52 protein-coding genes and 3 tRNA genes (1 of these 55 cut by a window edge) are annotated in these 56,085 nt (G+C 63.7%); 18 read left to right on the forward strand and 37 right to left on the reverse strand.

Annotation, left to right across the window (positions count from 1 at the left end; all coding sequences use genetic code 11):
- Nucleotides 1-50 precede the first annotated feature (50 nt).
- The 3 genes from FNA67_RS11185 to FNA67_RS11195 all read left to right on the forward strand — a co-directional run bounded on the left by FNA67_RS11185 (nt 51) and on the right by FNA67_RS11195 (nt 1,523).
- A complete protein-coding gene (locus FNA67_RS11185) occupies nt 51-638 on the forward strand; it encodes an exopolysaccharide biosynthesis protein (RefSeq protein ID WP_170267291.1) in 588 nt (195 codons plus the stop codon).
- Between the two features lie 81 nt (nt 639-719).
- The gene (locus FNA67_RS11190) at nt 720-905 is read left to right on the forward strand and encodes a hypothetical protein (RefSeq protein ID WP_147656080.1); all 186 of its coding nucleotides are present in this window, start codon (nt 720-722) and stop codon (nt 903-905) included.
- Between the two features lie 147 nt (nt 906-1,052).
- Nucleotides 1,053-1,523: a nucleoside deaminase gene (locus tag FNA67_RS11195; protein ID WP_049705190.1), complete on the forward strand. Its 471-nt coding sequence runs from the start codon at nt 1,053-1,055 to the stop codon at nt 1,521-1,523.
- A 73-nt stretch (nt 1,524-1,596) separates the two neighbouring features.
- Here the strand turns inward: FNA67_RS11195 and FNA67_RS11200 are convergent.
- From FNA67_RS11200 to FNA67_RS11215, 4 genes are all read right to left on the reverse strand, one after another.
- Nucleotides 1,597-1,673 (reverse strand) — tRNA-Asp (locus tag FNA67_RS11200).
- A 293-nt stretch (nt 1,674-1,966) separates the two neighbouring features.
- Nucleotides 1,967-2,042, reverse strand: a tRNA-Val gene (locus tag FNA67_RS11205).
- 169 nt (nt 2,043-2,211) lie between these two features.
- Nucleotides 2,212-2,487, reverse strand: coding sequence for an HU family DNA-binding protein (locus FNA67_RS11210; RefSeq protein WP_049705191.1), 276 nt, complete (start codon nt 2,485-2,487; stop codon nt 2,212-2,214).
- Between the two features lie 158 nt (nt 2,488-2,645).
- On the reverse strand, nt 2,646-3,281 hold the full coding sequence (locus tag FNA67_RS11215; protein ID WP_147656081.1) for a TetR/AcrR family transcriptional regulator: 636 nt from the start codon (nt 3,279-3,281) through the stop codon (nt 2,646-2,648).
- Between the two features lie 55 nt (nt 3,282-3,336).
- Between FNA67_RS11215 and FNA67_RS11220 the strand changes: the two genes are divergently transcribed.
- Entirely contained in the window at nt 3,337-3,717 is a 381-nt protein-coding gene (locus FNA67_RS11220; protein ID WP_147656082.1) for a hypothetical protein, read from the forward strand.
- Nucleotides 3,717-4,490 (forward strand): SDR family NAD(P)-dependent oxidoreductase, encoded by a 774-nt coding sequence (locus FNA67_RS11225; protein WP_147656083.1) that lies wholly within the window; start codon nt 3,717-3,719, stop codon nt 4,488-4,490. The genes FNA67_RS11220 and FNA67_RS11225 overlap by 1 nt, the downstream gene beginning before the upstream one ends.
- On the opposite strand, the gene tet is transcribed toward FNA67_RS11225, so the two are convergent.
- The 3 genes from tet to FNA67_RS11240 all read right to left on the reverse strand — a co-directional run bounded on the left by tet (nt 4,487) and on the right by FNA67_RS11240 (nt 9,801).
- Entirely contained in the window at nt 4,487-5,677 is a 1,191-nt protein-coding gene (gene tet, locus FNA67_RS11230) for a Tet(A)/Tet(B)/Tet(C) family tetracycline efflux MFS transporter (RefSeq protein ID WP_147656084.1), read from the reverse strand. The two genes, FNA67_RS11225 and tet, sit on opposite strands and share 4 nt — an antisense overlap.
- 368 nt (nt 5,678-6,045) lie before the next feature.
- On the reverse strand, nt 6,046-8,478 hold the full coding sequence (lon, locus tag FNA67_RS11235) for an endopeptidase La (RefSeq protein WP_049705196.1): 2,433 nt from the start codon (nt 8,476-8,478) through the stop codon (nt 6,046-6,048).
- A gap of 201 nt (nt 8,479-8,679) precedes the next feature.
- A complete protein-coding gene (locus FNA67_RS11240; RefSeq protein WP_244616671.1) occupies nt 8,680-9,801 on the reverse strand; it encodes a citrate synthase in 1,122 nt (373 codons plus the stop codon).
- Nucleotides 9,802-9,889: 88 nt separating this feature from the next.
- Here FNA67_RS11240 and FNA67_RS11245 point away from each other — a divergent pair, with 88 nt between their 5' ends.
- A complete protein-coding gene (locus FNA67_RS11245; protein ID WP_147656086.1) occupies nt 9,890-10,960 on the forward strand; it encodes a citrate synthase/methylcitrate synthase in 1,071 nt (356 codons plus the stop codon).
- On the opposite strand, the gene FNA67_RS11250 is transcribed toward FNA67_RS11245, so the two are convergent.
- From FNA67_RS11250 to FNA67_RS11265, 4 genes are all read right to left on the reverse strand, one after another.
- On the reverse strand, nt 10,957-11,919 hold the full coding sequence (locus tag FNA67_RS11250) for a small ribosomal subunit Rsm22 family protein (protein WP_147656087.1): 963 nt from the start codon (nt 11,917-11,919) through the stop codon (nt 10,957-10,959). The genes FNA67_RS11245 and FNA67_RS11250 overlap by 4 nt on opposite strands.
- A gap of 75 nt (nt 11,920-11,994) precedes the next feature.
- Complete coding sequence (gene clpX, locus FNA67_RS11255) at nt 11,995-13,272, reverse strand: ATP-dependent Clp protease ATP-binding subunit ClpX (protein WP_049705200.1); 1,278 nt, start codon at nt 13,270-13,272, stop codon at nt 11,995-11,997.
- 171 nt (nt 13,273-13,443) lie between these two features.
- Nucleotides 13,444-14,070, reverse strand: a complete 627-nt coding sequence (locus FNA67_RS11260; RefSeq protein WP_049705201.1) for an ATP-dependent Clp protease proteolytic subunit — start codon at nt 14,068-14,070, stop codon at nt 13,444-13,446.
- A 189-nt stretch (nt 14,071-14,259) separates the two neighbouring features.
- Nucleotides 14,260-14,490, reverse strand: coding sequence for a hypothetical protein (locus tag FNA67_RS11265; protein WP_049705202.1), 231 nt, complete (start codon nt 14,488-14,490; stop codon nt 14,260-14,262).
- Nucleotides 14,491-14,609: 119 nt separating this feature from the next.
- Between FNA67_RS11265 and FNA67_RS11270 the strand changes: the two genes are divergently transcribed.
- Complete coding sequence (locus FNA67_RS11270; protein ID WP_147656088.1) at nt 14,610-15,851, forward strand: cytochrome P450; 1,242 nt, start codon at nt 14,610-14,612, stop codon at nt 15,849-15,851.
- A 3-nt stretch (nt 15,852-15,854) separates the two neighbouring features.
- On the opposite strand, the gene FNA67_RS11275 is transcribed toward FNA67_RS11270, so the two are convergent.
- Nucleotides 15,855-16,349 carry a P-loop NTPase family protein gene (locus FNA67_RS11275; protein WP_049705204.1) on the reverse strand — a complete coding sequence of 165 codons (495 nt, stop codon included), beginning with the start codon at nt 16,347-16,349 and terminating at the stop codon, nt 15,855-15,857.
- An 87-nt stretch (nt 16,350-16,436) separates the two neighbouring features.
- Between FNA67_RS11275 and FNA67_RS11280 the strand changes: the two genes are divergently transcribed.
- Nucleotides 16,437-16,769 carry an SMR family transporter gene (locus tag FNA67_RS11280; protein ID WP_049705205.1) on the forward strand — a complete coding sequence of 111 codons (333 nt, stop codon included), beginning with the start codon at nt 16,437-16,439 and terminating at the stop codon, nt 16,767-16,769.
- Here the strand turns inward: FNA67_RS11280 and FNA67_RS11285 are convergent.
- The 3 genes from FNA67_RS11285 to FNA67_RS11295 form a co-directional block, all read right to left on the reverse strand.
- A complete protein-coding gene (locus tag FNA67_RS11285; protein WP_147656089.1) occupies nt 16,766-18,250 on the reverse strand; it encodes an NAD(P)H-hydrate epimerase in 1,485 nt (494 codons plus the stop codon). The genes FNA67_RS11280 and FNA67_RS11285 overlap by 4 nt on opposite strands.
- A gap of 113 nt (nt 18,251-18,363) precedes the next feature.
- The gene (tig, locus tag FNA67_RS11290; protein ID WP_049705207.1) at nt 18,364-19,746 is read right to left on the reverse strand and encodes a trigger factor; all 1,383 of its coding nucleotides are present in this window, start codon (nt 19,744-19,746) and stop codon (nt 18,364-18,366) included.
- Between the two features lie 58 nt (nt 19,747-19,804).
- A tRNA-Leu gene (locus FNA67_RS11295) sits at nt 19,805-19,889 on the reverse strand.
- 412 nt (nt 19,890-20,301) lie between these two features.
- Here FNA67_RS11295 and FNA67_RS11300 point away from each other — a divergent pair.
- Together FNA67_RS11300 and glnA are read left to right on the forward strand one after the other, a co-directional pair.
- Nucleotides 20,302-20,640, forward strand: coding sequence for a P-II family nitrogen regulator (locus tag FNA67_RS11300; RefSeq protein ID WP_035037599.1), 339 nt, complete (start codon nt 20,302-20,304; stop codon nt 20,638-20,640).
- Nucleotides 20,641-20,702: 62 nt separating this feature from the next.
- Nucleotides 20,703-22,112 (forward strand): type I glutamate--ammonia ligase, encoded by a 1,410-nt coding sequence (gene glnA, locus FNA67_RS11305; protein ID WP_049705208.1) that lies wholly within the window; start codon nt 20,703-20,705, stop codon nt 22,110-22,112.
- Between the two features lie 52 nt (nt 22,113-22,164).
- Here glnA and FNA67_RS11310 read toward each other — a convergent pair whose 3' ends face one another.
- The 3 genes from FNA67_RS11310 to FNA67_RS11320 all read right to left on the reverse strand — a co-directional run bounded on the left by FNA67_RS11310 (nt 22,165) and on the right by FNA67_RS11320 (nt 27,265).
- Nucleotides 22,165-23,682: an ABC-F family ATP-binding cassette domain-containing protein gene (locus tag FNA67_RS11310; RefSeq protein WP_147656090.1), complete on the reverse strand. Its 1,518-nt coding sequence runs from the start codon at nt 23,680-23,682 to the stop codon at nt 22,165-22,167.
- 327 nt (nt 23,683-24,009) lie between these two features.
- A complete protein-coding gene (gene gyrA, locus FNA67_RS11315) occupies nt 24,010-26,763 on the reverse strand; it encodes a DNA gyrase subunit A (RefSeq protein WP_147656091.1) in 2,754 nt (917 codons plus the stop codon).
- Nucleotides 26,764-26,851: 88 nt separating this feature from the next.
- Nucleotides 26,852-27,265, reverse strand: a complete 414-nt coding sequence (locus FNA67_RS11320; RefSeq protein WP_049705211.1) for a winged helix-turn-helix transcriptional regulator — start codon at nt 27,263-27,265, stop codon at nt 26,852-26,854.
- A gap of 162 nt (nt 27,266-27,427) precedes the next feature.
- On the opposite strand from FNA67_RS11320, the gene FNA67_RS11325 reads away from it, so the two are divergent.
- From FNA67_RS11325 to FNA67_RS11335, 3 genes are all read left to right on the forward strand, one after another.
- A complete protein-coding gene (locus FNA67_RS11325; RefSeq protein ID WP_147656092.1) occupies nt 27,428-28,324 on the forward strand; it encodes an NAD(P)H-binding protein in 897 nt (298 codons plus the stop codon).
- Between the two features lie 155 nt (nt 28,325-28,479).
- Nucleotides 28,480-30,750: an efflux RND transporter permease subunit gene (locus tag FNA67_RS11330; RefSeq protein WP_147656093.1), complete on the forward strand. Its 2,271-nt coding sequence runs from the start codon at nt 28,480-28,482 to the stop codon at nt 30,748-30,750.
- Nucleotides 30,747-31,274, forward strand: coding sequence for a hypothetical protein (locus FNA67_RS11335; RefSeq protein ID WP_049705215.1), 528 nt, complete (start codon nt 30,747-30,749; stop codon nt 31,272-31,274). The genes FNA67_RS11330 and FNA67_RS11335 overlap by 4 nt, the downstream gene beginning before the upstream one ends.
- Nucleotides 31,275-31,349: 75 nt before the next feature.
- Here FNA67_RS11335 and FNA67_RS11340 read toward each other — a convergent pair whose 3' ends face one another.
- The gene (locus tag FNA67_RS11340) at nt 31,350-31,850 is read right to left on the reverse strand and encodes a single-stranded DNA-binding protein (protein ID WP_049705216.1); all 501 of its coding nucleotides are present in this window, start codon (nt 31,848-31,850) and stop codon (nt 31,350-31,352) included.
- Nucleotides 31,851-32,294: 444 nt separating this feature from the next.
- Here FNA67_RS11340 and uvrA point away from each other — a divergent pair, with 444 nt between their 5' ends.
- The 3 genes from uvrA (at nt 32,295) to FNA67_RS11350 (ending at nt 35,884) form a co-directional block, all read left to right on the forward strand.
- Nucleotides 32,295-35,180 carry an excinuclease ABC subunit UvrA gene (uvrA, locus tag FNA67_RS11345; RefSeq protein WP_147656094.1) on the forward strand — a complete coding sequence of 962 codons (2,886 nt, stop codon included), beginning with the start codon at nt 32,295-32,297 and terminating at the stop codon, nt 35,178-35,180.
- 204 nt (nt 35,181-35,384) lie between these two features.
- The gene (locus FNA67_RS21930) at nt 35,385-35,537 is read left to right on the forward strand and encodes a hypothetical protein (RefSeq protein WP_170267292.1); all 153 of its coding nucleotides are present in this window, start codon (nt 35,385-35,387) and stop codon (nt 35,535-35,537) included.
- 197 nt (nt 35,538-35,734) lie between these two features.
- A complete protein-coding gene (locus FNA67_RS11350) occupies nt 35,735-35,884 on the forward strand; it encodes a DUF1127 domain-containing protein (RefSeq protein WP_082202092.1) in 150 nt (49 codons plus the stop codon).
- 78 nt (nt 35,885-35,962) lie between these two features.
- Here the strand turns inward: FNA67_RS11350 and FNA67_RS11355 are convergent, their stop codons facing one another.
- A complete protein-coding gene (locus FNA67_RS11355; protein WP_244616332.1) occupies nt 35,963-36,610 on the reverse strand; it encodes a glutathione S-transferase family protein in 648 nt (215 codons plus the stop codon).
- Nucleotides 36,611-36,685: 75 nt separating this feature from the next.
- On the opposite strand from FNA67_RS11355, the gene trmFO reads away from it, so the two are divergent.
- Nucleotides 36,686-38,074, forward strand: coding sequence for a methylenetetrahydrofolate--tRNA-(uracil(54)-C(5))-methyltransferase (FADH(2)-oxidizing) TrmFO (gene trmFO, locus FNA67_RS11360; RefSeq protein WP_049705218.1), 1,389 nt, complete (start codon nt 36,686-36,688; stop codon nt 38,072-38,074).
- Here trmFO and FNA67_RS11365 read toward each other — a convergent pair.
- The 7 genes from FNA67_RS11365 to yajC all read right to left on the reverse strand — a co-directional run bounded on the left by FNA67_RS11365 (nt 38,058) and on the right by yajC (nt 45,958).
- A complete protein-coding gene (locus FNA67_RS11365; protein ID WP_188569603.1) occupies nt 38,058-38,672 on the reverse strand; it encodes a TetR/AcrR family transcriptional regulator in 615 nt (204 codons plus the stop codon). The two genes, trmFO and FNA67_RS11365, sit on opposite strands and share 17 nt — an antisense overlap.
- Nucleotides 38,673-38,683: 11 nt before the next feature.
- Entirely contained in the window at nt 38,684-39,874 is a 1,191-nt protein-coding gene (locus FNA67_RS11370) for an FAD-dependent monooxygenase (RefSeq protein WP_147656097.1), read from the reverse strand.
- 65 nt (nt 39,875-39,939) lie between these two features.
- A complete protein-coding gene (locus tag FNA67_RS11375) occupies nt 39,940-41,592 on the reverse strand; it encodes a DUF4153 domain-containing protein (RefSeq protein ID WP_170267293.1) in 1,653 nt (550 codons plus the stop codon).
- Nucleotides 41,593-41,680: 88 nt separating this feature from the next.
- Nucleotides 41,681-42,526, reverse strand: a complete 846-nt coding sequence (locus FNA67_RS11380) for a phytoene/squalene synthase family protein (protein ID WP_147656099.1) — start codon at nt 42,524-42,526, stop codon at nt 41,681-41,683.
- A 1-nt stretch (nt 42,527) separates the two neighbouring features.
- Nucleotides 42,528-42,920, reverse strand: a complete 393-nt coding sequence (locus FNA67_RS11385) for an Mth938-like domain-containing protein (RefSeq protein ID WP_147656100.1) — start codon at nt 42,918-42,920, stop codon at nt 42,528-42,530.
- A 12-nt stretch (nt 42,921-42,932) separates the two neighbouring features.
- On the reverse strand, nt 42,933-45,485 hold the full coding sequence (gene secD / locus FNA67_RS11390) for a protein translocase subunit SecD (RefSeq protein WP_147656101.1): 2,553 nt from the start codon (nt 45,483-45,485) through the stop codon (nt 42,933-42,935).
- A gap of 119 nt (nt 45,486-45,604) precedes the next feature.
- On the reverse strand, nt 45,605-45,958 hold the full coding sequence (gene yajC / locus FNA67_RS11395) for a preprotein translocase subunit YajC (protein ID WP_049705225.1): 354 nt from the start codon (nt 45,956-45,958) through the stop codon (nt 45,605-45,607).
- Between the two features lie 190 nt (nt 45,959-46,148).
- On the opposite strand from yajC, the gene FNA67_RS11400 reads away from it, so the two are divergent.
- Nucleotides 46,149-47,027, forward strand: a complete 879-nt coding sequence (locus FNA67_RS11400) for an ATP-binding protein (protein WP_147656102.1) — start codon at nt 46,149-46,151, stop codon at nt 47,025-47,027.
- Between the two features lie 56 nt (nt 47,028-47,083).
- On the opposite strand, the gene FNA67_RS11405 is transcribed toward FNA67_RS11400, so the two are convergent.
- The 10 genes from FNA67_RS11405 to FNA67_RS11450 form a co-directional block, all read right to left on the reverse strand.
- Complete coding sequence (locus tag FNA67_RS11405; RefSeq protein WP_170267294.1) at nt 47,084-47,980, reverse strand: M23 family metallopeptidase; 897 nt, start codon at nt 47,978-47,980, stop codon at nt 47,084-47,086.
- Nucleotides 47,981-48,475: 495 nt separating this feature from the next.
- Nucleotides 48,476-49,255: a 5'/3'-nucleotidase SurE gene (gene surE, locus FNA67_RS11410; RefSeq protein ID WP_053167858.1), complete on the reverse strand. Its 780-nt coding sequence runs from the start codon at nt 49,253-49,255 to the stop codon at nt 48,476-48,478.
- Nucleotides 49,252-50,580 carry a serine--tRNA ligase gene (serS, locus tag FNA67_RS11415; protein ID WP_147656104.1) on the reverse strand — a complete coding sequence of 443 codons (1,329 nt, stop codon included), beginning with the start codon at nt 50,578-50,580 and terminating at the stop codon, nt 49,252-49,254. The genes surE and serS overlap by 4 nt, the downstream gene beginning before the upstream one ends.
- A 71-nt stretch (nt 50,581-50,651) precedes the next feature.
- Entirely contained in the window at nt 50,652-51,479 is an 828-nt protein-coding gene (gene tatC / locus FNA67_RS11420; RefSeq protein ID WP_049705229.1) for a twin-arginine translocase subunit TatC, read from the reverse strand.
- A gap of 3 nt (nt 51,480-51,482) precedes the next feature.
- Nucleotides 51,483-52,214, reverse strand: coding sequence for a Sec-independent protein translocase protein TatB (gene tatB / locus FNA67_RS11425; RefSeq protein WP_147656105.1), 732 nt, complete (start codon nt 52,212-52,214; stop codon nt 51,483-51,485).
- 41 nt (nt 52,215-52,255) lie between these two features.
- A complete protein-coding gene (gene tatA / locus FNA67_RS11430) occupies nt 52,256-52,471 on the reverse strand; it encodes a twin-arginine translocase TatA/TatE family subunit (protein WP_049705231.1) in 216 nt (71 codons plus the stop codon).
- A gap of 50 nt (nt 52,472-52,521) precedes the next feature.
- Nucleotides 52,522-53,631 carry an ABC transporter ATP-binding protein gene (locus tag FNA67_RS11435; protein WP_049705232.1) on the reverse strand — a complete coding sequence of 370 codons (1,110 nt, stop codon included), beginning with the start codon at nt 53,629-53,631 and terminating at the stop codon, nt 52,522-52,524.
- Entirely contained in the window at nt 53,628-54,296 is a 669-nt protein-coding gene (gene scpB / locus FNA67_RS11440; protein WP_147656106.1) for an SMC-Scp complex subunit ScpB, read from the reverse strand. The genes FNA67_RS11435 and scpB overlap by 4 nt, the downstream gene beginning before the upstream one ends.
- Nucleotides 54,293-55,087: a segregation and condensation protein A gene (locus tag FNA67_RS11445; RefSeq protein ID WP_049705234.1), complete on the reverse strand. Its 795-nt coding sequence runs from the start codon at nt 55,085-55,087 to the stop codon at nt 54,293-54,295. The genes scpB and FNA67_RS11445 overlap by 4 nt, the downstream gene beginning before the upstream one ends.
- An 85-nt stretch (nt 55,088-55,172) precedes the next feature.
- Nucleotides 55,173-56,085 carry the 3' portion of an SPOR domain-containing protein gene (locus FNA67_RS11450; protein WP_147656107.1) on the reverse strand. Its footprint extends 1,487 nt past the window's final position, so the window shows 913 of its 2,400 coding nt (coding positions 1,488-2,400); its start codon lies off the right edge, out of view — the gene reads right to left on this strand; its stop codon occupies nt 55,173-55,175.

The raw sequence follows: 56,085 nt of genomic DNA on the forward strand, positions 1-56,085 counted from the left end.
TCGCCGCTTCCGTGGTTTCCTTCGTACCGAATCGAACGCCCGGAGCGCCGTTGACGGACACCACCGACCGCCCCCTCGCGGGCCTGCTTGAAGCCATCGCCGAGCGCGCTGCCAAGGGCGAGAGCATTTCCGTCGGCACCATCCAGGACATTGCCGGAGAACGCATAGCCGGGCCGTTGCTGTTCTTTCCGGCGATGATCGTGGTCTCCCCGTTGAGCCTCATCCCGACACTGCCCACCATCGTGGGAACGACAGTAGTGCTGATCGCCAGCCAGCTCATCGCCGGACGCAAGACCATCTGGCTGCCCGAGCGCCTGCGGCGCGCCTCCCTCTCCCCGGAACGGACGCAGAAGGCCCTCGAATTTCTGCGCCCCGCGGTGGCGTGGATCGAAAAGCTGAGCAAGGCGAGGCTGACCTTTCTCACCGACGGCCTGGGCATGCGCCTGGCGGCTTTCGTCTGCATCCTCGTGGCCCTCACCATGCCGCCCCTCGAACTGGTCCCCGGCGCCTCCACGTCGGCGGGATCCATCATCGCGACCTTCGGCCTGGCGCTGACAACCCGGGACGGGTTGCTGCTGCTTTTCGCGCTGACACTGGTGTTCGGCGGGGCGTACCTGCTCATCCGCTGGCTCTTCTGACTTTCGTCAAATTGTCTCGAGCTGTTTCACTGCCCGTTTTTCCCAATTCCGCACTCTTGCAGTGCACCCAGGGAGACGATCATGACAGACAGGATCGTTCGCGTGCGGCGGGTCCAGTGGGGTGACCCGGAAGCCAGGTACGAGGAAGTGCCGGGCATCAATCTCGCCCCGCCGCAAAAGTCGCGTGTTGCTGTGCTCAGCTTCGCGCTCTGTGTGATGATCGTCCTGTCACTGGCGATCATCGCCTACCGGCTCTGGTTCGAATAACCAGCGCACAGCCCAGAAGGGCTAAGCCGGCTGCGCCCATTTGCGAATGCACTACCCGCGTCTGCTATTGCCAAGTCCACACACCGGGAAGCATCATCCGTGCGGAGAGCGGCCGACCGACCGTATCGGCCCGCTGAGGACGGTGCCATGACGCGAGACCAGATGATCGCCCACCTCCGGACCGCGGACGCTGTCGCCCGAGAGGCGGCAGCCCATGGCCATCACCCGTTTGGGTGCATCCTTGTCGGCCCGGATGATCGGGTGCTGATGAGGCAGGGCAATCTCGGCACCGTTCGTCACGCCGAAACCGAACTCGCCCGGCGCGCCGCCGAAGCGTACGAACCCGAGTTCCTCTGGCAATGCACGCTGGTATCTACGTTCGAGCCCTGCGCCATGTGCTCAGGGACGATGTACTGGGCCAATATCGGGCGGCTGGTGTTCGGGCTGGAGGAAACCTCGCTGCTGTCCCTCACCGGCAATCACGCGGCAAACCCGACGATGAGTCTCTCGTCGCGCACCGTCTTCGCGTCCGGCCAGAAACAGATCGACGTGGTTGGTCCTTTCCCCGAGATCGAGAACGAACTCACAGAACCGCACCGGAACTTCTGGAAAAGCTGATGGACGCAAACGCGCCGAGCGCCTCAGTGGCATCCGCCACTCTTCAAAGAAATTACGATTTCCGGGAGAAGAGTGGCGGGAGTGACGGGGCTCGAACCCGCGACCTTCGGCGTGACAGGCCGACGCTCTAACCAACTGAGCTACACCCCCGCAAGGCAGGTCGTCCCTGCAAGGTGGCGTGGATGTAACCGGCACATCGGACCAAGTCAAGCGCTGAGAACGCGCTTTTTGAACTTCTTTTCACAGCCCACTTTTTCCCCAAGGAAAACCTTTGGAACACCTCGCTTTCTTAACGAAGCCTGGGTCGCGCCCCGCCAGAATCGGGCGAAGCGGCGAGCACCTGGCATGGGTTGGGGAAATGCGATGGCGCAACGGGAAAAGCCAACCTGCCCGGGCTCTATCCAGGCGGATTGTCTTCCGATGCGTCTTGGAGAATGGGGGGCTGGTGGGCGATGACGGACTCGAACCGCCGACATCCTCGGTGTAAGCGAGGCGCTCTACCAACTGAGCTAATCGCCCGGAAACTGGCCATGGGGCCCGTTCCAGCGGGCTCTAACTAGGGGGTCGCTCGATGCCCGTCAATATGGGCGCTGCGTTTTGCCCGGCGGAAGGAGATTTCCTCCCCGAAAAGCAAATGGCCCCGGCACTCAATGCTCGGGGCCATGGCAAATCCGAAAGACGGACTTGATTAGTTGATCGCGTCCTTCAGGCCCTTGCCGGGCTTGAACTTGGCCTGGTTGGAAGCCGGGATATTGATCTCGGCACCGGTAGCAGGATTGCGGCCCGTGGTGGCCTTGCGCTTGGAGACCGAGAAAGTACCAAACCCGACCAACCGAACTTCATCGTTCGCCTTGAGCGAAGCGGTGATCGCGTCGAAGACCGCGTCGACTGCGGCAGCAGCCTGCGCTTTGGTGATTTCGGCCTTCTCGGCAACTGCGCCGATCAGATCGTTTTTGTTCGACATAGCATTTCCTCACAGTGAAATTGCTCGCCCTCGCTGGCGAACCAAGACGCGGCCACATTTTTGCGATTCTGAGCGAAACGCAAGGTTTTCCGGGCTTTTCAGCCGGTTGGACCACGCAATCCTGTTAATGGAGCGGAAAAATGAACGCCGCAAGGTGTTCATTGCGTTTGCCCACTGGCAATTGCGGCCCGCGCAAGCCCGGAAATCAGGGCCTTAACCCCATCCATCGGGCGTTCCCGGACCGATAGCGACACGAAAAACGGCATGCCCGTTAGCGCGAACAAGACGTCGGTCACATCGTCCCTGCGATCAGCGTCGAGGCGCCCTTCCCCGACCAGGCGCGCGGTCAGCACGTCGAATATCTGCCTGCGCCGCTCGTTGCGCTCGTGCATCGCCTGACGGAACTCGGGCTCCCCCGCTCCCGAGGCGAAGAGCCCGCTCAGTCCATGATGGTCCGAGCTCCAGAAATCGCAAAAGATGCCGACGATCGCCAGGATCGCGCCTTCGGCATCGGCCATCGCCATGGCCTGCGCCACCCGGTGCAGCCCCGCCTCGCGGGCGCGCGCATCGAAGACAGCCTCGAGCAAGCCACGGCGCGAACCGAACCGGTTGTGTACGGTCAGCCTGGTGACACCCGCTTGCTTGGCCACGGTCTCGAGCGAGAACACCTCTCCCCCCTTCGCCACGCGCCCAAGAACCGTGAACGCCGCCGCGACGATACGCGCGTCGGTCTCCTCGGAGGCCGCCGAGCGCTTCGGGCTGACATAGCGGCGCTTCGTATCGTCACTTGACATTCAAATTACCTATACTACGTGTATATTCAATTCAACAGCACCCAAGGATCTCGCCATGGACTTCCTCGTTGCACTGGCGCTTGTCGCCCATATTGCCGCTGCCGTCTTCTGGGCCGGGACCACCATGGTCCAGGCCCGCATCGGCAACGATCATGCCCTCGAGCTCTTCGGGCCGCAAATGGGGGCCGCGGCTGTCGCCACCATCGCCGGTTCCATCCTATGGTGGGCCTACCATTCGGGCATCTTCTACGCTCCCGAAATCGTCTTGATCGTCGGCATCGCAGCGGCACTGCTGGCCGGCGCGATGCAGATTCTGGCGTTTCGCGCCGTTCGTGCCGGGGGCGGCGGCTTCCTGGGCAGCATCGGCGCCCGCAGGGCCGCGGCGGCCCTGATGGGCATCGCTATTGTGACCATGGCTCTGGCACGGGTGCTGTAATGACCACCATTCCCACCTATCCCGATCTTCGCGGCAAGGCAGCCTTCATCACCGGCGCGTCCGGCGGTATTGGCGCCGAGACCGCGCGCTGGCTCGCGGCCAACGGAGTGCGAATTGCCCTCAACGGGCGCGATTCGGACAAGCTTGACCGGCTCGCCGACGAACTGACCGAGCTGGGGGCCGATGTCGTGCCCCTGCCCGCTGACAACACCGATGCGCAGGCCCTCGAACGGGCTCACTACGCAGCAGAGGAGGAGTTCGGTGCCATCGACCTGCTCTTCGCCTTTGCCGGCGGCGGCACTGCACGTCCGGCGCCGGTCGAGGAGACCGCCGAGGACGACTGGCGATCGGCCGTCGATCACAATCTCACCGCGACCTTCCTTGCGATCAAGGCGTTCCTGCCGGCGATGAAGGAACGCGGTTCGGGCGCAATCATCACCATGGCCTCCACGGCAGGACGTGGCCCTTCGCAGGCATCGCCCGCTTACGGCGCGGCCAAGGCCGGCATCATCCTGCTCACCCAGCATACCGCAACGGAAGCCGGTCCTTTCGGCGTTCGCGTCAACTGCATCTCGCCATCCGCGATCCTGACCGATCGTACGGCGGCCAACATGCCCGAACTCGTGCGCAAGCAGGTCGCTGCCGCCCATCCGCTCCGTCGCCTCGGTCTTCCCGAGGATGTCGCCGGGGCGGCGCTGTTCCTCGCCTCGGCGAGCGCCGGCTGGATCACCGGCGCCACGCTCGATGTCGCGGGCGGACGCGTCATGCGCTAGGCGGGCGTCGTCTCGGGCCTGGGCACGCGGATGGAAAGGATGATCGGCAGGCAGCAGAGGTAGATCGCCACCGTGACCATCCACACGGTACCCGACCATGTGTCCCGGGTCGAAAAATAGATCGCCGAATAGAACAGCGGCCCGAAGATCGAGGCGATGCTCACCATGCTGGCCAATACGCCCTGCAATTGCCCCTGCTTGTCCTCGCCTACCTGACGGGTCAACAGCGATTGCAGGGCGGGAATGCCAACCCCACCCAGTGCAAACAGTGGCGCGAGGGCAAAGAGAATCCAGCCATGCGTCGCAAAGGCCAGAACCACGCAGGCCGTGGTCTCGAAAGCCATGCCGATCAACAGCGCCTTCTGCTCGCCAAAGCGCGACGCGACCGGCCCGGTCAGGAAGGCTTGCGCCGCCGCATGGAAGAGACCGAAACTCGCCAGCGAAAGCCCCACCATCAGCGGCGAGAAATCGAACCGGTCCTCGGCAAAGAGCACCCAGGTGGTGCCGTAGACCTGCCCCAGGAAGTTGAACGCCAGCCACAGCCCGACCAGCGGCAGCAGCATGCGCAGGCTCAAGGCCCAGTGAATGGACTTGAACGGGTTGAGTTCGCTTAACTCCAACAGTTTTTTCTCGCCCGGACGCGATTCCGGCAGGATGAAAAGCGCCAGCGCGAAATTGACGGCGTTGAACACCGCTGCAAGCAGGAAGGGCGAGCGTATCCAGTACTCGCCGAGCAACCCGCCGATGACGGGCCCCAGAATGAAGCCGATGCCGAAACATGCGTTGAGGTATCCGAACCGCTGCGCGCGCGTCTCCTCGGGCGAAATGTCGGCAATGTAGGCGGTGGCCACGGCGATATTGGCGCTGGTGATGCCGGCGATGGCGCGGCCGAGTACCAGCATCCAGAGCTGCGGCGCGAAGGCCAGGACCAGGTAGTCGATGGCAGCTCCTGCCAGCGATACCAGCAATACGGGCCTTCTTCCGAACCGGTCGCTGAGCATGCCCAGCACGGGCGCGAAGACGAACTGCATCAGTGCATAGAGCGAGAGGAACCCGCCATAAAGCACGGCGATGTTGCTCTCGTGCGCGACCTCGCGCAGCAGCTCGGGCAGGATGGGAAAAACCAGGCCGATGCCCACTGAATCCAGCGTAACGGCCACGAGAATGACGAGTAGTCCCTTAGGCATTATGTCCTCGCCTTGCGGATTATGTTCCGCCTTTGTTCTTCACTGAGGTAGCAGCAGGTCACCGTCCTTGGCAACACTGTCTGCGGCGAATGTGATGGATGTTCAGGCCCGAACGCAGCCAACCTCGCCCAGGTGCTCGCCAAAATCACTCCCCTTTTCGCCAGAAAATCTGGCTGGCCCCCTCTTGTCTTTGCTCCCGACCTGTATGAGGTCCGGGGTGAAATCGAGGCCAGGAAACCCCTCCGATCTTCTTGCCGATGCACGGGGCCGAGACGAAGATCGCGGCACTCCAGGGGTAGCGAGCAGCGCCGTTCAACAAAAAACGGCGCCCTGAGGCGCCGTTCTCCTATTCACTTGCAGTGTGTAGTTCAGTGCGGCAGGCCTGCCTCGGCCTCGCTGCCATCGGCGGCCTCTGCGGCGATCGGCGCTTCCACCTTCTCGTCGTAGTTCCACTCGATCGGCTCGGGCTCGCGCACCAGGGCGTGCTTGATCACCTGATCCATGCGGCTCACCGGGATGATCTCCATCCCCTTGGTCACGATCTCCGGGATTTCCTGGAGGTCACGCACGTTCTCTTCGGGGATCAGCACCGTCTTGATGCCGCCGCGCAGCGCCGCAAGAAGCTTTTCCTTGAGGCCACCGATCGGCAGGACGCGACCACGCAGGGTGATTTCACCCGTCATCGCCACGTCGTTGCGCACCGGAATGCCGGTCATCACCGAGACGATGGCGGTGGCCATGCCGATACCGGCAGACGGACCATCCTTGGGCGTAGCGCCTTCCGGCACGTGCACGTGGATATCGCGGCTGTCGAACAGCGGCGGCTTGATGCCGAAGTCGATCGAACGCGAGCGGACATAGGCCATCGCGGCGGTGATGGATTCCTTCATCACTTCCTTGAGGTTGCCCGTAACCGTCATGCGGCCCTTGCCCGGGGTCATCACGCCTTCGATGGTCAGCAGCTCGCCGCCCACCGGAGTCCATGCCAACCCCGTAACCAGACCCACTGCCGGCTCCGCCTCGATCTCGCCGTGACGGAAGATCTGCGGCCCGAGATACTTTTCGAGCAGCTCGTCGTCGATCACGATCTTCTTGGACTTGCCCGAGAGGATGTCGCGAACGGCCTTGCGCATCAGCTTGGAGATTTCGCGCTTGAGCGTACGCACACCGGCTTCCCGGGTGTACTTCTGGATCAGCGCCGTCAGCTGGGCATCGGGGAGCTCGAACTCCTCGGGGCGCAGCCCGTTCTCCGCCAGCGTCTCGGGAATGAGGTGCTGAAGGGCGATTTCCTTCTTTTCCTCTTCCGTGTAGCCGGACAGACGAATGATCTCCATGCGGTCCATCAGCGGACCCGGAATGTTGAGCGTGTTCGACGTCGTCACGAACATCACGTCCGAAAGGTCGTAGTCGACCTCCAGGTAGTGGTCGTTGAACGTCGCGTTCTGTTCCGGATCGAGCACTTCGAGCAGCGCCGAGGACGGATCGCCCCGGAAGTCCTGGCCCATCTTGTCGATTTCATCGAGCAGGAAGAGCGGGTTGGACTTGCCGGCCTTGCGCAGCGACTGGATCACCTTGCCCGGCATGGAGCCGATATAGGTGCGCCGGTGACCACGGATCTCGGCCTCGTCCCGCACGCCGCCGAGCGACATGCGCACGAATTCGCGGCCGGTCGCCTTGGCGATCGACTTCCCCAGCGACGTCTTGCCGACGCCCGGAGGACCCACGAGGCACAGGATCGGCCCCTTGAGCTTGCCCGTGCGGCTCTGCACCGCCAGGTACTCGAGGATGCGTTCCTTGACCTTCTCGAGGCCATAGTGATCGGCATCAAGCACTTCTTCGGCCAGGTGCAGGTCGCGCTTGACCTTGGATTTCTTGCCCCACGGGAGGCTGAGCATCCAGTCGAGGTAGTTCCGCACGACCGTGGCTTCGGCCGACATCGGGCTCATCTGCTTGAGCTTCTTGACCTCGGCATTGGCCTTGTCGCGGGCTTCCTTGGAAAGCTTGGTCTTCTTGATGCGCTCTTCGAGCTCGGTAACCTCGTTCGAGCCTTCTTCGCCGTCACCCAGCTCACGCTGGATCGCCTTCATCTGCTCGTTGAGGTAGTACTCGCGCTGGGTCTTCTCCATCTGGCGCTTGACGCGCGAGCGGATGCGCTTTTCGACCTGCAGGACACCGATCTCGCCTTCCATCAGCCCCAGGATCTTCTGGAGCCGTTCGGCAACCGAGACCGTCGCGAGAAGGTCTTCCTTCTCGGCGATCTTGATCACCAGGTGCGAGGCAATGGTATCTGCCAGCTTGGAGTGGTTCTCGATCTGCCCGACGGCAGTGACCACTTCGGCCGAGATCTTCTTGTTGAGCTTGACGTAGTTCTCGAACTCCGTCTGCGCCGAGCGAGCCAGGGCTTCTACCTCGACCGGGTCGGTCTCGGGTTCGGCCAGCACGGTGGCTTCGGCTTCAAAATAGTCGACCGTCTGCAGGTAGCGGTCGATCGTGGCGCGGTTCAGACCCTCCACGAGCACCTTGACCGTCCCGTCCGGCAGCTTGAGCAGCTGCAGCACGGAGGCGATGGTGCCGGTCGAATAGATCTGATCCGGCGACGGATCGTCGTCCTGGGCATTCTTCTGCGTCACGACAAGAATATGCTTGTCGTCGCGCATCACCTCTTCGAGGGCCTTCACCGATTTCTCGCGGCCCACGAAAAGCGGAACGATCATGCCAGGGAATACAACGATGTCGCGCAGGGGCAGCACGGGATAGACCCGGTCGCGGCTGAACTCGGCGCCTGAAGTGACATCCGTCATGTTTTATCCTTTCCGGGGCGTGCTGAAAGGGAGGAGATTCTGATTAGCGCGCCCGTAGCAACCAGGCAAACGCTCCAAGTGAGCCGTTCGGCTGATTCTGCTACCTTAAATAGGGTGATCCGAACAGGACACAAGTCAACGTCGCGGGAAAGATCGTGATTAACAGCCTTTCGGAATTGATCGACCCGTTTCGACACCCTTTCAGCGCTGTTCCATCGCCTCCCCGACATAATGCGCGCGGGGTCGGATGAGTTCACCACCCTCGACCTGCTCCAGTGCATGAGCCAACCAGCCCACGCAGCGCGCCATGGCGAAAAGCTGGAGAGGCGCGTCACCGGGCAGCCCATAGGCGGCCGTCATCGCCGCCAGGGCAAAGTCCACGTTCGGCCGCTCGCCGACGACACGCTCGGCGACGGCGCTGAGCGCCGAAAACGCCGGCGGCACCGGCAACGCCTCCAGCAGCACCTGGGCCCTGATATCCCCTTGCGGGTAGAGCCGATGGCCGAACGTCGGCAGGGGTCTGGCCTGCGCCAGCCAGTCGCGCACCGCACGCTCCGCTCCGTCCCTCTCGACCGCGCCCACCAGGGCCGAAACGCCCGCCGCCGCGCCGCCATGAAGTGGCCCCGTGAGTGTACAAAGCCCGGAAAGCGCCGCCGCCGAGAGCGCCGCGCCGGTTGACGCCGTCACGCGTGCTGCGAATGCGGAGGCGTTGAGCTCGTGGTCTGCTAGCAACACGAGAGCCTTGCGGATCGCATCCGTTGCCTCCGGCTTCCCCCAGGCAGTTGCGGCACGCTCATGGATGGCCCCGGTCCGCCCGCCGGTGATGGCGCCGACCAGCGTTCCAAGTACGCTCTCCGCCTCACGCTTGAGGACGGCCGTCGAACGCCCGAGCGAAGGCATGTCATGGGCGGCGCGGCCGGCCAGCAAGAGGAACGCCGCCTCGAGCGGCTCCCCGCTCCCCGGCTCGCCATTGGCCAGCTTGACCGCGCGCCCCTGCCACAGCAGAGCGGCGACATCCTCGAGGGTCGCACGTCCGGCCAGTTGCACTACGTCCCGGCCTCGATAATAGAGCCGGCCATCCGCCACCGTGGAGATGGCCGACGGCAGAATGGGATCGCCCCAGCGGATGGCTTCGCTCGCCACCGTTTCCGCCTTGCGCCGACCGGTCCCGCGCCCCGCCAGGCGCCGAACATCCTCTCCCGAATAGAGGCTGCGCCGGGAATCGGCGGGATCCTTCTTGGACCGGATGCGCCCGCGGCTCACATTTGCGTAGAGCGTCTGCGGTTGCGTCCCCAGCACCGCCAAAGCCTCGCTGGAGGTCATCCAGTCGGACAACATATTGATCCTTTCGATCAAGATTGACGTCAACCATTACGGACCTACTTTCTCTCCAAAAGCAAGGAGAAGTCCGATGAAAAGTGGATTGGAAGATGTCGTTGCCGCTGAAACCGTCCTGTCAGATGTTGACGGCCAGGCCGGTCGCCTGATCATTCGAGGCGTTTCGCTCGATGACCTGGTCGGCTCCCGCTACGAAGATGCCCTCGCCCTGCTCTGGTCCGGCTTCTTCGACCTGCCGTCCGATCTGCCCGGCGCGCTCGCCCAGGCAAGAAAAGAAGTGTTCCGGCACGTGGGGGCAGCCGATTCCTCGCTCAGCCCCGTCGACGCCATCCGGGCGCTGACCGCGTTGATCCCGGACGGCGACGACCTGGGCACCGCGTTGCAGCTCGTTGCAGCGCCGGCGGTGTTTACCCCGGCCATCCTGCGTCTTCAGGCCGGCGCCAGGCCCCTGCCCCCGCAGACCGGCCTGGGTCACGCGGCCGATATCCTCCAGATGCTGACCGGCGAGACGCCTTCGCCGCGCCAGGCGGCGGCACTCGATGCTTATCTGGTGACGGTGTCGGACCATGGCCTCAACGCCTCCACCTTCACCGCCCGCGTCATCGCCTCGACCGGCGCCGGCCTGACGTCGGCAGTTCTCGGCGCGCTCGGAGCCCTCAAGGGGCCGCTGCATGGCGGCGCCCCCGGACCGGTCCTCGACATGCTGGATGCAATCGGCACCGCCGAGAACGCCGAGCCCTGGATAGAGGCAGCCCTCACCCGCGGCGACCGCCTGATGGGCTTCGGTCACCGCATCTACCGGGTGCGCGATCCACGCGCCGATGCCCTCAAGAGCGCGCTACGCCCCCTGACCGCCTCCGGCGAAGTGGATGCATCTCGCGTCGCGCTGGCGGAGGGCGTTGAAACGGCAGCCCTGGCGCTCCTCAAGCGCAAGAAGCCCGACCGCCCGCTGGATACCAATGTGGAGTTCTATACCGCGCTTCTGCTCGAAGCCCTCGGCTTCCCGCGCTCGGCCTTCACCTGCGTCTTCACCATGGGTCGTACGGGTGGCTGGATCGCCCATGCTCGCGAACAGGCCACTACGGGTCGGCTGATCCGGCCCCAGTCGCGCTATGTCGGCCCCATGCCGCAGCAGGCGGCCTAGCCCCAGCTCTCGCCCCATTCCGCCTTCCGTGCCACACGGAAGGCCTCTGGGTTGCGCTTGAGCACCTGCTCGCGACGCAACCCTTCCGGGGTGCACAATTCTAGAGTCACAGCAAACTTGTTGCGCTCGACCGGCTTGATGATCCGCGACGCGGGCTGCGCCGCGACTTCGGGCCGGGCCACTATCAGGTAGCTGAACTTTTCGTCCTCATAAGGAAGCGTCGCGCCCTTCATCCGCATGTGGTCGCGGCTGCGCTCGAGGCGCACGGTGAAGTGGCACCAGTCCCCCTCGGGCAGCGGACACTCGTGCGCGTGCGGGCAAGGCGCCACCATGGTCGCGCCGTCCGCCAGCAGCGCGCGGCGAACGTCCATGAGGCGCTGGTAGTCCCTGGGCCGGCCGGGCTCGATAATGGCAAGGATGCCCCCGCAACGGCGCCAGAGGTCGAGCGCGGCCGCCACGACACGCCCGTCGGCGAGTTCGGTCAGCGAATAGCTGGCCACGACCAGATCGAACCGGGCGTCACCAAGTCCCGTCTGGCCCAGCTCTCCGCGCACAACCGTAGCCGGCAACGCGCCTTCTGCAAGCGACGCCGCCAGGCGCAGGAACGCATCGCCATGATCCATCATGGTCGTCGAGCCCAGATCCGGCCATCGCTCGAACGCGGCCCAACTGGCCGTCCCCGGCCCTGCGCCCGCATCGAGCATGGTCTGTGGCGCAAAGCCGGCTGCACGGGCCGCGGCCTCGTCGAGCACCCGCTCGACCGCAGCATAGGTCGCGGGCATCCGGCTCATGGCATAAGCCAGGACATCATCGGAAACCCCGATATGGCCCGAAGAGGCGCGGAACTCGCGGTACTTTTCCGAAATGGCTTCAGAGCGCTGTGCAAGCCCCGCCCGCGACTTCCCCGTCGCGAGTTCGGCCAGCCGAACCTTGAGCCTTTCAAGCAAACCTGCAGTCAACTGGGAATCCCCGAAACAAAAAACCGGGGGCAGCGCTATGGCTGCCCCCGGCAAAAATCAATCCCGTCTCGCGCCTCAGGCGCCGGCGGGAAGCTCTTCCTTCTTGCGCTCCGCATAGATGTAGAGCGGACGAGCGTCCTTGCCGTTGACGACTTCCTCGCTGATCACGACTTCCTCGACGCCTTCGAGAGACGGGAGGTCGTACATCGTGTCGAGCAGGATCGCTTCCATGATCGAACGCAGGCCGCGAGCACCGGTCTTGCGCTCGATTGCATGCTTGGCGATCGCCTTGAGCGCGTCCTCGTGGAAAGTCAGTTCCACGTCCTCCATCGAGAACAGGCGCTGGTACTGGCGCACCAGAGCGTTCTTGGGAGCGGTCAGGATTTCGATCAGGGCGGGTTCGTCCAGGTCTTCCAGGGTCGCGATCACCGGCAGACGGCCGATGAATTCCGGGATCAGGCCAAACTTGACCAGGTCTTCCGGAGCCACGTCCTTGAGAAGGTCGCCGACGCGACGATCCTGCGGGTCCTTCACCACCGCGCCGAAGCCGATGCCCGAACCTTCGCCGCGCGCCGAGATGATGCGCTCGAGGCCGGCAAACGCGCCGCCGCAGATGAACAGGATGTTGGTCGTGTCCACTTGCAGGAATTCCTGCTGGGGATGCTTGCGGCCGCCCTGGGGCGGAACGGAAGCCACCGTACCTTCCATGATCTTGAGCAGTGCCTGCTGCACGCCCTCGCCCGAAACGTCACGGGTGATCGAGGGATTGTCCGACTTGCGGGAAATCTTGTCGACTTCGTCGATATAGACGATGCCGCGCTGCGCCTTCTCCACGTTGTAGTCGGCGGCCTGCAAGAGCTTGAGGATGATGTTTTCCACGTCCTCGCCGACATAGCCGGCTTCGGTGAGCGTGGTGGCATCGGCCATCGTGAACGGCACATCCAGGATGCGCGCCAGCGTCTGGGCCAGAAGCGTCTTGCCGGTACCGGTCGGACCGATCAGCAGGATGTTGGACTTGGAAAGCTCAACGTCCTGATTCTTGGTCGCGTGGTGCAGGCGCTTGTAGTGGTTGTGGACCGCAACGGACAACACGCGCTTGGCGCGCGCTTGGCCGATCACGTAATCGTCCAGGATCTTGCAGATCTCGGCCGGAGTGGGAACACCGTCCGCCGACTTGACCATCGACGTCTTGTTCTCTTCCCGGATGATGTCCATGCAGAGCTCGACGCATTCATCACAGATGAACACGGTCGGGCCGGCGATCAGTTTACGAACCTCGTGCTGAGACTTGCCGCAGAACGAGCAATACAGCGTGTTCTTCGAGGATTCGCCGTTCGTTGTCTCTTTGGACATCCTGTCACTCCCGGGGGCAGAGCGCCCCCAAAAACCGCGCTAGAGGGTTAGTCTAGCGCATGGCGCTTAAACAAAATGTAAGCCAGACCGACCTTAAAGATCGATCCGGCCCTGCGCAATCACACCATTGTCACAGTTAACGTATGTCGCGAAATGGCGTTAACGGCCAACTCAGACCGCTTCCGGCACTGCGCGCTTCTCGAACACGCTGTCGATGAGGCCGAAGTCCTTGGCTTCTTCGGGGCTCAGGAAACGATCGCGCTCGAGGGCGTTCTCGATCTCTTCATACGTGCGGCCGGTGTGCTTCTCGTAGATTTGATTGAGACGACGCTTGAGGCCTTCGACCTCGCGGGCGTGGATCAGGATATCGGTCACCTGACCCTGGAACCCGCCCGAAGGCTGGTGGACCATGATACGGGAATTGGGCAGCGAGGCCCGCATCCCGGCTTCGCCGGCCTGCAGCAGGAGCGAGCCCATCGAGGCCGCCTGCCCCATGCACAGCGTCGCCACGGGGGGGCGAATGAACTGCATGGTGTCATAGATCGACAGGCCAGCCGTCACCACGCCGCCGGGCGAGTTGATATAGAGGTTGATTTCCTTCTTCGGGTTTTCCGACTCGAGGAACAGAAGCTGCGCCGTGATCAGCGAAGCCATGTTGTCCTCGACCACGCCGGTCACGAAGATGATGCGTTCCTTGAGGAGCCGCGAATAGATGTCGAAGGCGCGTTCGCCCCGGTTGGTCTGCTCGACCACCATGGGAACGAGCGTATTCATATAGGTGTCGACCGGATCTCTCATGGATGCCCTTCTGGTGCCTGGATGACGAATCAGCGCGATTTGGCTGATTGCAGGGGATGGCGCCTTAATGCGCGGTAAAGCGAGACATAGGCAAGACTGGGGCGAGCTTCAATAGAGCTGCCCCCAACGCGCACGCCGTTCCATGTCAGCGGTTAATTCCGCGTTGCCCTGGAGCGGTTCGAGGCACGCCTATTCGGCGAAGACCACCGTAACGCCCTTCTTGCGGAAATAGGACTGCATCAGCTTGCGTCCCTGCCGATTGTTCTGCGCCAGCTTGCCTGGCTCGAACACAGCTTCCTTGACGCCCTCGCGCGCCATGGCTGCCTTCAGAGCAGCTACGTGAACGTCCAGCTCGGCATTGTCATTGCGCAGGGATGTGTAGATATTCTCCGTGGCCTCGGCCAGGGTCAGTTCGCTCATGGCGGCACTCCAGAATTGCTCCGGCCTTCCACTAACGACTTTTCCGCCAAGGGCAAGGCTCGGTTGCATTGCGCCGAGGGCGATATAGTGTCCGAGCTTGCTTCAACCACCGGTCTGCGATGATTTCTTCAACCGACGCCATAGCCCCTGCCCGCCGCGCTTCCGCCAATCCCCGCGATCCGGTCTTCTACCAGAACCCCTACGCCTTCTATGACGGCATTCACGCCACCTCGCCCACCTTCTTCTGGGACAATTATGGTCACTGGTGCTTCGCCGGCTTCAAGGAAGTGAACCAGCTCCTGCGCGACAAGCGTTTCGGCCGCGAAATCCTGCACGTGGCAACCCGCGAGGAACTGGGCTGGCCCGAACGCAAACCGCACGTCGCCGATTTCGACCTGGCCGAGAAGTACTCGCTCCTCAACCTTGAGCCGCCAGCCCATACCCGCCTGCGGACGCTGGTCAATCGCGCCTTCGTCTCCCGGCAGGTGGAACAGCTGCGCCCCCGCATCGCCGCCCTCGCCAATGAACTGATCGATGGCTTCGAAAAGGACGGGCAGGTCGAGCTGATCCACGCCTATGCGGCACCGATCCCAGCCATCGTCATCTCCGAGATGATCGGCGTGCCGACCGAAATGGCCATGCAAGTCGTCGCCTGGTCCAATCGCATGGTGACCATGTACATGTTCGGCGTGACCGAGGACACCGAGCGGGATGCAAACCAGGCCTCTGCCGATTTCATCGCCTATATCCGCACGCTGATCGCCGAACGTCGCGTACGGCCGACCGAAGACCTTCTCACCCACATGATCACGGCCGAGCAGGATGGCCAGAAGCTGACCGATGACGAGATCGTCTCGACGGCGATCCTGCTGCTCAATGCCGGCCACGAGGCCACGGTTCACACGACTGGCAACAGCGTCAAGACGATCATCGAGAGCGGGATCGACCGCAAGGCGATCTTCGCCAGCGACGAGCAGACCGCCGCCACGGTCGAGGAATGCCTGCGCTTCGACGCCCCGCTCCACATGTTCACGCGCTTCGCGCTCTCGGACATCGAGCTCGACAACGGTGTCTCCCTCAGGAAGGGCGACCAGATCGGCCTCATGCTCGGCGCCGCCAACCGCGACCCTGTGCGCTTCGCCAACGCCAACACCTTCGACCCCTTCCGCACCGACGGCCAGAACGTCAGCTTCGGGGCCGGAATCCACTTCTGCATCGGCGCGCCCCTGGCCCGCATCGAGTTGCAGATCTCCCTCAAAACCCTCTTCGATCGCCTTCCCGGCCTGCGCCTCACCAAGGAGCCGAGCTACAACAACGTCTACCACTTCCACGGCCTGGAGGAATTGCAGGTCGCCTGGTAGGTCCTACGAGAAATCTGCGACGAAGGCCGCCATCTCGCCCCGGCTCCCAAGCATCGCTTTGGAGCCGGGAAAGTCCTCAAACAGCTGCAGGTGCGCGGCATGGCAACTAGAGTTGCGGCGTAGACGATACTCCGAGATCCACACGAGCAGTTCGGCGAACCCCTCATCGCTTCCTCCGCCCTGAACACCCCTCTCCCTCACGTTTGCGAGACATTCTTCCTCCGGCAGGTCGAGCCAGATCAGTTGCGTCGCCCGTGGCATGGCAACGCCCGCCAGCCAGCCGTAAACCCCCTCCATGATCCAGTTCTCGTCCCGAAGGCTCGCCTCGCGCACTTCATTTGCGACAACCTGATTGTCCCGGGCCACGCCGTACTGGCCCGGCTCCCAGCGCAGGTCATCGAGATGGATGATCGGCAAGCCCAGCTTCTGACCCAGCGCCCGTGCGAGCGAGGTCTTGCCGCTGCCGCCATTGCCAAAAATCAGTATCCTCTGGCCCACCGCCTGCTCCTCGCCCGATCACGCCGAAGTGAGCGTGACGAGTTCCCAACTCTCAAATATCGATCGCCTCCCTCGGGAGACCACATCATGCAGAGCTACCTGTTCCTCGCCATCGCCATCGTCGCTGAAGTCACCGCTACGAGCGCCCTGCGCGCCTCGGAGAGCTTCACCAGGCTCGGGCCGTCGCTCATTACCGTCGTCGGCTACGCAGTCGCCTTCTACTGTCTCTCGGTGACCCTCAAGACCATGCCCGTCGGCATCGCCTACGCCATCTGGTCGGGCGTCGGGATCGTGCTGATTTCCGCCATCGGCTGGTTCATCTTCGGCCAGAAGCTCGACCTGCCCGCCGTCCTGGGCCTCGCTCTCATCGTGGCGGGCGTATTGGTCGTGAACCTCTACTCCAAGTCCGTCGGCCACTAGCCCCGGAGCAATCCATTCAGCACTGCCGGGATCAGTCCCGGCAGGTCCTCGCTGATCAGACCCGGCCCATCGAACCGCGCGGCCGCGTCTCCGTGCATCCACACGGCGGCGGCCGCCGCCTCCAGCCCGGGCATGCCCTGCGCCAGCAGGCCCGCCACGATACCCGCCAAGACGTCGCCTGATCCTGCCGTCCCCAGCGTCGCTGGCGCGTTGGCGTTGATGAAGGCTCGCCCGTCAGGCGCCGCTATGACGGTATCTGCGCCCTTGAGGATCACGACAGCCCCCGAACGGGCCGCGGCTGCGCGCGCCATCTCGACCTTCGATCCGGTCATCTGACCGAACACCCTGGCGAATTCGCCTGTATGCGGGGTCATGACCACAGGCCGAGCCGGATCGGTCGCGATCAGGCGGAACAACTGCTCGGGATTTTCAGCGAAGCTGGTAAGCGCATCGGCATCGAGAACCGCCGCTGCGCCGCTCTGGAGGATCGTGGCCACGTTCTCGAGCGTAACCTGCCCGACCCCGGCGGCCGGACCGATCACCACCGACCTGGCCTTCGTCTGGCCCAGCACCTGCTCGAGCGCGGCCCATTGTGGTGCTTCCTTGAGCATGATGGAGGTGACGTGGTTTGCGTGGACCAGAAGCGCGTCGCGCGCTCCGGCCAGGCTCACCAGCCCTGCCCCGGCCCGCAGCGCCGCTTCGGCGGCAAGCCGCGACGCTCCGGTCTGCAACGGCCCGCCTGAGATCACCACGCAATGGCCACGCGTATATTTGTGCCCGCCGGGCGCCAGGTGCGGCAACTGCCAGTGCTCGGGCCCGTTCTCCCAGGCCTGTGCCCCAATCGGCGCCAGCACGCTATCGTCGATCCCGATGTCGGCGACGACAATCTCGCCGGCATTTTCCCGACCGGGCAGGAGCAGATGCCCGGGCTTCTTGCGGAAGAACGTAACGGTGAGCGTCGCATTGATCGCCGCGCCACGCACGGCGCCGCTCTCGCCATCGACGCCGCTCGGCACATCGACGCTGATTACCGTCTTGCCGGCGCCATTGACCGCCTCGATGATGGCCTTGAGCTCGCCCTCGACGTCCCTGTCGAGTCCCGCTCCCAGCAGCGCGTCGATCACCATGTCGGCGTCGCGCACCAGTTCAGGGCGAAAACTCTCGATACGGCCGGTCCAGGCGTCGGCATTGGCAGCGGCCTCACTCCGCAGCCGCGAACGGTCGCCATGCATCACCAGGTGCACCGGCCAGCCTTTCTCCTTGAGCTGCCGCGCCACGACGAACCCGTCGCCGCCATTGTTCCCCGGCCCGCACAGAACCAGCACGGGCATCTGGTAGTAGCGTTCGAGAATGGTGCGCGTCACCGCCGAGCCCGCGTTTTCCATCAGGCGCGCATAGCTCAGCCCCGATTCTGCCGTCAGTCGGTCGGCCTGGGACATCTCCGATGGAGTCAAAAGCACTGAATCGCTGGTGTTGCCCATCGCACGCTCCGCCACTCGCATTGCCCCCCACACCTTGTCCCACAAGGCCGGGAGCTTGAAAAGCAAAAGGGCCGCCCCGAAGGACGGCCCTTGCAAGTCAAACCACTGAAATCTTAGTGGTGATGCTCTTCCGGCACGTCGTACTCGTCGTCTGCCTGGATCAGCTTGCCGAGCTCTTCGCCCGACATCTTCTTCTCGGTCTGCTCGGCGAGATCGGCGACGAAATCGACGACCTTGTTCTCGAAGATCGGAGCGCGCAGCGAAGCCAGCGCGGTCGGGTTCTTGCGATAGTAGTCGTAAACCTGCTGTTCCTGGCCGGGGAAGCGACGAACTTCGGCGATCAGGGCCTGCTGGTGCTCGTCATCGGTGACCTCGACCTTGTTCTCGTTGCCGATCTCGGCAACGACCAGGCCCAGGCGCACGCGGCGCTCGGCGATCTTGCGGTACTGTTCCTTGGCGGCTTCCTCGGTCGTGCCCTCGTCTTCGAAGGAACGGCCGTGGTGTTCGACCTCATGGACGACACGCTGCCAGATGGTGTTGAACTCGGCGTCCACGAGCTGCTCGGGAACGTCGAACTTGTGGCCCTCATCGAGCGCGTCCAGGATCTGGCGCTTGACGTGCTGGCGAGCCATGGAGGCGTTGGCCGCATCCATCTGCGACTTGATCGCTTCGCGCAGGGCCGCAACGTTCTCGAGGCCGAGCTTCTTGGCGAACTCGTCGTCCAGCTCACCCTCGCGCGGACCATCCACGTGCAGGATCGTAGTGGCGAACACGGCATCCTTGCCGGCAAGCGACTTCTGGCCGTAGTCGGCCGGGAAAGTCACCTTCACGTCCTTGGTTTCGCCCTTCTTCATGCCGATCAGCTGATCTTCGAAGCCGGGGATGAACTCGCCCGAACCGACGGTCAGGTGAGCATGGTCGGAGGTGCCGCCGTCAAACGGCGTACCGTCGATGGTGCCCACGAACGAGAGACCGAGGTGGTCGCCCGTCTCGACGACGCCGTTCTCGCCCTTGTCCTCAAAGCCCTTGTTCTGGGCGAAGAAGCGATTGAGTTCCTTGTCGACCTCGGCATCGCTGACTTCGACAACCGGCTTTTCGACCTTGATGCCCTTGAAGTCCATCAGCTTGACCGGGGGCAGCACTTCGTAGCTGACGTCGAACGCCAGGTCGGCGCCGCCGTCCAGGATGCGGTTCAGCTCGGCCTGGTCTTCCGGAAGGTCGACCTTGGGCTGGGTGGCGGCGCGCTCGGAGCGCTGATCGAGCGTCTCGGAGACGCCGGCGTTGATGGCCTCTTCGAGCACTTCGGACATGGCGGAACGGCCATAGACCTTCTTGATGTGCGAAACCGGCACCTTGCCCGGGCGGAAGCCCTTGATCACTGCCTTGCCCTTGAGGTCCTCGAGCTTTGCGTCGAGCCGGGACGCCAGGTCCTTGGCCGGAATCACAACGGCCAGCTTGCGCTTGAGGCCTTCGTTGAGGGTTTCTGTGACCTGCATTCGGTTCAATCCCGTATTCATTGATCTCTAGCGGCCGAGGGGGTTCTCGGAGTGTGAGTGGTGCGGGTGAGAGGACTCGAACCTCCACGCCTCGCGGCGCTGGAACCTAAATCCAGTGCGTCTACCAATTCCGCCACACCCGCAAACACGGTGCCCTTGGCCCGGTTTGGGCGCAGGCTCTACCCTATGTTAGGGTGTCAGTCAAAGCCTCATTCCATTGGGTTTGCACAGGCTCGTTGCGAACTCCGCCTAATTTAGGCGCAAACGCCGCCCCAGGCGGAACGCAATCCGCACGTTTCACGCGCACAATGCACAAAAAATAGTCATACGGCGATTTTCTTCGCTCGTGTTGTAGTTGTGCGATCCCTCGCAAGGTCTTGTAAACCTCATGTTTTGCGAGGCACTGGCACAACTGGCACGCCCCCTGCATACGGTTAAGCGGCACCCGACCGGGGGGCCCGGAACGCTGACTGGCGTTCCTTGTTTGCAAGACCGGACGACAAGTTCGACAGGAGACGCCAAGTCTCCGCCGAACCGTCCTCGTGGAGGCGCGCAATGAAGAAAATCGAGGCGATCGTTAAGCCGTTCAAGCTCGACGAAGTCAAAGAGGCGCTGCAGGAAGTTGGCCTGCAAGGCATCACCGTGACCGAGGCCAAGGGCTTCGGCCGCCAGAAAGGCCACACCGAACTTTACCGCGGCGCCGAATACGTCGTGGACTTCCTGCCGAAGGTCAAAGTCGAGGTCGTGTGCCCTGACGATCTGGCGGAGAAGGCCATCGAGGCCATTCGCAACGCCGCCCAGACCGGCCGCATCGGCGATGGCAAGATCTTCGTCTACACGATCGAGCAGGCCATTCGTATCCGCACCGGCGAATTCGGCGACGACGCTCTCTGATCCCTCCCGGATAGAGCGAGCCGCCTACCCCACAAACCACTGGTTCAGACTGAGGAAGAACAATGACCACTGGAAGCGACATCCTTAAGCGCATCAAGGAAGAGAACATCAAATACGTCGACCTGCGCTTCACCGACCTGCGCGGCAAGCTGCAGCACGTCACCATGGACCAGTCGGTCGTGGACGAGGACATGTTCGAGGAAGGCGTCATGTTCGACGGTTCCTCCATCGCCGGCTGGAAGGCCATCAACGAGTCCGACATGGTGCTGATGCCCGATCCGGCCTCGGCTTACCTGGACCCCTTCTTCGGCGCCTCCACCCTCGCTATCAACTGCGACATTCTCGAGCCCAACACCTACCAGCCCTACAACCGCGATCCGCGCTCGATCGCTAAGAAGGCTGAAGCCTACGTCAAGTCGTCGGGCATCGGTGACTCGGTCGTGTTCGGCCCGGAACCCGAGTTCTTCATCTTCGATGACGTCCGTTACTCGAACACCACCTACAAGGTTGGCTTCGAAGTCGATTCCTCGGAACTGCCGACCAACAACGACGCAGTCTACGAGAACGGCAACAACGGCTACCACATCGGCCTCAAGAAGGGCTATTTCCCGGTCCCGCCGCTGGACTCCGCCCAGGACATGCGCGGTGAAATGCTCGAAGCCATGGGCGCCATGGGCGTCGTGATCGAGAAGCACCACCACGAAGTGGCCTCGGCCCAGCACGAACTCGGCATCCGCTTCCAGCCGATGATCAAGTCGGCCGATGACGTGCTCATCTACAAGTACGTCATCCAGCAGGTCGCCAATGCCTATGGCAAGACCGCGACCTTCATGCCGAAGCCGGTTTACGGCGACAACGGTTCGGGCATGCACTGCCACCAGTCGATCTGGAAGGACGGCAAGCCGCTCTTCGCCGGTGACCAGTATGCGGGCCTGTCGCTGGACGCCCTCTACTACATCGGCGGCGTCATCAAGCACGCCAAGGCCATCAACGCCTTCACCAACCCGACCACCAACAGCTACAAGCGCCTGGTCCCGGGCTTCGAGGCTCCGGTTCTGCTGGCCTACTCGGCACGTAACCGTTCGGCCTCCTGCCGTATTCCGTTCGGCCAGTCGCCGAAGGCAAAGCGCGTGGAAGTCCGCTTCCCCGATCCGCTGGCGAACCCCTACCTGGCGTTCACTGCCCTGCTGATGGCCGGCCTCGACGGCATCAAGAACAAGATCCACCCGGGCGACGCCATGGACAAGGATCTCTACGAGCTGCCCAAGGAAGAACTCAAGGAGATCCCGACCGTTTCCGGTTCGCTCCGCGAAGCTCTCGAGAACCTCGACAAGAACCGCGACTTCCTCAAGGTCGGCGGCGTGATGGACGACGACTTCATCGACAGCTACATCGAGCTCAAGATGCAGGAAGTGGTCAAGTTCGAGCACACCCCGCACCCGGTCGAGTACGAGATGTACTACTCCGCCTAAGCGGTTGCGCCAGAATACGAAAAGGGCCCTTCTGGGCCCTTTTTGTTTGCACTTATCTTTCGATCGCGACGGTTTCGAAAAAGGCATCGGGTGTTTCCACCTCCACCAGCCTTTTCCCCTCGATCAGGAGGAACCGCGTGCCGATGTTCCGGACGAAGCTGCGATCGTGCGAAACCAGGACGCACGTCGCCTCGTGCTCAAGGATTTCGGCCTCGAGCCTCTCCTGCCCGACGATGTCGACATGGTTGGTCGGCTCGTCCATCAGGTAGAAGTTTGGCTCCCTGAGGCGAAGCGCCAGCAGACCCAGACGCGCACGCTGCCCGAACGAGAGCTCTGAAATCGGTCGACTTTGCTTTTCGACCGCGAACCCTGCTCCCGCCAGCAATGAAATGGTTCGCTGGTCGCCCAGCCCAAAGCCACCGATATAGTCGGAGGGCGAGCTGCGCACCGGGAGCTGGGAGAGGGCCTGATCCGTATAGCCGAGCCTGACCGATGGGCTCACGCGGATTCCTTCGACACTTCCTGATGTTTCGATTGCCTGGTGAAGCAGGCGTACCAACTGGGTCTTGCCTGTTCCGTTGCGTCCAAGCACCACAAGCCTGTCGCCCTGAAAGATGTGTAGCTTTGGTACCTTGAACAATGGCGCCCCGTCGGGGGGCGAGACGCTCAGGTCCTCTATCGCAATCAACACCTTGGCATGTGTGCCGCTGTTGGCGAGACGGATGTCGCCCGACCGTTCCTTGTGCAGCGAAGTCACTGCACTTTCGATCTTCTCGGCGCGCTCTCGCAATTGCTTGGACTTCTTGGTGAGCAGGTCGCTACCCGAATTGATGCCGATATTGGTGAGCTTTGCCGCCTGCTTGCGCAGCCGCGAGACTTCCTTGAGCTCCCGTTCCTGGCGTGCCTGCGCGGCCGCATCCACCTCCTCGAGCGCCTCGCGCGCCCGCCCATAAGGAAGCGGAAAATACTGCGAAGCCTCAGGACGCAGGAACAGCGTCCTGTTCGTCACGGCGTCGAGAAACGCGCGGTCGTGGCTGGCTATCACCACCGGAATATTCCGCGCCGCCAGGTTGAGCCAGGTCTCAAGCTGGTAGATCTTGGCCAGGTCCAGATGGTTCGTCGGCTCGTCCAGCAGCAGCGCATCCGGCTCGGTCACCCAGACACGGGCGATCAGCATCAGTCGCTGCCAGCCGCCGCTCAAGGCCCGCACAGGTCGCTCGCGCATGTCCTGCGGCGTCTCGAACTCATCGAGCACCACATCCACCCGCCAGGTCTCGTCTTCGCGCTGATGGGGCGGTAGCGCGCGTCGCACAGCCTCGTGGAGGGTGAGGTCGAGCAACGCTTCGGGCACGTCCTGCTCAACGAACCCGACGCGCATGCCGCGCGAACGCACGATTTCGCCCGAGGTTGGTTCGCCCTCGCCCGTCATGCATCTGAGAAGCGAGGTCTTGCCGCGACCGTTGCCGGCGACAAGGCCGACGCGATCGCCCTCGGCGATTACAAAATCAAGTCCGGCGAAAAGCGGATCGGTTGCGGTGATGCTGACATTGCGGAGGCTGATGGAGCCCATTTTTCGTCTTCCCGGTGTGGCGCAGCGCGCCAGAAAATCCCAAAGGCAATTCAGCCAGACAGCCGAACGCCACTAAGGGCAGACCAGGTCGATCACGACGGGAAATGGACGTCAGGAACCGCTTAGGTCAGCCCTGCAAGCAGATGTGCCGCAGGGCGAAGACGGGGCCACGCTGACGGTGGTGCCAAAAAAATAGCTGCACGTAGCCCTCCTTGGGTTCGCGGTTTCGATTGGGGAAAGCTAGCAGAGGATTCGCAGGCTTAGCAAGCCTGGCACAAAACGAAAGGGCCGGCGATCGGATCGCCGGCCCTATAACTCGAGAGGAACCTATTCCTCGGCGACCGGCGCTTCTTCGCCACCGCCCTCGCCTTCCTCGTCCTCGGGTTCGCTGATGCGCTCCACCGACACCACGCGCTCGCCATCGGCAGTATCGAGCACGATCACGCCCTGGCTACCGCGCGAGACGATGCGGATCGGCTTGTCGCCACCCACCGGAATGCGGATGGTCTGGCCGGCATCGGTGATCAGCATGATCTGATCCTCGTCCAGCACCGGGAAGGATGCGACGAGCTCGCCATTCCGCTTGTTGACCGCCATCGCGACGATACCCTTACCGCCGCGCCCGGTGATCCGGTACTCGTGGCTGGAAGTGCGCTTGCCGTAGCCATTCTCGGAAATGGTGAGGATGAACTGCTCGGCCGCGCTCATCGCCGCATAGCGCTCCTGGGAGAGCTCTCCGGCCACGGCTTCCTCGGCATCCTCCGAACCACCCTCCTCCGACTCGCCCTCGCCGCGGACGGCTCGGCTCATCTTGAGGTAGGCCGCACGTTCGTCCGGGCTGGCCTCGAAGTGGTGGAGAATGGCCATCGAGATGATCTTGTCACCCTCGGCCAGCGCGATGCCGCGCACGCCGGTGGAGTCGCGCCCCTTGAAGACGCGAACCTCATCGACCTGGAAGCGGATCGCCTGGCCCTGTGCGGTGGTCAGCAACACGTCGTCGTTGGCCGAACAGGTCGCAACGTCCACGATGCCATCGCCCTCGTCCAGCTTCATGGCGATCTTGCCGTTCTGGCGCACTTCCACGAAATCGGCCAGCGAGTTGCGGCGAACCGTGCCGCGCGTGGTCGAGAACATGATGTCCAGGTTCTGCCAGCTCTCCTCGTCCTCGGGCAGTGGCATGATCGAGGTGATGCGCTCGCCTTGCTCGAGCGGCAGGATATTGATCAGCGCCTTGCCGCGCGCCTGGGGAGCGGCCAGCGGCAGCCTCCAGACCTTGAGCTTGTAGACGATGCCGCGGGAGGTGAAGAACAGCACGGGCGTATGCGTGCTGGTGACGAAGAGGCGCGAGACGAAATCTTCGTCGCGCGTGGCCATGCCCGAGCGCCCCTTCCCGCCGCGATGCTGCGCGCGGTACTGGTTGAGCGGCACGCGCTTGATGTAGCCGCCATGCGTGACGGTCACCACCATGTCTTCGCGTGCGATCAGGTCCTCATCGTCGAGGTCGCCGAAATTCTCTTCGATGACCGTCTTGCGGTCGGTCCCGAACTGCTCGCGGACTTCGACGAGTTCGTCGCGGATGATCTGGCGCACCCGTTCGCGCGAACGCAGGATATCGAGGTACTCGGCAATGTCCTTGCCCAGCCCGTCCAGTTCGTTGCCGATTTCGTCGCGGCCGAGTGCCGTGAGGCGCGAGAGCGTCAGCGCCAGGATGGCGCGGGCCTGCTCGTCCGAGAGCTTGAACGTGCCGTCCTCTTCGATCCGGTGTCGCGGATCGTCGATAAGGGCGATCAACGGCGCCACGTCGCGGGCAGGCCAGTTGCGTACCATCAGCCGCTCACGCGCCGTCGCCGGATCGGGCGCGGCGCGAATAAGAGCGATGACTTCGTCAACGTTGGCCACCGCGACCGCCAGGCCCACCAAGATGTGGGCACGATCGCGCGCCTTGTTGAGCAGGAACTTGGCACGGCGCGTTACCACTTCCTCGCGGAAGGCGATGAAGGCGGACAGGATCGTCTGCACGTTCATCAGCTCGGGCTTGCCACCGTTGAGCGCCACGAAGTTGCAGCCGAACGAGGACTGCAGCGGCGTGTAGCGATAGAGCTGGTTGAGCACCACGTCAGGCAGCGCGTCGCGCTTGATCTCGATCACCACGCGCATGCCGTTGCGATCGGACTCGTCGCGCATGTCGGAGATGCCTTCGACGCGCTTGTCGCGCACCAGTTCGGCGATCTTCTCGATCATCTGCGCCTTGTTCACCTGATAGGGAATCTCGGTGATGATAAGCGCTTCGCGTTCCTTGCGGACCTCTTCGATCGCCACCTTGCCGCGCATGAGCACCGAGCCGCGCCCGGTCTCATAGGCCTGGCGGATGCCCGAGCGCCCGAGGATCAGGCCTGCGGTCGGAAAATCCGGCCCGGGCATGACTTCGAGGATCTGGTCGATCGTCGCGCTGGGGTTGTCCATCATCAGCAGCGTGGCGTCGATGACTTCGCGCAGGTTGTGCGTCGGAATATTGGTGGCCATGCCCACGGCGATGCCGCCGCCGCCATTGACCAGCAGGTTCGGGAACCGTGCGGGCAGGACGACAGGCTCGCGCTCGGAGGCGTCGTAGTTGTCCTTGAAGTTGACGGTATCCTTGTCGAGATCCTCGAGCAGGAAGCCCGTGACCTTCTCCATGCGCACTTCGGTGTAGCGCATGGCGGCCGGATCATCGCCGTCGACCGAACCGAAATTGCCCTGCCCGTCGATGAGCGTGACGCCCATCGAGAAATCCTGCGCCATGCGCACCAGCGACATGTAGACGGCGGCGTCGCCATGCGGGTGATACTTACCGATAACGTCGCCGACCACGCGGGCCGACTTCCTGTAGGGCCGGTTCCACTCGTAGCCCTGCTCGTTCATCGAAAACAGGATGCGCCGGTGCACCGGCTTGAGACCGTCCCGCACGTCCGGCAGCGCGCGGCTCACGATCACGCTCATGGCGTAATCGAGATACGACTTGCGCATTTCGTCGGTGATGGAAACGAGAGCGATATCGGAAGGCGTCGCAGCGCCGTTCGCGTCGTCAGGGATATCTGTCACTGGGCTGATTCGATGTTTGCCAACATGGCCATGATATAGGCGATTCCTGGCCCGGACCCAAATCCGGTTGCTGAGTTGTTAACGCCCGTTAGGCGACCGCTTGCGCGTCGAAGTCGCTGCGCGCCCGCTCGATCTGCTGGTATCGCGCATCCGCCCATTCGACGAGAATGGAGAACGGCCGCAGCAGCGACACGCCGAGTTCTGTCAGCTCGTACTCCACCGCCGGCGGAACCGTCGGGAAAACCGTGCGGGAAACCAGCCCGTCGCGCTGCAGCTCCTTGAGCGTCTGCGTCAGCATCTTCTGGGAAATATCGGGAATTGCTCGCCGAATCTGATTGAAGCGCATCGCCCCTGGCGCTAGTTCTAGCACGATGAGCATGCTCCATTTGTCGCTTATTTTGTCGAGTATGCCGCGCACGGGACAATCAGCCAGTGCGCCGTTGATCCCTGCCTTCCGAAATTGAGTGACCACGGCTTCGAGCCTGGCGGCATCATCTGACATCTGAAACTCCCGGTTACCGCGCGGTGACCTTCCGCGGCGAAAGTGCCTTCTTTCGCCCTGGATACGTCGCCGCTATATCGAAGGCAATCTCTTTTAGAGACCTAGTTTTCAACAGAGAGCGAGCGACTGCCCTGTGCAGCGCTTCCACGAACGGAGACTCCCATGGCAAATTTCGCCAATACAACCCTGCTCGTCACGGGCGCCAGCGGCCATCTCGGGCGCAAGGCCGTCGACCAGCTGCTCGCCCGCGGCGCCCAGAAGATCGTCGCCATGACCCGCAGCCCGGACAAGATCGCGGACCTCGCCGCCAAAGGCGTAGAAGTGCGGGCCGGCAGCTTCGATGATACGGCTTCCCTTGACGCGGCCTTCAAGGGTGTCGACCGCCTGCTTCTCATCAGCACCGACACCGTGGGCATTCCCGGCGGTCGCAAGGCCCAGCACATCCGCGCCATCGACGCGGCAGAGCGAGCCGGCGTCAGCCACATCGTCTATACGAGCCTTACCGCGCCCTACCCGAGCGCCGATCCCGCCAGCGTCATCCCCGACGACCATTTCTGGACCGAGGCGCGCCTCGCCGCGGGAAAGGCAGACTGGTCCTCGCTTCGCAACAATCTCTACGCCGAAGGTATCTTGCAGTCGGCGGGCGCAGCCATCGCCAGCGGCAAGCTTTACCATGCCCAAGGCAAAGCGGGCCGAGCCTCTGTCGCCCATGACGACGCCGCGGCCGCAGCCGCCGGCGCACTCTTGCTGGCAGAAGGCAAGCGCATCTATGACGTCGGCGGCCCCGAGGCGTTGACCCAGGCCGAGGTCGCAGCGCTGCTCAGTGAACTGTCGGGCAAACCCGTGGAGGCTGTCGCCCTCTCTGGCGAAGACTTCCGCGCCGGCCTGCGCGCCGCCGGTGTACCCGAGGCGTTCATCGGTATTGCCGCTCAGTTCGACCTGGACACCGCACAGGGTTACCACGCCATCGTCACCGATGCCGTTGAGGTCCTGACGGGCCGCAAACCGCGTAGCGTGCGCGACGTTCTCCTCGCCAACAGAGCCAAGTTGGCAGCCTGATCGGACGCGGGCCGCCGAAATAGCTGCGGCGGCCCGCAATTCCGGGCTCATAACCCCATGCCGGTGCTGGACGGAAGCCCCCTGAGCTCGTACTAAAGCCCCCCTGTTGGGGCTTCTTCGTGGGGGAGTTGATTCCGTTGTCGATCGGGCGGTCCTTGGTTCATTACTGGCGGACCCGGTCAATCGGTTTCGGCCTCGAACATCTCGGCTTTCTGACGCTCAAATATCCGCGCCTCCTCGCTGCGGCGGTGATCGCACTCACCGTGCTGGCCGTTGGCCAGATCCCGCGCGCCAATGTCGATGGCGATCTCATGCGCATCTTCGCGCATTCCGGTGCCGAGTACGACACCTACGAACGCCTCTCCCAGACCTTCGGCACCTTCGAGAACGACATCTATTTCCTGGTGTCCTCTCCTGACCTGACCGATCCGGCCGTGCTCGAGCAGTTGCGCAACCTTGCGTTCGACCTCGAACTCAACGATTACGCGGCCGGCACGATGTCCCCGTTCACCCTGCGCCGGCCAAGCGAATATGGCGGGTCGGTACCCGCCGTGCCCGAGGGCATGACCAGCCGGGAGGAAGTCGCCGCGGCGCTGAGCGATCTCCAGCAGAACGATCCGCTGATGCGCAACCTCATCACGCCGGACCTCACCGGCATCGTGATGATCCTCTTCCCCAATGCCGAAATGACCCGCGGCGACGGCACCAAGGAGATGATTGCCCAGCTCAAGGATGTTGCGGCCCAATATGCCAGTGACAGCATCCAGATCGAACTGACCGGCCCGCCGATGTGGACCGCCGAGATGCTCAATGCGGCGGTTGACGACCAGGTCAAGTTCACCATCTACGGCTTTGCCCTTGGCGCCCTAATCGCCCTGGTCAGCCTGCGCTCCTTCTGGGGCGCCATCCTGGTATCAGCCACGCCATTCATCGCCGTGATGTGGGTGATGGGTATCGTGCTGCTGTTCTTCGGCTCGTTCTCGTTCCTCACCATTATCGTCACCACGCTGGTGCTGGTGATTGCCTTCGCCGAAAGCCTGTTCTTCATCTTCAACTGGCTGGCCTACTGGCGCGACGGCATGGATCCCTACAAGGCCGTCGACACCACGGTGAAAGTCGTCGGGCCCGCCAGTGCCCTGACCATGCTCACCACACTGGTCTCGTTCGCCTCGCTCTCGCTGACCCCGGGCCAGGGCATCCAGGAATTTTCCATAGCAGGTACAATCGCTTCGCTGCTCAGCTTCGTCTGCCTGATGACGTTCCTGCCGCTCGTCCTCAAGCTGGCCATTCGCCTCGGCTTCAGGATTCCGCCGCAAACCGGCTTCGTGCTGACTGCACCGATGAAGCTCTCCTGGTTCCTCGCCACGCGCTTCAGCCGCGCCATGGCCGCCGGAGCCATCGTTGTCACCGCCGCCCTCTTCGTTCCCTATTTCCTGGTCGAACCGCGTTTCGCATTCGAGGACTATGTCGCCAGGGATTCCTCGGCCCTCGACGCGGCGGTTGATATCGACGCCGGCGTCGGCGGCGTTGCCCCCATCTATGTCCGCGTACCGCTCAAGGACGGCGTTTCGGACGTCACCGACGGCGATTTCGAAACCATCCGTACCGTGCACCGGATACTCGAGAGCCATCTTGGACAGAACAAGGTCATCTCTGCGGCCAGTTTCGTCCACTACGAGGATTCCGGCTTCACGCGGCAGGACATCTTCGATTCTGTGGGGCAATTCCTCAAGCGCCGCTTCATCACCGACGATGGCACCCAGGCCCTGGTGACCGGGTTCATGCCGACCATCATCGATTCCGAGGCCCTCAAGGACCTGGTGCACACGACACAGGCCGAGATCGAGGCTGCCGGTATCAAGGGCGCCGAGATCGGCGGCTTCCGCATCCTCACCGCCTTTGCCACCGACAATATCGTCCAGGGCCTCCAGCTCGACCTGACCTTCAGCGTGCTGGTGAACCTCTTCCTTATCGGCTTTGCCTTCCGCTCGTTGCGGGTCGCCATGGCGACGGCAATTCCCAATCTCTTTCCGGTGCTCGGCGCCGAAGCCTATCTCTGGTGGTCGGGCGCTGGCCTGCAGCTCACCACCGTCCTCTCGTTGACCATCGCCTTCGGCATTGCGGTCGACGACACGACGCACTTCCTCTCCCACTACCTGCATGCTCGCCGGGAGGAAGGGCGTGAACATCGCGACGCGGTGCGACACACCATGGAGCGTATCGGTGGGGCAATCGTGGCGACAACGATCATCCTGTGCTCCGGCACGGGCATTGTCGCAACCTCCGGACTGCCGCAGGTCGCGCTGTTCGGTTCTTTGTTTGTGATAACCCTCGCTCTGGCACTGATCGGAGATGTGTTTATTCTCCCGGCCTTGCTCGTAGCTGGGGGCAAATTCTTTCATCCTCTTGGAGGCATCAAGAAATGAACAACGGCGGACCCCTGTGGCGCGCTCTTGCGCTCGCTGGTCTGATGGTCGCGGGCGCTGCTGCCCCCGCGATGGCTGCACAGGCCGACATCGAATTCCTGGGCAGCTACCTGGGTGACTGGAAAGGGCGCGGTCAGTTGCAGGGCGCAAACACCGAGACGGTGGTTTGCAAGCTCAACCTGACGGCGGCCAACAACAACACCAAGATCAACTATTCCGGCCGCTGCACCCTCGCGGGCAGCAACCTCGCCGTTAACGGCACGGTCGCCTATATCGACGCCAAGCGGCGCTACGAGGCCGTCATGACCTCCAATGCCTCGTTTACCGGCACGGCGATCGGCCAGCGCCAAGGCAACGGCGTCGTCTTCAACCTCCGGGAAAAAGAGCGCGACGAGGCCGCCAAGCGCGACATGACGATCACCTCGTCGATCTCGCTCCTCGACAACGCCATCATGGTCGAGTTCCTCGTCGTGGATGACGCCACCGGCGACACCATCCGCGCCAAGGTCCCCTTCGCCAAGTAATCCGGCGGAAAAGCCGGCCACCATTGAAAAAGGGCGGCCCTGCGGCCGCCCTTTTTCAATTCCGATCTCGTTCGCTCAGAACGGGATATCGTCATCCATTCCGCCGGATTCGAACGCCGGCGTGCTCGACGGACGGCGGCTCTGGCCGCCACCGCCGCTGGACTGACCGCCGAACCCGCCCTCGCCGCCGCGCGGACCCGAGAAGCCACCGCCCTCGTTGTCGCCGCGACCGTCGAGCATGGTCAGGTTCGAGTTGAAGTTCTGCAGCACCACCTCGGTGGAATAGCGGTCCTGGCCGCTCTGGTCCTGCCACTTGCGCGTCTGCAGCGCGCCTTCGATGTAGACCTTGCTGCCCTTGCGCAGATACTGCTCGGCTACCTTGGTGAGACCTTCATTGAAGATCACCACACGGTGCCACTCGGTCCGCTCCTTGCGCTCGCCGGTATTGCGATCTCGCCAGGTATCGGTCGTCGCCACGCTCAGGTTCACCACCTTGCCGCCGCTCGGCAGCGAGCGCACTTCCGGGTCGTTACCGAGATTGCCGATCAAGATGACCTTGTTTACGCTGCCCGCCATCGCCTGTCCTTCCGTACTCGTTTGGCTGGAGCCACCGGCTCCGCCGTTTGGCGCACTTTATGCGGTTGCACCTGTCCGCGCCCGCCCTGTTTTGAGGTTTCAACAGGCGCAGACCGCATTGTTCTCTATATGTTCCGTCAATGTCAGCAAATGTCAAGTAATCTGGGCGCTTTGCAGATGTGATCTGCGTGGATTCACCCTTGACCGAATCCACCCTGTTCCGCTTATGTTCTTTCCGCTAGTATATTGCCGCATCGTGGCCCGGCACGGGCTGCGACGAGATTGATGGGACTGCGGCGGCCACCTTGCGCTAAACAAGCCTGGCTTGCGAAACTGCGCCGGCGCGCCTATCTCCCGATCTTGGCTGCCAGCCAGGATCAGACCGCATCGTTACCCGTACGTTCGCTTCGCTCGACGGAGCGGCATAGAGCCGTGGACCAGAATATGCCCGACGCCAACAATCGTGAAATCGTCATCCGCGGTGCCAAGGAGCACAACCTCAAGTCCGTTGACCTGCGGCTGCCGCGCGACAAACTGATCGTGATGACGGGCCTGTCGGGTTCGGGCAAGTCCTCCCTGGCGTTCGACACCATCTATGCCGAAGGTCAGCGGCGCTATGTCGAGAGCCTCTCGGCCTACGCGCGCCAGTTCCTGGAAATGATGCAGAAGCCTGATGTCGAGCAGATCGACGGGCTCTCTCCGGCCATCTCGATCGAGCAGAAGACCACCTCGCGCAATCCGCGCTCGACCGTGGGCACCGTCACCGAGATCTACGATTACCTCCGCCTGCTCTACGCGCGCGTCGGCATCCCCTATTCGCCCGCCACCGGCCTTCCCATCGAGAGCCAGACTGTCTCCCAAATGGTAGACAAGGTTCTAGCCCTGCCCGAAGGCACGCGTCTCTACCTCCTCGCGCCAATGATCCGCGGCCGCAAGGGCGAGTACAAGCGCGAACTCAACGACCTGATGCGCAAGGGCTTCCAGCGCGTCAAGATCGACGGCGAGTTCTACGACATCGAGGACGCGCCGAGCCTCGACAAGAAGCTCAAGCATGACCTTGAAGTCGTGGTCGACCGCCTGGTCGTTTCCCCTGACATCGCTTCGCGCCTGGCCGAAAGCTTCGAGACGGCGCTCAAGCTTGCCGACGGCATCGCGCTGGTCGAATACGCCGACGAGAAGGAGGCCGATGGTTCGGCCAAGAGCATCACGTTCTCGGAAAAATTCGCCTGCCCGGTCTCCGGCTTCACGATTGCCGAGATCGAGCCGCGCCTCTTCTCGTTCAACAACCCGTTCGGCGCCTGTCCGGTATGCGATGGCCTGGGCACCGAGCGCAAGATCGACCCGGACCTTGTGGTTCCGGACGCATCGCTGTCGCTGCGCGACGGCGCCATCCTGCCATGGTCCAAGACTTCGGCTCCCTACTACCTGCAGACGCTCGAAGCGGTGGCGCGGCACTATGGCGCCTCCACCGGATCTGCGTGGGAGGATCTCTCCGATGACGTGCGCCAGGCCCTGCTCTACGGCACCGGCAAGACGCAGATCAATTTCGTCTACGACGACGGCCTGCGCACCTATAAGACCACCAAGCCCTTCGAAGGCGTGATCGGCAACCTCGAGCGCCGCTACAAGGAAACCGAATCCGCCGGCATGCGCGAAGAGATCGAGCGCTACATGTCCTCGGCGCCGTGCGTCGCCTGTAACGGCTATCGCTTGAAGCCCGAGGCTCTGGCGGTCAAGATCAACGGGCTCCACATCGGCCAGGTGACCGAAAAGTCGATCCGCAACGCCTCCGACTGGTTGAAGGAGCTGCCCCGGCACCTCAACGACAACCAGCGCACCATCGGCGAGCGCGTCCTCAAGGAAATCCGCGAGCGCCTGGATTTCCTAAACGACGTCGGCCTCGACTACCTGACCCTGGCCCGCAACTCCGGCTCGCTCTCGGGCGGCGAAAGCCAGCGCATCCGCCTGGCCAGCCAGATCGGTTCGGGCCTCACCGGCGTGCTCTACGTTCTCGACGAGCCCTCGATCGGCCTGCACCAGCGCGATAACGAACGCCTGCTCGAAACCCTGCGCCGGCTGCGCGACCTCGGCAACACCGTGATCGTGGTCGAACACGACGAAGACGCCATCCTGACCGCCGACTACGTTGTCGATATCGGCCCGGGCGCCGGCGTCCATGGCGGCCATATCGTGGCTGAAGGCACCCCACAGGATATCATCGACAATCCGGACAGCATCACCGGCGCCTATCTTTCGGGCCGCATGGGCATCCCCCTGCCCGCCGAGCGCCGCGAGCCGTCCAAGACCCGCAAACTCTCGCTCAAGGGCGCGACGGGCAACAACCTCAAGGATGTCTCGGTCGACGTTCCACTGGGCCTGTTCGTTGCCATCACCGGCGTCTCGGGCGGGGGCAAGTCGACACTGATGATCGACACCATGTACCAGGCCATCGCGCGCCGCCTCAACGGCGCTCGCGTGGTGCCGGCGCCTCACGAGGCGCTGACTGGCCTGGAGTTCCTCGACAAGGTCATCGATATCGACCAGAGCCCCATCGGGCGCACGCCCCGCTCGAACCCCGCCACCTATACCGGCGCCTTCACGCCGCTGCGCGAGTGGTTCGCCGGACTGCCGGAAGCCAAGGCCCGCGGTTACGGCCCGGGGCGCTTCTCCTTCAACGTCAAGGGCGGACGCTGCGAGAAGTGCGAGGGCGATGGCGTTCTCAAGATCGAGATGCACTTCTTGCCCGATGTCTACGTCACCTGCGACGTCTGCAAGGGCAAGCGCTACAACCGCGAGACGCTCGAGGTCCAGTTCAAGGGCAAGTCGATCTCCGATATCCTCGACATGACCATCGATGAGGGCGTGGAGTTCTTCGCCGCCGTGCCCTCGATCCGCGACAAGCTGGTGACGCTCCAGCGCGTCGGGCTGGGTTACGTCAAGATCGGCCAGCCCGCCACGACCCTCTCAGGCGGCGAAGCCCAACGCGTCAAGCTCTCCAAGGAGTTGTCCAAGCGCGCCACTGGCCGCACGCTCTATATGCTGGACGAACCCACGACTGGCCTGCACTTCCACGACGTGGCCAAGCTGCTCGAAGTCCTGCACGAACTGGTCGAGGGCGGCAACACGGTGGTCGTTATCGAGCACAACCTCGAGGTCATCAAGACGGCCGACTGGATCATCGATATGGGCCCGGAGGGCGGCGACGGCGGCGGCGAAGTTGTCGGCGTCGGCACGCCCGAAGATGTTGCAGCCAATCCAAGATCTTACACGGGCGCCTTCCTCAAGGAAGTCATGGCGCGCCGGCCACCGCGAAGTCAGGCGGCAGAGTGATGTGAGCAAGGGCGGCCTGGGTGCCGCCCTTTGTTTTTGGGCCATTCCCCTGCGGCAATCGTCGAAATTCCCCCATGTGTATGACGGGGGAATGAAGATCGGCATGCGTGATACGCATGGCCCGCTTGAGGTTTGAGGCATTTCATGACTGCGCGATTCAGCTCATCTTCCCCACTGGGGCAAACTCGGAAAGGAAGTGCGCAAATGTTTGTTAGAGCGGTCTGGCGCGTAAGGCGACTGGTCGACATCAAGCAGACATTGCGGGAAATGGACGTTCCGACGACGCGAGAGGCCGACATGCTCGGTCTCTGTGGGCCGGATTTTTCCAAGATGACCCGTGGTCTGTTCGACAAGTAGCTTACAACGCGAAATCCATGTTCGGGCGGCCGTCACGGGAAACCGGGCGGCCGCTTCGGTTTTCAGATTCTGAATTTCTGATGAACGCGCTTGAAAAGAGTTATGCGGATTTCGCATGTCAAATCTGAGCAATCACCCTCTGCTCAAATCAAGACCTCGGCACTAGATACAGTGCGTACGACGAAAGGAGACACCAAATGGACATTCGCAAGACCCTTCGCAAGTGGGCTGCCTACCAGCAGACCGTCCGTGAGCTGAACGCTCTCGACAACCGTCAGCTGACCGACCTCGGCATCACCCGCAGCGACATCTCCCGTATTGCGCGCGACCATGCCAGCACCCTCTAAAGGTTCGCTGACTGCCCGCATCGCGGAGAAGTTCAGAACACCCGCTCTCTAAGAGGCGGGTGTTCTTGTTTTTGGGCCCTAGAACGCCAGGCGCCCGACCAGTTCCTCGTAGGATACGCAAACGGCCGCCTGGAAAGCCTTGCGTTCCTTGAGCCGTTCATACCAGGCCTCGAAATGCGGCAAGCTCGGGCGCTCCACCGGCATGGTGAACCAGCGATAGAGCGAAACCCCAGCAACGATGTCGGCGTAGGTGAACTCCTTCCCACCCAGATACGGCACTCGTGAAAGGCGCTCGTCGAGCATTCGCTGCAATGCGGTCGTCTGGGCGATGCCCTTGTCGATGGCCCCCCGGTTCTGCTGGTCCAGCGGCGTACGCACCAGGTTCCAGAACACCTCGATCCACGCTGGCTGATAGGTCGTGGCCGTCCAGTCCGTCCATTGATCGGCAGCGGCGCGTTCGCGCGGCTCGACCGGCCAGATGAGGCCCGAGGCGTAGGTCGCCGCCAGATAGCGCACGATCGCATGGCTCTCCCACAGCACCAGGTCGCCGTCGCGCAGCGTCGGCACCTTGCCGTTGGGGTTCATTGCCCGGTATTTCGGATCGTCCGTGCCGCCGAACGAGCCGCCCAGAGGCAGGTGTTCGTAGTCCAGTTCCAGCTCGGCAAGGAGCCAGCTCACCTTCTGCACATTGGACGAATTCAGGCGTCCCCAGAGCGTGATCGTCACTTGGCTCTCCTCTTGTTGAGTCGGCCACAAGCTTACCGTGTTGCGCCGGATCGGCGCAGTTGCTAAAGCCGCGCCATGTCCAGTTCCTCCACGCAACCCATCCATATCATCGGCGGCGGTCTCGCCGGCTCGGAAGCCGCCTGGCAGGCCGCCCAGGCAGGCGCCAGCGTCATCCTGCACGAGATGCGCCCATTCCAGAAGTCGCCCGCCCACCTCACCGAGGGGCTGGCCGAACTCGTCTGTTCCAACAGCTTCCGTTCGGACGATCACGAGTACAATGCCGTTGGCCTGCTGCATGAGGAAATGCGCCGCTGCGGCTCGCTGATCATGCAGATGGCCGATCGGCACAAGCTACCCGCCGGCGGCGCGCTCGCGGTCGATCGCGTCGGCTTCTCCGATGCCGTCACCGCCGCCATCACCAGCCACCCCAACATCACCCTCGAGCGCGGCGAGATCACGGGCCTGCCCCCGGCCGATTGGCACAATGTCATCATCGCCACCGGCCCGCTCACGTCCCAGCCGCTCGCCGAAGCCATCCAAAAGCTGACGGGCGAGGATGCCCTCGCCTTTTTCGATGCCATCGCTCCCATCATTCATGGCGAGAGCATCAATCGCGATATCGTCTGGGCCCAATCCCGCTATGACAAGGCCGGCCCCGGCGGCACCGGCGCCGATTACCTCAACTGCCCGATGACCGAGCAGCAGTACAACGACTTCGTCGACGCCCTGCTCACCGGCGAAAAGCACGTCTACCACGAGTGGGAGAACGTGCCCTATTTCGATGGCTGCCTGCCCGTCGAAGTCATGGCCGAACGCGGTCGCGAGACTCTGCGCCACGGCCCGCTCAAGCCGGTCGGCCTTACCAACCCGCGCGATCCGGAAAACAAGCCCTACGCCATCGTCCAGCTGCGCCAGGACAACGCCCTGGGCACGCTCTGGAACATGGTAGGTTTCCAGACCAAGCTGAAATACCGCAAGCAGGCCGATATCTTCCGCATGATCCCGGGCCTCGAGCAGGCCCAGTTCGCCCGCCTTGGCGGGCTCCACCACAATACCTTCCTCAATTCGCCCAAGGTGCTCGGTCGTGACCTGCGCCTCAAGGCGGATCCGCGCCTGCGCTTTGCCGGCCAGATCACGGGCGTTGAAGGCTATGTCGAAAGCACAGCCATCGGCCTCATCGCCGGTCGCATGGCCGCGGCGTCCTTGCGCGGGGTCGAGCTGATGGCTCCGCCCGCGACGACCGCCATGGGCGCACTCATCAACCACATCACCGGCGGGCACATCGAGGATGGCGAGCAGAAGCTGCGCAGCTTCCAGCCCATGAACGTCAACTTCGGCCTCTTCCCGCCTGTGACTGTCACCAAGCCCGAAGGCGTCAAGCGCTGGCGCGGCCCGGAAAAGGCCATGGCCAAGAAGAAGGCCGTAAGCGAGCGGGCGCTCGAAGACCTCAAGGTCTGGGCCTGACGGCCAGCAACGCGCCGGACCCGCGCTCGACCGCATCGAGCGCGGCATCGGCCATTTCCACTATGTCACCCCTGCAGTCCCCATCCAGCCAGGCCGCCAGCGCAGCCTCGAGCGCTGCCACGATCGTTGCCGCCGCCACCCGCACCGAGAGCGAAGCCGCCTCGCCACCGGTCCGTTGCGCGATGATCGTGCACAGCACCTCACCGCTACGCGCGTGGTCAAGCGCCGCCGCGGCGCGGAGCGCGGGAACCTGTCGCGCCAACCGGGCGCGCGCCACCATCGAATCCTTGTCCTGGTCCATTACCGTTGCCAGGCCGGCGCGGAACGCCTGCCTCAGACTGGCCAGCACCGGTTCGTCCAGCGGACGATCCTCCAGGAGCCCAAGAAAAAGCGGATCATAGTCGTCCGCCACCAGTGCCTCCTTGGTGGGGAAGTAGTTGAACAGCGTCCCGGTGGAAACATCGGCGGCACGCGCGATTTCCTCGGTCGTGGTGGCCTCGAACCCCTTGCTCAGGAACAGCTCGAGCGCCACCTGCTGAATGCGTGCGCGGGTCTGGCGCTTCTTGCGTTCACGCAAACCCTCGGGCCGTTCGTCCATCTTCACTGCCCTCATGCCACTGCCGCTGGCATCGCGCGGCCGCTCCCTCTGCTCCCAAAGGCTCGCCCCATCCACATTGCCCCCGCCGCCAGCGGCCAAAGCCGGGTCGCTGTATTGCGCAGCGCGATACCCCACGCCGTGCGCGGTACCAGAACCGCTGCATTGGCGCCAATGCCTTTCTGCCGCGGCGCCACCAACCGTCTGTGGCGCGCTTCGTAGGCTTGGAGACCCGCTCCGAGATCGTCGTGGCCGGAGAGTGCCTCACCCAGTGTCCGCGCGCCCGCCATCGCCAGGCTCGAGCCTTCCCCGAACAGGGAAACGCATGACGCTGCATCGCCGAGCAGGGCAACCCGGCCGCTCGACCATTTCGGCAGGTCCACCCGGCAGACCGCATCGAAATACATTTCGTCCGTCTGGGCCAACGCCCGCAACATGGCCGGGACATGCCAGCCCGATCCCGCATAGGTCTCTTCGATCAGCCTGCGCTGGTCCGCTTCATTGCGAAGATCAAATTCGGGGCCCGGCTGTGCGCGGAAAATGAAGGCGCCCAGTGCCCGGCCGGTGGACGGATGGATCGCCGCCGACCGGCCCGGTGCATTATACATCTCCACCCGCCGCGCTATCGCCGGCCAATCCGGCAGTGGTAGCGTCGCTATGAACAGCCCCAGTGGCTTGACGAACTCGGTTTCCGGACCGAAAGCCAGGCGGCGCACGCGCGAATGCAGTCCGTCCGCCCCGATTACGAGGTCGAAGCGCCGCTCCCCGCCCCTTTCGAAACGCACGTCGGCGCCGTCCCCGTCCTGCGCCAGCGCGGCAATACTGTCCCCGAAGACGAACTCGGCATCCGCCTTGACCGCACCGGCGAGACACCGCGCGAGGTCGCCGCGCGGCACCTCGACCTCTCGGCTACCCGAGGCGTGCTGCAACGCGCCGAGATTGACGCGCCCCTTCTCATGGGCCCTGTCATCGAAAAACCCGATCTCCTCGACCGCGCTCGCGGCGGCCCGTAGCGCGGGCATGATCCCCATTTCTTCCGCAACGGAGACCGCCGGCCCCCTCACGTCAACAGGGCTGCCGCTCGAGCGCAGCGAACCGGCGCGCTCGACGAGGGTGCACGCAACTCCCGCACGCGACAGGTACCAGGCCAGGGTCGGGCCGGCCACGCCGGCGCCCGATATCAGGACGGTCTTGATGCACGACATCTCGATGACTCCCGCTTAGGAGCCACTAATTGATGTCACTATAATTTTGAAGTCAACTCAAATAACTACTTCGCGCCCGCTGCGTCCGCGAAAAGCGTCCCTTCGAGATAGGTCAGACTGCGCCCGCCATCAGGCGCCGAGGCGACGGTGGCCGTATCCAGCACGTATCGGTAGGCAATGCCCCCGAGGCTGAACGACAGCACCGGATCGGCGAGTTCATTTCCCGTATTGCCCTTGAGCCACTCCACAAGATCGACGCTCACGCTCTCCCCTGGCGGGATCGAGATTGTAAGCACTTTCGCGCTCAGGGCGAATGTAAGCGCGCCAGAGGTCGCGGGCACATCCACATAGATGGCCTGCCGCCCGAGAAGATAGGGCGTCCCGCCCACGTCCACCGCTTGCGTGGGCGGACGCGCCAGCGACAGGAAGACAGTCGAGCCATTCACCTGGTCGCTCGGTCCAAGACCGTCGAACATGTCGAGGTTGTGCTGCCCGGCCTCATAGGTGACGCCGTGAGAGGCCAGCACCTGCTCGAGGTTCGCCTGCCCCGCTGCCGATTGCAGAAGGAAGGCCATTGCTCCGGTGGCTCGCGCCGCCTCGGCGCCGGACCATTGGGGCTTTGTATCGGGTCCGGTGACGCCTCCGCGCGCCAGCAGCGCATCCAGCGATGCCGCCTGGCTGGCCCTCGAGAGGCTATCCATGTTCCATGGCCCGATGCTGAAGACGAGAAGGATCACCCCGGCCAGTGCCGGTATCAGGCGGATATCCCCGCGCCCGATGAGGAAGGTCAGCGTGAGCAACGCCGCCCAGATCCCGCCTGCTATCAGCATCATCCGTTCCGGCGTCAGCCCATAGGCATCAACTCGCACCATCACGGCAAGGGCGTAGAGCCCCAACGGAATGATCGTCAGCCAGAACCAGCAACGGCGGAACACCCGCACCAGCAGCCTTTCCCGCATGAAGGCGGGATGCAGCAGCAGCCAGGTCGCCGCCCCAGTCGTAACGAAGCCGAGCACCATCCAGCCGAGCATGCCCTCGGGCAGGCTCTGCGTCAGGACGATCTGGAGCGTATAGGCGAGAAGGATGAGCGCATAGGCGAGGAGCAGTGGGGTCAGCACGAACTGGCCGAGAAAGCCCGTGGCAGTGGCAACGATATCCGGCTCTTGCAGCGCGCGGGCGTCAAAGGCGTCCAGCCGGCGGATCGTGGCCAGCCAATAGATCGGCGTGAACAGAAATCCGATGATCGGCAGTACCCACCGGTAGAACAGGTCCGACGTCTCGAGCCCGAAAAGGATCGACAGCGACCGTTCGATGGCCGCGATGCCGAGGGCGACGAGCAGGAACGCCACCCCTGCGATGAGGGCGGTCACCGCCGCCTGTTGGTTGAGCCACCAGAACTTGTCCTGCTGCAGCGCCCGATCCGGTCCGCGCTCGGTGAAGGCACTCACCGAGAGCCAGAGAACGGAAATCACAGGCAAGGCCCACGGCACGAACCAGTTCGCATCGCTCACCTGAAACGCGGCCACCGCCAGCAGCGGCAGAACGTAGCCGATCACGATACCCGCAAGCCCCGTCCGCGGCCTGCTTTCGTTGAACAGCGATCCAGCCACGGCGAACACGGCGCCGCTGGCAAGGCCACCGACGATCCGCCACCAGAACTCGTCCGTCAGCGAGATCTGCTCATTGACCACCACGAGCACCGCGACCGTGGTCAGCAATATCAGCAATGAAGCGAGGGGAAAGCGCCTTAGGGTTGTCAGGAGGTCCGGAGCAAGTCGGTCGATCCAATCCCGCAAGTGCATCTCCCTATCGGTTACGCCAGGTCCACCAGCTCATCGCCGCGATCTTGCGCCAGGAAGCCATGTCCGGCGGCGGCGCAAATGGCTGTTCCTGCACATGTTTTAGCTGACCCAATGCCGCGCGCAAGACGGGTGCATAGGCAAATGCCGGGCGCAGCGACGGCGAAAGCGCGCCGATCGCGGCCTCAGCCTTGCCCAGGTGCTCGCCCGCCAGGTCGATGGCTTGCCCGAGAGCAGCCCGAATGCCCTCGGTCGGGGTGCCTGCAAAGATCTGCGACTCGGTGACGCCATTGGCCCGAAAGAGCGGCAGCGGCAGAAAGATGCGGTGTTGGCTGGCGTTGAAACCAAAGGCGCGCACATGCCCGATAAAGGCATTGGCGACGCCCAGGTGCCCGGCGGCATCCCCGTCCTCTACCGGGACGCCATCGTTGAGCACCATGGCGGCGAACTGATAGAGCACCGAGACCGTCTCGCCGGCATATCCCTCGAAACTGGTGAGGTCGGGCATCGGGTCCTGGTAGAGATCGAACCTTCGTGCCGCGATCAGCCGCTGCAGCGGCACGATGGGAAGGCCGTAGTCACCTATCGTGGTCAGCAGCGCGTCGGCCACCGGGTTGCTGCGCACGTTGCCGTGCCCCTGCCCCCTGAGCGCATCGTCCCACCATTGCAGCCGGATTTCCCCGGGCGTCGGCTCGGAGACCCGCTCGCGCACCGAGGCCACTTCGGCCGCGAACGCATAGAGCGATTGCACCGCCGCCCGCTTGTCCTCGCCGATCAAGAGGCTCGCGTAATACCGGTCGGGGTCCGTGGATTTGAGATAGTCGGCCGTCAGCGCGGCGGTTTCCGCTCGCATGTCACTTGCCGCGCTCGACAGCGATCAGCGCAGCGCCGACTGCCCGTTCCTCGGCCAGCAGCACGTTATAGGTCCGCACAGCTCCACCGGTCGCAATCGGCTCCATGATGACCTTGCGCTCGCGGAACGCCTGCCGGATGGCCGGATCGAGAAACACGATCTCCTCGCCCGTCCCCACAAGCAGCACGTCGAGACGCTCGGCGGCCTCCAGCAAGGGCGCCAGCGTCTCGAGCGTTATCCCGGCTGCCTCTTTGACATCCCAGGAAAGCATGCCCGTCGGCAGGCACAGGAGTGAACCCTTGTGCGACATGTCTGCGAAGCGGAACCCACCGTTGCCATAGGCATCGATGGGCACCTGTTGCGGGAAGCGGCCCGCTCCGAAGGTATCGGCCATGGGCCGTGCCTCCTAGACAGCGGCGCCGTCTGCGCGCTTTTCCTTGGCCTGCTTCTCGTCCTTTGCCTGGTCGGCCCGGGCACGCAGCCCGAACCAGATCAGGATCGGCGCCGCGATCACGATCGAGGAGTACGTGCCAATCAGCACGCCCCAGGTCATCGAGATCGTGAAGCTGCGGATCACCTCGCCACCGAAAAGAACCAGCGGGATGAGCGCCAGCAAGGTGGTGAAGGCGGTCAGGGTCGTACGCGCCAGGGTCGAGTTGATCGAGAGGTCGATCAGCTCGGGCAACGACATCTTCTTGTACTTGCGCAGGTTTTCACGGACGCGGTCGTAGACCACCACCGTATCGTTGAGCGAGTAGCCCACGATGGTCAGGATCGCCGCGATACTGGTCAGGTTGAACTCGATACCCGTTATCGAGAAGAAGCCGATGGTCAGCAACACGTCGTGGAACGTCGAGACGATCGCACCCACCGCATATTGCCACTCGAAGCGGAACCACACGTAGACCATGATCGCCAGCAGCGCCACGCCCAGGCCGATGGCGCCCGAGACCGCAAGTTCACCCGAGACGGACGGGCCCACGGATTCGGTGCGCCGCACTTCGTAGCCACCGCTCTGGAGCGCGTCGCGCACCTTCTGCACCGCGGCCTGCTGGGCGGCGTCGCCGCCTTCCTGCGCCTGCACGCGGATCAGCACGTCCTCGGGCGTACCGAAGCCCTGTACCTGAATTTCGCCAAGGCCGAGCTCGCTCAGCCGCTGGCGGATATCGCCCGGATCGGCCGGGCCGCCCACATGCTGCACCTCGATCGCCGAACCGCCGGTGAAGTCGATGCCCAGGTTCATGCCCTTGGTGAAGAACGAACCCATCGAACCGGCAATCGCCAGCACCGAGATGATGATCGCCGGGCGGGCGAACTTCATGAACGGAATCTTGGTGTGGTCGGGAATGAAATGAATGAGGCGGATCTGCACCGTCTTCGGGCGGCGACGGCGATACCAGATGCCGGCGATGAAGAGCGTCACCGTGTAGGCGGTGAACATCGAGGTGAGGATACCCAGAGCCAGCGTAACGGCGAAGCCCTGTACCGGCCCCGAGCCCAGGAAGAACAGCACGATGGCCGCGATCAGCGAGGTCAGGTGCGAGTCCACGATCGTGCCCCAGGCGCGCTCGAAGCCCGCTGTGATGGCCTGCAGGTTGGATCGTCCAGCCTGCTGCTCTTCACGTATGCGCTCGTAGATCAGCACGTTGGCGTCCACGGCCATGCCGATGGTCAGGATGATACCGGCGATACCCGGCAGGGTCAGCGTCGCCCCCAGCATCGAGAGCGAGCCGAGCATCACGAAGATGTTGAGGATCAGCGAGATGTTGGCGAAGACGCCCCAGAGGCCGTAGGCCATGAGCATGAAGAGGATGACCGCGGCGGCGGCAACGGCACCGGCGATGAGGCCGGCGCGGATCGAGTCCGCACCCAGGCTCGGCCCGACGGTGCGCTCTTCGATGATGTCGAGGCTGGCCGGCAGAGCGCCCGCGCGCAGCAGCACCGCCAGGTCCTGTGCACTCTGCGGGGTGAAGTTGCCGCTGATCTGGCCCGAGCCGCCGGTGATCGGCTGCTGGATGACCGGAGCGGTCAGCACCTGGTTGTCGAGAACGATGGCGAAGCGCTTGCCGACATTCTTGGAAGTAATGTCCGAGAAGGTGACCGCGCCGCGGGTATCGAACTTGAACGTCACGACCGAGCGGCCGGTCTGCTGGTCGAAGCCGGGCTGGGAGTCGACCAGCGACTCGCCACCGAGCGAGACGTCTTCATAAAGCAGTTCCTTGCCGCCGTCCTGGCTCGGCAGGATGATGGTGCCGGCCGGCAGCCCCTGGGCCTCGGCCTGTGCAGCCGTCATGCCCGGGTAGACCATGTGGAAGGTCAGGCGCGCCGTCTTGGAGACGATATCCTTGAGGCGGGTCGAGTCGCCGAAGCCGGGAACCTGGAGCAGCACGCGGTCCGAACCCTGGCGCTGGATCGAGGGCTCGGTCGTGCCCAGTTCGTCCACGCGCTTGCGGATGACTTCCATTGACTGCGTCACCAGCGAAGACATGCGCTGGTTGATGCCCTCGTCGGTCAGCGCCACCGTGATCTTACCATCACTGGTGGTGGAGAACGAAAGCTCGGGTGTACCGCCCACCGAGAACATCGTGTTTGAAATGTTGTTCTGCAGCGTCTCGAGCGCCTTGAGCGCTGCGTCCTGCTGCGTCGGGTCGGTCAGTTCCACCGTGATGGACTGGGGGCCCGTCGTGATGATGTTGCCGATGCCGTTTTCATTGGCCAGCACGGCGCGCGCGTCGCGGCGCAGGTCCTTGACCCGCTGGTCGACGATCGACTGCTTGTTGACGCCGAGCAGGAGGTGCGAGCCGCCCTGCAGATCCAGACCCAGGACGATGGTGCGCTTGGGCATCCAATCGGGCATCGCATCCAGCGTATCCTTGGGCAGGAAGCTGGGAATCGTGAACGCGACAGCCAGAATAGCCACGATGGCGATAATGACAGCCCGAATGGGAGAAAACTGCATAGTGTCTGGTCCAGATACCTAGAGCGGAAGGGCTCTATCTTCTCGATTGCACACGAGGTCCACCGAAAAGTGGCGTGCCACTTTCCGGTCCCCATGTTTTCTGCACGTCTTGCGCCGGCTTAGGCCGGCTTGTTGTCGTTGACCGGCTCGGCCTTCGAGCGCACGTCCGCAACCATGGAGCGGACGACCTTGATCTTGACGCCCTGGGCGATCTCGACTTCGAGGTCTTCGCCTTCCTGTGCCTTGGTCACCTTGCCGACGATGCCGCCGGTGGTCACGATCGTATCCCCGCGACGGATGGCGCTGAGCATGGCCTGCTGTTGCTTCATCCGCTTCTGCTGCGGACGGAAGATCAGCAGCCAGAAGATGACGACCAGCAGCAGGATGGGCATGAGCGAGGTCAGAATTTCCATCGTTCCGCCACCGCCCGGCGCTGCGCCGGCAGCCTGCGCAAAGGCTGGGGTTACAAACATGTAGGCACTCCTATGGTTGTCGACTTGGCTGTCGGCTTGTCAAAAGTTCGTTGATAATCCCATATAGGAGACGAACTTGGCTTGGCGAGACTACCCGCCTGAAAATCGCGCGGACTATACAGGTGGGCCCCCGCGATTGCAAAGCCAATCCGGGCGTTTCAGACCGGCCCTATACTTGAAGGAATGTCCCGTGAACAGCCAAGATTCGCTTGCGCAAATTGCTGCGTCGCTGGCCCGTATTGCCGAACATTTGAACGTGCTTGCGCCCCTGCCCGCCACCCGGGCAACCGGCCTCGATCTCGCCGACGCCTACCACTGGGATGCCCATCTCGGGCAGCTCATCCCCGTGCCCAAGGTCAGCCGCGTCCCGCTCGAGCTGCTCAAGGGCGTCGATGACGTCAGCAACACGCTCCTCCAGAACACGCTCCAGTTCGCCAAGGGCCTGGGCGCCAACAACGCCCTCCTCTGGGGTTCGCGCGGCATGGGCAAGAGCTCCCTGGTCAAGGCCGTCCACGCCCACGTTGCCGCCCTCAACGAACCCGACGTTCAGCGCCTCATCCTCATCGAGATCGCCCGCGAGGATATCGAGGGTCTGCCCACCCTCATGCGCATCATCCGCGACGAGCCGGCGCGCTTCATCGTCTTCTGCGACGATCTCTCCTTCGATCGCGACGAGACGAGCTACAAGTCCCTCAAGACCATCCTCGACGGCGGCCTCGAAGGGCGCCCGGACAACGTCCTCTTCTACGCCACGTCCAACCGCCGCCACCTCATGCCCCGTGACATGATCGAGAACGAGCGCTCGACGGCCATCAATCCCGGCGAGGCCGTCGAGGAAAAGGTGTCGCTGTCCGATCGCTTCGGGCTCTGGCTCGGCTTCCACAATTGCGACCAGCCCACCTACCTGGCCATGATCGATGGCTACGTGGCCTATTACGGGCTCGACATCGACAAGGACGAGCTCAAGGCCAAGGCCATCGAATGGGCCGCGACGCGCGGCGCCCGCTCCGGCCGCGTCGCCATGCAGTTCGTGCGCGACCTGGCCGGCGCCATGGGCAAGGCGGTCTGACCCCCATAACGCAAAAGGGCCCCGCGGGGCCCTTTCTTTTGTCTTCGCTCGCCGGCTCAGCTTGCCAGCATCGGCATCGGATCGACGGGCGTCGCGCCCTTGCGCAGTTCGAAATGGAGCTGCGGACGGCTCACCGAGCCGGTCATGCCCGCCGCGCCGATCGAGTCCCCGCGATTGACCACGTCGCCCTTGGCCACGCTCATCGACTTGAGATGCGCGTAGGCGGACACATAGCCGTTCGCGTGCCGGATCAGGATCAGGTTGCCGTAGCCCTCCACGCCCGATCCGACATAGATGACCGTGCCGTTCTCGGCCGCGCGGATCGAAGCACCCTCGGGAGCCTCGATATTGATACCCGTACCCTTGGAGGCAGCGAAGTTCGTGATGATCTTGCCCGTGATCGGCCAGCGGAACTTGTCCGCGCCCGACATCGCCGGCTCCTGGAGCACAGGTGCCGGCTTGTTGGGCTGCACCGCTGCGGTCTGCAGGGTCTGCGCCGCCTTGGTCTGGGCGGCCGGGCTCGGCTGCGGAGTGCTCTTGAGCACACCCGGATCGGTGATTGCGGCGACCTGCCGCTGGGGCGTGGCGGCGGGCGTCACGACCGGGCTGGTCGTCACGTCGTCGCTGGCCGAAGCCACCTGGGTCGGCGCGCGCTTGGAGAGCAGGTCCGGGCGTCCCGGGATGACCAGCTTCTGGCCAACGAAGAGCTTGTCCGGCGAGAACGAGCCGTTGGCATTCAGGATCGCCTGCGCCGTCACATCGTAGCGGCGGGCGATGGTGTAGAGGGACTCTCCGCTTTCCACCACATGCACATAGGCATTGGACGGCACCACCGAGAGGTTGGCCTGCTGGCTGGTATTGGCGACCGCGGTCGGCTTGAGCGCGGTGACGGGACTGTTGGGGAGAGTGCCCAGCGTGGTCTTGGCCGGGGCAAGAGATTGCTGTGCAGGCATGGCAGTTTGCGATCCGCTTGAGTTGGACGTGAGAACAGGCAAGTCTTCGGTAGAGACTGAGCCCAGCGGCGCCTGCGGTGCAGTGGCGAAGGTCGTCGGCTGGCTGGAGGAAGCGAAGCCGCCACCAACCATTCCGCCCCCACCGACATTCATCGGGGGAATGAACTGGCCTTCTGCGACTTGCGTGGAGGCACCCAATGCGCTTGGCATGGGTTGGTTCAGATTGCTCGACCCGCTGTACGCCGTCGACCCCGTAGTCGTGGAGTCGCGGAAGCCGCCCATGGACGAACAACCGGAAAGTGCAGCGCTGCCAGCCAGTACGGCGGCAATCGCAACGGCGCCCTTGAGCGCTCTACCGGATGCGCGATTACTCATATGTTCAACTCGTACGCAGGTACTCAATAAAATTGAGACTAGGGCGTTAAGGTAAAGACGAGTTTAAAAGCCCCGCGATTTGCGCGGCTTCGCCCTGCCTGCGTTAGAACTCGAGTAAGGTTACCGGCGCCGGGTGAAGGGCAATTGCCCGTCCAGCCGCCCTGCGACATCCGCATCCGTCTGCAGCAGCGAGAGCGGAGTCACGGTGATCGAATCGCCGTGGGTGAGCAGGTGGAAGTCGCTGCCTTCATCGAGCGGCCGCGGCGTTTCCGGGATCGCCACGAAGAACTTGCCGGCGTTGTCGCTCGGATAGTAGCGCATCGGCGACCGCGAGAACCGCTGGTGCGGCACCACCCGCACGCCCGTGACATCGGCCGCCGGACAGGAGGGGAAGTTGACGTTGTAGTAGACGTCCTTGCCGTGCTCGAGCCCCATGAGCGAACGCACGAGTTCGGCCCCATAGGTCTGGGCGTTGGTCCACTCGACATCCAGGCCTGCCGCGTAATCCACGGCCTGGCTGAGAGCGATGCCGACCGCACCCTGCATGGTGCCCTCGCGGGCACCCGCGACCGTTCCCGAGCAATGGACGATGTCGCCCAGGTTCTGCCCGTTGTTGACGCCCGAAAGCACCAGGTCCGCCGGCTTATCGCCGAGGACGAACGTCATACCCGCAACGACGCAATCTGCTGGCGAGCCGCCCTTGACTGCAAACGTGCGCTCGCTGCGCTTGTCGAGCGACAGTTCGCGCCCGAATGAGAAGCGGTGCCCTGCCCCGCTCTGGTTGCCGTCCGGCGCCACCACCCACACATCGTCGGAAAGCTGCCGGGCAATGCCCAGCAGCACCTGCAGGCCCGGTGCATCCACACCATCGTCATTGGTGATGAGGATGCGCAGGCTCACGAGCGGCCGCCGATCGCGGTGACGCCGCCCATATAGGGCTGCAGCGCTTCGGGAATCGCGATCGAACCGTCAGCCTGCTGGTAGTTCTCCATCACCGCGATGAGGCAACGTCCCACTGCAACGCCCGAACCATTGAGCGTATGGACGAAGCGCGGCTGCTGCTTCTCGCCCGCCGGGCGATAACGCGCATCCATGCGCCGCGCCTGGAAATCGCCGCAGACGGAAACCGAGGAAATCTCGCGATAAGTGTCCTGTCCCGGCAGCCAGACCTCGATGTCGTAGGTCTTCTGCGCGCCGAACCCGATATCGCCCGTGCACAGCGTCATGACGCGGTAATGCAGCCCCAGCCGTCCCATGATCGCCTCGGCGCAGGACAGCATGCGCTCGTGTTCGTCGATCGAGGCCTCGGGCGTCGTGATGGAGACCATCTCGACCTTGTTGAACTGGTGCTGGCGCAGCATGCCGCGCGTGTCGCGGCCGGCGGACCCGGCCTCGGAGCGGAAGCACGGAGTCAGCGCCGTCAGGCGCAGCGGCAGCTCTTCCTCGGACAGGATCGATTCGCGCACCAGGTTGGTAAGCGGCACTTCGGCGGTCGGAATCAACGCCAGGCGCCCTTCTCCGTGCGGGGTGAAGAACAGGTCTTCCTCGAACTTGGGCAACTGCCCGGTGCCGTAGAGCGCTTCGTCGCGCACCAGCAGCGGCGGCTGCACTTCGGTATAGCCGTGCTCGGTGGTATGCAGGTCCAGCATGAACTGGCCCAGGGCGCGTTCCAGCCGCGCCACCTGGCTCTTGAGCACCACGAAGCGGCTGCCCGAAAGCTTGGCTGCCCCTTCGAAGTCCATCATGCCGAGCGCCTCGCCCAGCTCGTAATGCTCCTTGGGCGCAAAGCTCAGGTTCGGCTTCGCCGGCCGCACCTTTGCCGCATGTTCGGCATTCCCGTTCCGGCCGAAATACTCGACATTGTCGTGCTCGTCCTTGCCGACCGGCACGTCATCGAGCGTGATGTTGGGCAGCACCGAGAGCGCATCGCGCAGCTCCGCGTCCACTGCCCGCTCCTCGGCCTCGCCGGCCTGGATGGAATCCTTGAGAGTGGCCACTTCGGCCATCAGAGCCTGGGCCTTGGCCTCGTCTTTCTGCGCCTTGGCCTGGCCGATCAGCTTGGACGAGCTGTTGCGCTTTTCCTGCGCTTCGTTGAGACGAACGATGATGGCGCGACGCTTGTCGTCGATGGCGATCAAGTCGGCGGCCTGCGCGGGAAGCCCGCGACGCGCGAGCGCAGCGTCAAAGGCTTCGGCGTTGGCGCGGATCCATTTGATATCGAACATTTAAACGGTCAGGTTCCCTCGCGGAACCGGCCTCTCGAATTGGGGCCGATTCCAGGGATGACGGAACTGGCCTAGTTGGACTGCTCGGATGCTTCTGCTGCAAGGCGTTGAGCGCGCGATCGCTCCACCCAGCGCACCGATAGGATCGAGAGTTCGTAGAGCAGGTAGAGCGGGGTCGCAAGGCCGATCTGGGAGATCGGATCGGGCGGCGTCAGCAGAGCTGCCAGGATGAGGATGGCGACGATGGCGTAGCGCCGTCCCTTGCGCAGCTGATCGACATTGATCAGTTCGATCCGCGCCAGAAGCGTCAGCACCACGGGCAGCTGGAAGCAGATGCCGAACGCGATGATGAGCGTCATAGCCAACCCGAGATACTCGCTGACGCTCGTCAGCATCTTGATCTCGCTGGTCTGCATGCCCGCAAAGAAATGCAGGGCCATCGGCAGCACCACGAAATAGACCATGGCCGCGCCGAGCACGAAGAACACCGGCGTGGCAATGAGATACGGCACGAACGCCCGGCGTTCCTTCTTGTAGAGCCCCGGGGCCACGAACATGTAGATCTGGCTGGCAATCACCGGGAAGCCCAGGAAGATCGCCCCGAAGAGCGCCAGGTTGAGCTGGGTGAAGAAATATTCCTGGGGCGCCGTGTAGATGAGCTGCAACTCTTCGGGATGCGCCACGGCGCGCCGATAGGGGATCAGCAGCAGGTCGAAGATCTGGCTGGCGAACAGGAAGCACAGCAACATCAGCACGACGACGGCGATGGCGCAGTAGATCAGGCGCTTGCGCAATTCGATGAGGTGGTCGAGCAGGGGCGCCTCGGAGCCGGCCAGTTCGTCCTCGTCCTCAGGCGACTGCTTGTTCGGATTTTCGAGCTGCGGAGCGGGCGAAGTCATGGCTTAGGGCTTCTCTTCCGCGTTCGGCGCAACCGCCTCGACCTTGGGCTTGGCGGCTGCCTTGGGCTTTGCCGCGGCCTTCGGTTTCGCCGGCGTCTTGGGCGCGACGTCTGCGGTCTTGCTCGCCGCCGGCTTGGCGGCGGCCTTTGGTGCTGTCTTGGGTGCGGCCTTCTTGGGCTCGGCCTTCTTGGCCGTAACCGGTGCCTCGGCAGGCGCAGGCGCGGCGGGCTTCTTGGCGCGCGGCTTGCGGGCGGGCTTTACCTCCGCTGCCGGCTGGGCCACCGCATCGAGATCCTTTGCCGTCACGTGCGACGGCGGGATCGGGCTGAGGCGAGCACCCTTGATCGGTTCTGCGACCACCGGGGCGACGCTCGCCTCCGGCGGCTTCATGCCGGCTGCGGCGTGTATTTCGTCGACGATGCTTTCGGCCTTCGGATCCTTGGGCGCGATGGCGCCCGTCGGTTCGACCTGGCCGCTCGCGGTCGTGGCGTTGAACTCACGCCTGATCTCATCGGCCGTCTGCCGGAGCGGAGCGGTGATGGAATCGCGCAGGTTGCGGACTTCATTGAGGCCCGTCGTCTTGTTGAGCTCGCGCTGGAACTCAGTGCCCATGCGGCGGATCATGCCGGCAAACTTGCCGACACGCTGCATCACCATCGGCAAATCCTTGGGTCCGATGATGATCAGCGCCACAACGCCGATGACAAGCATCTCAGTCCAGCCGACACCCAGCATGGCTAACTATCCTTCAATGCGGGCCGTAGCCTGGGACGCGCTCAGGCGTCCTTGCTTTTCTCGGTCTCGCTGGCAGCGTTGACCTTCGCATTGGCGTCGATCTGGGCCGGCTTGGTTTCTTCGTCGCGCATACCCTTCTGGAAGGCTTTGATGCCCGAAGCCACCTCACCCATCATGCCGGAGATCTTGCCCCGGCCAAAGAGCAACAGCACGACGACTGCCACAACGAGAATACCCCAAATTCCTGGCGCGTGCATTTGCGTCTCCTAAGCGGTCAGGCACGTAAAACGTGCAGTGAGAAATATGTTCAATCGGCCGGAAACACAAGGACGTGGTCCGGGTTGAGGGTCAGGAAAACGTCACGACCCGGTAAAATTTCGGCGTTCGAGCGCTGCCGGATGCCGATGGGCCGGTCGAGGCCGGAAACCTTGACTTCGTAGATATCGACGCCGATGGCGTCGCGTTTGCCGATGATGCGGCCGGGAACACCGGGTCCTTCGAGCGCCATGTCGAGCGCTCCCACGGGTCGCAGCGCCACCACCACCTTCTCGCCTCGCCCCGGGCCGCTGACCGGCACGGGTCCGAGCGGGGTCTGCGCAAATCCGTCAGATACCCGTGTCTCGATCTCGCTCAGCGGAGAAAAGAACCGCGCCGCGTTGAGATCCACGGGCCGGTTGTAAATCGCCGTGGCCGTATCGATCTGGGCGATGCGCCCCTTGCGCAGCAAGGCGATCCGGTCGCCCAGCAACATCGCTTCCTCGGGGTCGTGCGTTACGATGATCGTGGTCGCATTGGTCTCGCGCAAGACCGCCAGCGTCTCTCCGCGCACGCTCTCGCGCAGCCGCGCATCAAGGCTCGAAAACGGCTCGTCCAGCATGATCACGCCCGGCCGCGGCGCGATGGTTCGCGCCAAAGCCAGGCGCTGTTGCTGCCCGCCCGACAGCATGTGCGGATAATCGTTCTCGCGATCTTCCAGCCCCACGCGCTTGAGCGCGGCACGCGCCTGCGTCACCGCGGCGCTCCGCCCCAGGCGCTTGAGCCCGAACGTCACGTTATGCAGCACGCTCAGATGCGGAAACAGCGCGAAGTCCTGGAACATCAGGCCGATGCCGCGCCGGTCCGGCGGCACCTGGATGGTCGGGCTCGAAACGACCTCGTTGTTGATCCGCACCACCCCACCCTGGATGGGCTGGATACCCGCCGCCACGCGCAGCACGGTGGACTTGCCCGACCCCGATTCCCCAAGCAGGCACACCACTTCGCCCGGCGTCAGCGTCAGCGTAAACTTGTCGAGCACCGCCCGGCCACCCAGGCGTACGTCCACGGCATCGAACGCGATGCCCGCCGCAAAGCTCACGCCCGCGGTGCCGCGCGGGCCCCAGCCCGCCGCTTCGTCCGGAGTGATGTTGTCGCTCATTGTTCGTCCACGCCCATGTCGCCGGGATCGAGAGGGTCCTCGTCCTCGCGCAGCGGCCCGTCGAATGGCAGCGGAATCTGCATGGAAGGTGGCAAACGCCCAGAAAGCAGCCCTGCCCCCTTCAATTCTTCGAGACCGGGCAAGTCCGAGAGTGCCTCGAGGCCGAAATGGTCGAGGAAGGCGTCCGTCGTACCGTAGGTTACAGGACGACCCGGCGTGCGCCGCCGCCCGCGCATGCGGATCCATCCGGCTTCCATGAGTAGGTCCAGCGTCCCCTTGCCCGTGGCGACCCCGCGCACCTCTTCGATCTCGGCGCGCGTCGTCGGCTGGTGATAGGCGATGATGGAAAGCGTCTCGAGCGCGGCACGCGAAAGCTGCCGGTTCTCCACTTCCTCGCGACGCAGCAGGAATCCCAGATCCTCGGCCGTGCGGAACGCCCAACGCTCTCCGCGCTGCACGAGGTTCACCCCGCGCCCGGCATAGCGCTCCGCGAGGGTACGGATCAGCTCCAACGCGTCGGCGCCTTCATCGAGGTAGATGGCAATGTCGGATGGCGCCAGCGGCTCGGAGGACGCGAACAGCAAAGCCTCGATGATGCGCAGGTTGCGCTCGATCACCTCATGCCGATCGCCCGCCTCGTCCTCGCTATCCCACTCGGTCGTCATGCCTTTTCGTCATCCTGCTGGCGCCGGCGCATGAACAATGGGCCAAAGGCGAGATTCTGGCGCAGTTCTACTTGTCCTTGCCGCACCAGTTCAAGGCTCGAGGCGAAGCTCGAGGCCAGCACCGTCGCCCGCTCCTCCGGACTCGCCAGGTAGTGCGCGAGATAAGTCTGCATCGACACCCAGTCTGAACTGTCCCCGATCAGCCGCTGCAGGATATCGCGGGCATCCTGCAGGGCCCAGACGGTGCGCTGACGCGGCGTATAGTCGGAAGGGACCGCACGCTCGCGCTGGTCCGAATAGGCCTTGAGCAGGTCGAACAGGCTCGCTTCCCAAAGGCTCTTGCGCTGGATGTGGATCGGTTCGGGCATGCCCCGCGCATAGACCTGGAAGCCCAGTCGCGGCCGGTTCATGAGCTGGGTCGCCGCCTTGCGCATCCCCTCCAGGCGCTTCAGCCGGAACTGGAGCAGCGCCGCCATCATCTCTCCGCTCGGCTCGTCGTCGCTGGGCGCTTGCGGCACCATCAGCCGGCTCTTGAGATAGGCGAGCCATGCAGCCATCACCAGGTAATCGGCGGCGATCTCGATCCGCTTCTCCCGGACGGTTTCGATGAAGGCGAGGTACTGCTCGGCCAGCGCGAGCACCGAAATGGTCGCCAGGTCCACCTTCTGGCGCCTGGCCAGGTCGAGCAGGAGGTCGAGCGGCCCTTCGTAGCCGGCGACGTCGACATAGAGCACTTCGTCGTCCGGCGTGGGCGGCGGCGTGCTGAACCAGTCTGTCGTCCCGTTGGTCATTGTGTTTCCGCGCCGCCCGGCTGTCCCGCGAGAGACCTTCGCCTCTCGTCAGGACACCGTCAAGCGGCGCGGCCGGTTATCCGCCTCAGTTCGTGACGAAGCAGTCGCCGCGAGCGGATTTGATCTGGTCACACAGATAGTTGGCGCTCTGCATCGAGTCGGCGGGCACGCGCACGCGGTAGTAGATGCCCTTGGCGCCGAGGTCCACGCGCTGCACTTCGGGCAGCACGCCTCCCAGGATCTTGCCATAGCGCTGGTTGATCTCGATGAGCGACTGCCTGGCCACGTTCTCGTCGCGCTGCGAGGAAAGCTGCACATAGGCCGCTGCCTGCGGGCTCGTGCTGGCGGTCTGCGTGGCCGCCGGAGCCGGGGTCTGCGCCTGGGTCGCCTGCGCAGCCAGCGCGCCGATGGGATCGTTGGCGAGCGCATTGACCGCGTTGGTCGGCTGGGCGCCCAGGGCGACCGTCGGGCGGTTCGCCAGGCGCGGCCGCGGCACGGGCGCCACCACATCGGGCGGCGTGACGTTGGCCGGATCGATCGGCGTCGCCGTCGTCTGTTCGGCAGGCGTCGTCGCTGCGCCGTCAGTAGTCGTCGCCGGCGTGGGCGTAAGAGCCGAAGGCGTCGTGGACGGCTGTGTCGCGGCTGCCGTCAGCAGGTCGCTGTTGTCGAGGTTGCTGGCCGGTACTTCCGGAACGTTCGGACGCGCCACCGGAAGCTGCTGTCCACCGGCCAGCGCATCGTCGGCATTGACGATCGTCCCATCAGGACGAACCGTGACGGTACGCACCTTGCGGTTGGCCAGGCCCTCTTCACCCGTCGTCTCGGTCGGCGTGATCGCCGCCACCGACGCCGTGTCGCTGGCCTGGTCGCGGGAAACCAGTTGCTCCGGCTCTGGCGTGGCATTGCCACCACCGAGCTCGTTCAGCACCACCGAGGCGGGCGGCGTATCGCTCGAAGCGGTCGCAGCCGGAGGCGGCTCCTTGACAGGTGAGGTATCG

The sequence above is a fragment of the Youhaiella tibetensis genome, assembly GCF_008000755.1.
Classification (GTDB): Bacteria; Pseudomonadota; Alphaproteobacteria; order Rhizobiales; family Devosiaceae; genus Paradevosia; species Paradevosia tibetensis.

What these genes read in the sequence shown, in the direction of transcription:
- FNA67_RS11190 (WP_147656080.1), top strand. Translation starts at nt 720, where the DNA reads ATGACAGACAGGATCGTTCGCGTGCGGCGGGTCCAGTGGGGTGACCCG.
- FNA67_RS11195 (WP_049705190.1), top strand. Translation starts at nt 1,053, where the DNA reads ATGACGCGAGACCAGATGATCGCCCACCTCCGGACCGCGGACGCTGTC.
- FNA67_RS11210 (WP_049705191.1), bottom strand. Translation starts at nt 2,487, where the DNA reads ATGTCGAACAAAAACGATCTGATCGGCGCAGTTGCCGAGAAGGCCGAA.
- FNA67_RS11215 (WP_147656081.1), bottom strand. Translation starts at nt 3,281, where the DNA reads ATGTCAAGTGACGATACGAAGCGCCGCTATGTCAGCCCGAAGCGCTCG.
- FNA67_RS11220 (WP_147656082.1), top strand. Translation starts at nt 3,337, where the DNA reads ATGGACTTCCTCGTTGCACTGGCGCTTGTCGCCCATATTGCCGCTGCC.
- FNA67_RS11225 (WP_147656083.1), top strand. Translation starts at nt 3,717, where the DNA reads ATGACCACCATTCCCACCTATCCCGATCTTCGCGGCAAGGCAGCCTTC.
- tet (WP_147656084.1), bottom strand. Translation starts at nt 5,677, where the DNA reads ATGCCTAAGGGACTACTCGTCATTCTCGTGGCCGTTACGCTGGATTCA.
- lon (WP_049705196.1), bottom strand. Translation starts at nt 8,478, where the DNA reads ATGACGGATGTCACTTCAGGCGCCGAGTTCAGCCGCGACCGGGTCTAT.
- FNA67_RS11240 (WP_244616671.1), bottom strand. Translation starts at nt 9,801, where the DNA reads ATGACCTCCAGCGAGGCTTTGGCGGTGCTGGGGACGCAACCGCAGACG.
- FNA67_RS11245 (WP_147656086.1), top strand. Translation starts at nt 9,890, where the DNA reads ATGAAAAGTGGATTGGAAGATGTCGTTGCCGCTGAAACCGTCCTGTCA.
- clpX (WP_049705200.1), bottom strand. Translation starts at nt 13,272, where the DNA reads ATGTCCAAAGAGACAACGAACGGCGAATCCTCGAAGAACACGCTGTAT.
- FNA67_RS11260 (WP_049705201.1), bottom strand. Translation starts at nt 14,070, where the DNA reads ATGAGAGATCCGGTCGACACCTATATGAATACGCTCGTTCCCATGGTG.
- FNA67_RS11265 (WP_049705202.1), bottom strand. Translation starts at nt 14,490, where the DNA reads ATGAGCGAACTGACCCTGGCCGAGGCCACGGAGAATATCTACACATCC.
- FNA67_RS11270 (WP_147656088.1), top strand. Translation starts at nt 14,610, where the DNA reads ATGATTTCTTCAACCGACGCCATAGCCCCTGCCCGCCGCGCTTCCGCC.
- FNA67_RS11280 (WP_049705205.1), top strand. Translation starts at nt 16,437, where the DNA reads ATGCAGAGCTACCTGTTCCTCGCCATCGCCATCGTCGCTGAAGTCACC.
- FNA67_RS11285 (WP_147656089.1), bottom strand. Translation starts at nt 18,250, where the DNA reads ATGGGCAACACCAGCGATTCAGTGCTTTTGACTCCATCGGAGATGTCC.
- tig (WP_049705207.1), bottom strand. Translation starts at nt 19,746, where the DNA reads ATGCAGGTCACAGAAACCCTCAACGAAGGCCTCAAGCGCAAGCTGGCC.
- FNA67_RS11300 (WP_035037599.1), top strand. Translation starts at nt 20,302, where the DNA reads ATGAAGAAAATCGAGGCGATCGTTAAGCCGTTCAAGCTCGACGAAGTC.
- glnA (WP_049705208.1), top strand. Translation starts at nt 20,703, where the DNA reads ATGACCACTGGAAGCGACATCCTTAAGCGCATCAAGGAAGAGAACATC.
- FNA67_RS11310 (WP_147656090.1), bottom strand. Translation starts at nt 23,682, where the DNA reads ATGGGCTCCATCAGCCTCCGCAATGTCAGCATCACCGCAACCGATCCG.
- FNA67_RS11320 (WP_049705211.1), bottom strand. Translation starts at nt 27,265, where the DNA reads ATGTCAGATGATGCCGCCAGGCTCGAAGCCGTGGTCACTCAATTTCGG.
- FNA67_RS11325 (WP_147656092.1), top strand. Translation starts at nt 27,428, where the DNA reads ATGGCAAATTTCGCCAATACAACCCTGCTCGTCACGGGCGCCAGCGGC.
- FNA67_RS11335 (WP_049705215.1), top strand. Translation starts at nt 30,747, where the DNA reads ATGAACAACGGCGGACCCCTGTGGCGCGCTCTTGCGCTCGCTGGTCTG.
- FNA67_RS11340 (WP_049705216.1), bottom strand. Translation starts at nt 31,850, where the DNA reads ATGGCGGGCAGCGTAAACAAGGTCATCTTGATCGGCAATCTCGGTAAC.
- uvrA (WP_147656094.1), top strand. Translation starts at nt 32,295, where the DNA reads ATGCCCGACGCCAACAATCGTGAAATCGTCATCCGCGGTGCCAAGGAG.
- FNA67_RS21930 (WP_170267292.1), top strand. Translation starts at nt 35,385, where the DNA reads ATGTTTGTTAGAGCGGTCTGGCGCGTAAGGCGACTGGTCGACATCAAG.
- FNA67_RS11350 (WP_082202092.1), top strand. Translation starts at nt 35,735, where the DNA reads ATGGACATTCGCAAGACCCTTCGCAAGTGGGCTGCCTACCAGCAGACC.
- trmFO (WP_049705218.1), top strand. Translation starts at nt 36,686, where the DNA reads ATGTCCAGTTCCTCCACGCAACCCATCCATATCATCGGCGGCGGTCTC.
- FNA67_RS11365 (WP_188569603.1), bottom strand. Translation starts at nt 38,672, where the DNA reads ATGGACGAACGGCCCGAGGGTTTGCGTGAACGCAAGAAGCGCCAGACC.
- FNA67_RS11370 (WP_147656097.1), bottom strand. Translation starts at nt 39,874, where the DNA reads ATGTCGTGCATCAAGACCGTCCTGATATCGGGCGCCGGCGTGGCCGGC.
- FNA67_RS11380 (WP_147656099.1), bottom strand. Translation starts at nt 42,526, where the DNA reads ATGCGAGCGGAAACCGCCGCGCTGACGGCCGACTATCTCAAATCCACG.
- FNA67_RS11385 (WP_147656100.1), bottom strand. Translation starts at nt 42,920, where the DNA reads ATGGCCGATACCTTCGGAGCGGGCCGCTTCCCGCAACAGGTGCCCATC.
- secD (WP_147656101.1), bottom strand. Translation starts at nt 45,485, where the DNA reads ATGCAGTTTTCTCCCATTCGGGCTGTCATTATCGCCATCGTGGCTATT.
- yajC (WP_049705225.1), bottom strand. Translation starts at nt 45,958, where the DNA reads ATGTTTGTAACCCCAGCCTTTGCGCAGGCTGCCGGCGCAGCGCCGGGC.
- FNA67_RS11405 (WP_170267294.1), bottom strand. Translation starts at nt 47,980, where the DNA reads ATGCCTGCACAGCAATCTCTTGCCCCGGCCAAGACCACGCTGGGCACT.
- serS (WP_147656104.1), bottom strand. Translation starts at nt 50,580, where the DNA reads ATGTTCGATATCAAATGGATCCGCGCCAACGCCGAAGCCTTTGACGCT.
- tatC (WP_049705229.1), bottom strand. Translation starts at nt 51,479, where the DNA reads ATGACTTCGCCCGCTCCGCAGCTCGAAAATCCGAACAAGCAGTCGCCT.
- tatB (WP_147656105.1), bottom strand. Translation starts at nt 52,214, where the DNA reads ATGCTGGGTGTCGGCTGGACTGAGATGCTTGTCATCGGCGTTGTGGCG.
- tatA (WP_049705231.1), bottom strand. Translation starts at nt 52,471, where the DNA reads ATGCACGCGCCAGGAATTTGGGGTATTCTCGTTGTGGCAGTCGTCGTG.
- FNA67_RS11435 (WP_049705232.1), bottom strand. Translation starts at nt 53,631, where the DNA reads ATGAGCGACAACATCACTCCGGACGAAGCGGCGGGCTGGGGCCCGCGC.
- scpB (WP_147656106.1), bottom strand. Translation starts at nt 54,296, where the DNA reads ATGACGACCGAGTGGGATAGCGAGGACGAGGCGGGCGATCGGCATGAG.
- FNA67_RS11445 (WP_049705234.1), bottom strand. Translation starts at nt 55,087, where the DNA reads ATGACCAACGGGACGACAGACTGGTTCAGCACGCCGCCGCCCACGCCG.